Annotated in this window: 43 protein-coding genes (1 of these 43 cut by a window edge); 10 read left to right on the top strand and 33 right to left on the bottom strand. The window is 68.3% G+C overall.

Features of this window, described 5'->3' with window-relative positions:
• The 8 genes from bcsR to N440_RS00700 all read right to left on the bottom strand — a co-directional run.
• Positions 1-8 carry the 5' portion of a cellulose biosynthesis protein BcsR gene (gene bcsR, locus N440_RS00735; RefSeq protein ID WP_040008936.1) on the bottom strand. It extends 172 nt beyond the left edge of the window, so 8 of the gene's 180 nt are visible here — the first part of the coding sequence; it begins with the start codon at positions 6-8; its stop codon lies beyond the left edge, outside the window.
• Entirely contained in the window at positions 8-1,639 is a 1,632-nt protein-coding gene (gene bcsG / locus N440_RS00730) for a cellulose biosynthesis protein BcsG (RefSeq protein WP_053448767.1), read from the bottom strand. Before bcsG ends, bcsR begins: the two co-directional genes overlap by 1 nt.
• Complete coding sequence (bcsF, locus tag N440_RS00725; protein ID WP_040008940.1) at positions 1,636-1,815, bottom strand: cellulose biosynthesis protein BcsF; 180 nt, start codon at positions 1,813-1,815, stop codon at positions 1,636-1,638. Before bcsF ends, bcsG begins: the two co-directional genes overlap by 4 nt.
• On the bottom strand, positions 1,812-3,350 hold the full coding sequence (gene bcsE, locus N440_RS00720) for a cellulose biosynthesis protein BcsE (protein ID WP_133933780.1): 1,539 nt from the start codon (positions 3,348-3,350) through the stop codon (positions 1,812-1,814). Before bcsE ends, bcsF begins: the two co-directional genes overlap by 4 nt.
• 213 nt (positions 3,351-3,563) lie before the next feature.
• Positions 3,564-4,601, bottom strand: a complete 1,038-nt coding sequence (locus tag N440_RS00715) for a fimbrial protein (RefSeq protein WP_133933779.1) — start codon at positions 4,599-4,601, stop codon at positions 3,564-3,566.
• The gene (locus N440_RS00710; protein ID WP_133935944.1) at positions 4,592-7,156 is read right to left on the bottom strand and encodes a fimbria/pilus outer membrane usher protein; all 2,565 of its coding nucleotides are present in this window, start codon (positions 7,154-7,156) and stop codon (positions 4,592-4,594) included. Before N440_RS00710 ends, N440_RS00715 begins: the two co-directional genes overlap by 10 nt.
• Before the next feature lie 92 nt (positions 7,157-7,248).
• Positions 7,249-7,980, bottom strand: a complete 732-nt coding sequence (locus tag N440_RS00705; RefSeq protein WP_008266722.1) for a molecular chaperone — start codon at positions 7,978-7,980, stop codon at positions 7,249-7,251.
• A gap of 85 nt (positions 7,981-8,065) precedes the next feature.
• Positions 8,066-8,605 (bottom strand): fimbrial protein, encoded by a 540-nt coding sequence (locus N440_RS00700; protein ID WP_133933778.1) that lies wholly within the window; start codon positions 8,603-8,605, stop codon positions 8,066-8,068.
• A 459-nt stretch (positions 8,606-9,064) separates the two neighbouring features.
• Between N440_RS00700 and N440_RS00695 the strand changes: the two genes are divergently transcribed.
• Positions 9,065-9,430 (top strand): hypothetical protein, encoded by a 366-nt coding sequence (locus N440_RS00695; protein ID WP_133933777.1) that lies wholly within the window; start codon positions 9,065-9,067, stop codon positions 9,428-9,430.
• A 22-nt stretch (positions 9,431-9,452) separates the two neighbouring features.
• On the opposite strand, the gene pncB is transcribed toward N440_RS00695, so the two are convergent.
• The 17 genes from pncB to purL all read right to left on the bottom strand — a co-directional run bounded on the left by pncB (position 9,453) and on the right by purL (position 37,396).
• Positions 9,453-10,634 carry a nicotinate phosphoribosyltransferase gene (gene pncB, locus N440_RS00690; RefSeq protein ID WP_008264910.1) on the bottom strand — a complete coding sequence of 394 codons (1,182 nt, stop codon included), beginning with the start codon at positions 10,632-10,634 and terminating at the stop codon, positions 9,453-9,455.
• Between the two features lie 51 nt (positions 10,635-10,685).
• Positions 10,686-11,525: a glycosyltransferase family 2 protein gene (locus tag N440_RS00685; RefSeq protein ID WP_133933776.1), complete on the bottom strand. Its 840-nt coding sequence runs from the start codon at positions 11,523-11,525 to the stop codon at positions 10,686-10,688.
• On the bottom strand, positions 11,522-12,373 hold the full coding sequence (locus N440_RS00680; RefSeq protein WP_133933775.1) for a glycosyltransferase: 852 nt from the start codon (positions 12,371-12,373) through the stop codon (positions 11,522-11,524). The genes N440_RS00685 and N440_RS00680 overlap by 4 nt, the downstream gene beginning before the upstream one ends.
• Positions 12,374-13,049: 676 nt before the next feature.
• The gene (gene gspD / locus N440_RS00675) at positions 13,050-15,254 is read right to left on the bottom strand and encodes a type II secretion system secretin GspD (protein ID WP_133933774.1); all 2,205 of its coding nucleotides are present in this window, start codon (positions 15,252-15,254) and stop codon (positions 13,050-13,052) included.
• A gap of 9 nt (positions 15,255-15,263) precedes the next feature.
• Entirely contained in the window at positions 15,264-16,049 is a 786-nt protein-coding gene (locus N440_RS00670; RefSeq protein WP_053448760.1) for a hypothetical protein, read from the bottom strand.
• The gene (gene gspM / locus N440_RS00665; protein ID WP_243831361.1) at positions 16,039-16,752 is read right to left on the bottom strand and encodes a type II secretion system protein GspM; all 714 of its coding nucleotides are present in this window, start codon (positions 16,750-16,752) and stop codon (positions 16,039-16,041) included. The genes N440_RS00670 and gspM overlap by 11 nt, the downstream gene beginning before the upstream one ends.
• A complete protein-coding gene (locus tag N440_RS00660; RefSeq protein ID WP_133933772.1) occupies positions 16,733-17,878 on the bottom strand; it encodes a PilN domain-containing protein in 1,146 nt (381 codons plus the stop codon). The genes gspM and N440_RS00660 overlap by 20 nt, the downstream gene beginning before the upstream one ends.
• Entirely contained in the window at positions 17,875-18,738 is an 864-nt protein-coding gene (locus tag N440_RS00655) for a general secretion pathway protein GspK (protein ID WP_133933771.1), read from the bottom strand. The genes N440_RS00660 and N440_RS00655 overlap by 4 nt, the downstream gene beginning before the upstream one ends.
• On the bottom strand, positions 18,735-19,367 hold the full coding sequence (locus N440_RS00650; protein WP_133933770.1) for a type II secretion system protein J: 633 nt from the start codon (positions 19,365-19,367) through the stop codon (positions 18,735-18,737). The genes N440_RS00655 and N440_RS00650 overlap by 4 nt, the downstream gene beginning before the upstream one ends.
• Positions 19,364-19,783: a prepilin-type N-terminal cleavage/methylation domain-containing protein gene (locus N440_RS00645; RefSeq protein WP_133933769.1), complete on the bottom strand. Its 420-nt coding sequence runs from the start codon at positions 19,781-19,783 to the stop codon at positions 19,364-19,366. Before N440_RS00645 ends, N440_RS00650 begins: the two co-directional genes overlap by 4 nt.
• On the bottom strand, positions 19,780-20,274 hold the full coding sequence (locus N440_RS00640) for a GspH/FimT family pseudopilin (protein ID WP_133933768.1): 495 nt from the start codon (positions 20,272-20,274) through the stop codon (positions 19,780-19,782). Before N440_RS00640 ends, N440_RS00645 begins: the two co-directional genes overlap by 4 nt.
• Positions 20,275-20,280: 6 nt before the next feature.
• Positions 20,281-20,724, bottom strand: a complete 444-nt coding sequence (gene gspG / locus N440_RS00635; protein WP_053448754.1) for a type II secretion system major pseudopilin GspG — start codon at positions 20,722-20,724, stop codon at positions 20,281-20,283.
• Between the two features lie 49 nt (positions 20,725-20,773).
• A complete protein-coding gene (locus N440_RS00630) occupies positions 20,774-21,994 on the bottom strand; it encodes a type II secretion system F family protein (RefSeq protein WP_133933767.1) in 1,221 nt (406 codons plus the stop codon).
• Positions 21,995-22,018: 24 nt separating this feature from the next.
• Positions 22,019-23,740, bottom strand: a complete 1,722-nt coding sequence (gene gspE / locus N440_RS00625) for a type II secretion system ATPase GspE (protein WP_133933766.1) — start codon at positions 23,738-23,740, stop codon at positions 22,019-22,021.
• Between the two features lie 136 nt (positions 23,741-23,876).
• Positions 23,877-25,730, bottom strand: a complete 1,854-nt coding sequence (locus N440_RS00620) for a S8 family peptidase (protein WP_133935943.1) — start codon at positions 25,728-25,730, stop codon at positions 23,877-23,879.
• Between the two features lie 158 nt (positions 25,731-25,888).
• Positions 25,889-33,070, bottom strand: a complete 7,182-nt coding sequence (locus N440_RS00615) for an ESPR-type extended signal peptide-containing protein (RefSeq protein ID WP_133933765.1) — start codon at positions 33,068-33,070, stop codon at positions 25,889-25,891.
• A 441-nt stretch (positions 33,071-33,511) separates the two neighbouring features.
• A complete protein-coding gene (gene purL / locus N440_RS00610; RefSeq protein WP_133933764.1) occupies positions 33,512-37,396 on the bottom strand; it encodes a phosphoribosylformylglycinamidine synthase in 3,885 nt (1,294 codons plus the stop codon).
• 821 nt (positions 37,397-38,217) lie between these two features.
• Here purL and N440_RS00600 point away from each other — a divergent pair.
• Positions 38,218-40,317: a glycosyl hydrolase family 18 protein gene (locus N440_RS00600; RefSeq protein ID WP_133933762.1), complete on the top strand. Its 2,100-nt coding sequence runs from the start codon at positions 38,218-38,220 to the stop codon at positions 40,315-40,317.
• Positions 40,318-40,432: 115 nt separating this feature from the next.
• Here the strand turns inward: N440_RS00600 and N440_RS00595 are convergent, their stop codons facing one another.
• Both N440_RS00595 and xerD read right to left on the bottom strand, forming a co-directional pair.
• Entirely contained in the window at positions 40,433-41,218 is a 786-nt protein-coding gene (locus tag N440_RS00595) for a DsbC family protein (protein WP_133933761.1), read from the bottom strand.
• Positions 41,219-41,318: 100 nt separating this feature from the next.
• Complete coding sequence (gene xerD, locus N440_RS00590) at positions 41,319-42,296, bottom strand: site-specific tyrosine recombinase XerD (RefSeq protein WP_133933760.1); 978 nt, start codon at positions 42,294-42,296, stop codon at positions 41,319-41,321.
• 56 nt (positions 42,297-42,352) lie between these two features.
• On the opposite strand from xerD, the gene N440_RS00585 reads away from it, so the two are divergent.
• Positions 42,353-42,844: an RDD family protein gene (locus N440_RS00585; protein WP_133933759.1), complete on the top strand. Its 492-nt coding sequence runs from the start codon at positions 42,353-42,355 to the stop codon at positions 42,842-42,844.
• An 87-nt stretch (positions 42,845-42,931) separates the two neighbouring features.
• Here the strand turns inward: N440_RS00585 and lptG are convergent, their stop codons facing one another.
• Positions 42,932-44,038 (bottom strand): LPS export ABC transporter permease LptG, encoded by a 1,107-nt coding sequence (gene lptG / locus N440_RS00580; RefSeq protein ID WP_004154136.1) that lies wholly within the window; start codon positions 44,036-44,038, stop codon positions 42,932-42,934.
• Positions 44,035-45,117, bottom strand: coding sequence for an LPS export ABC transporter permease LptF (lptF, locus tag N440_RS00575; RefSeq protein ID WP_133933758.1), 1,083 nt, complete (start codon positions 45,115-45,117; stop codon positions 44,035-44,037). The genes lptG and lptF overlap by 4 nt, the downstream gene beginning before the upstream one ends.
• Before the next feature lie 104 nt (positions 45,118-45,221).
• On the opposite strand from lptF, the gene N440_RS00570 reads away from it, so the two are divergent.
• From N440_RS00570 to N440_RS00555, 4 genes are all read left to right on the top strand, one after another.
• Complete coding sequence (locus tag N440_RS00570; protein WP_049458260.1) at positions 45,222-46,700, top strand: leucyl aminopeptidase; 1,479 nt, start codon at positions 45,222-45,224, stop codon at positions 46,698-46,700.
• A gap of 82 nt (positions 46,701-46,782) precedes the next feature.
• Positions 46,783-47,208 (top strand): DNA polymerase III subunit chi, encoded by a 426-nt coding sequence (locus N440_RS00565; protein WP_133933757.1) that lies wholly within the window; start codon positions 46,783-46,785, stop codon positions 47,206-47,208.
• Between the two features lie 72 nt (positions 47,209-47,280).
• Positions 47,281-50,109: a valine--tRNA ligase gene (locus N440_RS00560; protein ID WP_133933756.1), complete on the top strand. Its 2,829-nt coding sequence runs from the start codon at positions 47,281-47,283 to the stop codon at positions 50,107-50,109.
• Between the two features lie 134 nt (positions 50,110-50,243).
• Positions 50,244-51,065: an EamA family transporter gene (locus N440_RS00555; protein WP_133933755.1), complete on the top strand. Its 822-nt coding sequence runs from the start codon at positions 50,244-50,246 to the stop codon at positions 51,063-51,065.
• Positions 51,066-51,140: 75 nt separating this feature from the next.
• Here the strand turns inward: N440_RS00555 and rimI are convergent, their stop codons facing one another.
• From rimI to pssA, 3 genes are read right to left on the bottom strand one after another with little or no spacing between them, the layout of a single operon-like run.
• Positions 51,141-51,638: a ribosomal protein S18-alanine N-acetyltransferase gene (gene rimI / locus N440_RS00550; RefSeq protein WP_004154129.1), complete on the bottom strand. Its 498-nt coding sequence runs from the start codon at positions 51,636-51,638 to the stop codon at positions 51,141-51,143.
• The gene (locus N440_RS00545; RefSeq protein WP_133933754.1) at positions 51,635-52,147 is read right to left on the bottom strand and encodes a hypothetical protein; all 513 of its coding nucleotides are present in this window, start codon (positions 52,145-52,147) and stop codon (positions 51,635-51,637) included. The genes rimI and N440_RS00545 overlap by 4 nt, the downstream gene beginning before the upstream one ends.
• The gene (gene pssA, locus N440_RS00540; protein WP_005415206.1) at positions 52,144-52,920 is read right to left on the bottom strand and encodes a CDP-diacylglycerol--serine O-phosphatidyltransferase; all 777 of its coding nucleotides are present in this window, start codon (positions 52,918-52,920) and stop codon (positions 52,144-52,146) included. Before pssA ends, N440_RS00545 begins: the two co-directional genes overlap by 4 nt.
• Positions 52,921-53,000: 80 nt before the next feature.
• Between pssA and N440_RS00535 the strand changes: the two genes are divergently transcribed.
• The 3 genes from N440_RS00535 to N440_RS00520 all read left to right on the top strand — a co-directional run bounded on the left by N440_RS00535 (position 53,001) and on the right by N440_RS00520 (position 56,255).
• Positions 53,001-53,375: a DUF4124 domain-containing protein gene (locus tag N440_RS00535; RefSeq protein WP_133933753.1), complete on the top strand. Its 375-nt coding sequence runs from the start codon at positions 53,001-53,003 to the stop codon at positions 53,373-53,375.
• A 570-nt stretch (positions 53,376-53,945) separates the two neighbouring features.
• Positions 53,946-55,649 carry a proline--tRNA ligase gene (locus tag N440_RS00525; protein WP_133933751.1) on the top strand — a complete coding sequence of 568 codons (1,704 nt, stop codon included), beginning with the start codon at positions 53,946-53,948 and terminating at the stop codon, positions 55,647-55,649.
• Between the two features lie 222 nt (positions 55,650-55,871).
• Positions 55,872-56,255: an H-NS histone family protein gene (locus N440_RS00520; protein WP_004154120.1), complete on the top strand. Its 384-nt coding sequence runs from the start codon at positions 55,872-55,874 to the stop codon at positions 56,253-56,255.
• A gap of 97 nt (positions 56,256-56,352) precedes the next feature.
• Here N440_RS00520 and N440_RS00515 read toward each other — a convergent pair whose 3' ends face one another.
• Positions 56,353-57,612 (bottom strand): threonine/serine exporter family protein, encoded by a 1,260-nt coding sequence (locus tag N440_RS00515; protein ID WP_004154117.1) that lies wholly within the window; start codon positions 57,610-57,612, stop codon positions 56,353-56,355.
• Positions 57,613-57,671: the final 59 nt, after the last annotated feature.

Here is a 57,671-nt window from a genome sequence, read left to right as displayed (position 1 = left end):
GCAGGCATCAGCGCGCATCCTCCGGGTAGGGGCTCCAGGTCTGGCTGCCCTGCAACTGCAGCCAGGGTTTGCCGCCGTAGTCGATGACCTTGGCGCCTTCGTTCTCCGACACCGACGGCGTCTGCGGCAGGCCCTTGAGCAGGCTGTCCCAGTTGCGTTCGCTCGGCGGCGACTGCGCGTTGAGTGCGTAGACGCGCGAGACCAGCTCGGACACGGCCAGGTAGCTGCTCGGCTCGGGGATGTGGCGCGGGCCACCGGCCGCCGGTGCACCCATTCCGACCAGCTTGACGCCCACCGGCACGTGGGTGATCGACGGGCTGGGAATCTCGCGCATGCCCGGAATCTGCATGCGGTCCCCGTGCAGCGCGGCGCCATGTTCGGGTACCACCACGATCATCGCGCGCCGGCCGCTCTTTTCCACCGCATCGACAAAACCGGCCATGTCACCCAGCACCATTTCCGCGCGCGCCTTGTAGTCGGCGGCATTGGAACGGCCATCGGCACCGACGATGCGATTGCCGTCATGCAGCGAGATCGTGTTGTAGAACAGCGCCACCTGCTGCGGGGCTTCGGCCAGCCGCTGCTTCCACCACGCCATCAGCACGTCGCCATCGCGGCGCAGTGGCGACTTGTCGAACGCCACCAGCGCCTTCGGGAAGGCGCTGATATCCATCGGCTGTGCCTGCAGCCCACCGTACTGGTGCAGCTCGCCGATGAAGTCGTCGAAGTGGCCATCGTGGTTCATCGCCAGCTCGCTCTGGAAGCCCAGCCGCTGCAGGTTCGAGAACAGCTGGCACTCGGCAGGCACCGGGTCGAACAGCTTGGTATGCGAGGTCTGGCCACAGCTGGCGCGCAGCAGCCGGATCGCCGCCGGGCCGCTGTAGGCGGTGGCCGAATTGAAATCGTCGAACACCACGTCCATGTGGTCGAGCAGGTTGTTCTGGCGCAGCCCGACTTCATCCAGGTCGCTCCACGCCAGCGAGCAGATGTTGAGGATGATGACGTCGAACGGAGCACCGCTGGCCGGCGCCGGGAAGCTGGTCTTCAGGCTGGCCTGCTGCTGGTAGAAACTGCTCAGCCACGCATTGAGCGTGTCGTTGTTGGCGGGCGGCAGTCCCCCTGTCGTCGCCCCAGCGGTTCCTGTGCTGGCCGCCGTGGCGGTGCCCTGCCCCCAGTTCCAGCCCGCCGGCATCGGTATCGCCATGACGGCCAGGCCAAGCATGCCCAGCACGCTCAGGGTGGTGATGCGCAGCCACGGCTTGAGCAGGAAGTAGGCCACCAGCAGCAGCGCGAGCACCGCCACCATCTGCCAGTTGATGAAGCGCTGGGCCAGTTCGAGCCAGTAGTCGGCCGAGAAATCCAGCACGCCCGGTTGCACCAGCAGGCGCTGGAACGGTGGCCACCAGGTGTCCTGGTAATAGAGCGCCACGCCCACCGGCACGGCCACGACAGTGCGTGCGATGCGTGCCCAGCGCCAACGCAGCGGCACCAGCAGCGCGCCCAGGAACAACAGGTTGGGCAGGATCTTCAGGTCCAGCGCGCCCATCCAGGCCAGCACCACCTTGGACAGGAAATACAGGTTCCAGCCACGCAGGTCGGCCCATGCGAACGGAGATGCGGGAACGTTCTGCGGACTCATGCAGCGCTCCGCGGCGCACGCTGGCGCACGCCGGCGCGGCGCAGATGGCGGGGCGGCAACCAGCGCGTGGCACGGCGGCGCAGCCCGCGCCACAGGGTGCCCAGCATGGCCCCGAAGGGAATCATCACGACCGCGCAGGCGACGATCAGGGTCCAGAGTTGCTGGTCGGTGGTCATGCGGTATCTCCCAGCCGCAGCGGCTTCGGGGCAACGACGGCCGACGCTTCCCGCACCGGAGCCACCGCGGGCAATGCAACCGGCGCCTCGGGCAGCAGCTCGGCGTCCGGATCGCTGCCGCTCGGGTTCATGGCGGCGATGTCGTATTCGGCAAGACGCTGATAGCCGTCAAACAGTTCGCGCCAAGGCAGGCGGAACAGATTGCCCAGCGCCTGCTCGACCGCATCGCGGCGGCAGCCGAACAGGAACAGGCGGACCTGCCCACGATAGACACAGGCAAGATCACCCTGGCGGCGGATGCGCAGCTGCTGCAGGGTCTGTTCGGCGCGCAGGCCGGCAACCGGCTGCAGGGCCAGCACCGCGCTTTCCACCGCACTGCCGTCCTGGTCGATGCGTTCTGCGGCGATCTGGCGGAAACGTGCGGCATTGACCAGGCCGCTCAACGACGGCGGCCGATGGGCGCGGATCAGCGGCTCCGGGTCATCGGCCAGCTGGCCCTGCCAGCGCTGCCGCTGCACGGTTTCCAGCAGCGTCAGCAGGCGTGGCAGCGGCGTGTCGGCCGGCACCACCAGGCTGCACCCGCACTGCATCAGCAGGCGTTCGTCGGCGTAACGCAGGCAGGGCTGAAGCTCGCGCACGACCAGCTTCAGGGCGGTGCCGCGCTCGCGGCGCAGGCGGTGCAGCAGCCGCGCCAGCGCGTCCACCTGGGCGTTCTCGTTGATGGCCAGCACCACCGTGGCCTCGCGCGCCTGCAATGCGGCCGGCAGCAGGCCGGCCCAACCCTCGTAGAGGCGCCATGCGGCAGACAGCGGCGGCGCGCCCTCCAGCACGTCGGCCTGGGCCAGGAAGACGTCGCGATCACTTCCGCTGGCAAGGCTGGCAGCCTCGTCAGCAGTATCGGCCTCGGCCACGTGGCGCAGGCCCGTGCCCTCCTGCAGCACGCCAAAGGAACGCTGCGCGACCACCCCATGGCTGTTCGACCAGTAATGCAGCAGCAGCTGCAGGGCGCCGCGATGCGGGTGCAGCTGGGCCACGCCGGCGCAGGCGCGGTTCAAGGGCAGCAGGCGCGGTGCCAGGGTGGCGACTTCGCCATGGCAGAGCAGCAGCACGATCTGGCCGGCCTGCCCTGCCCAGCGCTGCAGCCGTTCGCACCAGCGCGCCAGGCGCGTGTCATCCCAGCCATCCAGCGCGGCAACCGGAAACTGCACCAGGCTGAGCCCGGTGGCGGCGGACGCCACACGCGGCAGGTCCGCCGGCAGGCCACGCAGCGCCTGCTGCATGCCGTGGTGGGAACGCTGGAACAGGCGCAGGCGTGCCGGCCCTTGATCGTCCGCAAGCAGCGACAGCATCGGCTCGGCGCCACGGCCCAGCGTCACCAGAACGGCGTCCTGCAGCGCAGCGGCGGTGGACAGCACACCGGCGCCAAGCAGATCGGTCGGCGCACTGCCGGCGGCGACGACCCAGTACAGGCCGCCCCCGCGCATTTCAACGAACTCCGAAGGCAATCCGGCAATGGCAAGGTGGGCTGCTGTCACGCCGGGTCCTTTCAACGCCCCTCAACCGGGTGGAAGGCCCGATGGCGGAGACGCTGCGGTGAAGGGAAGGTCATTTCCATGACGCACATCACATTCATGTTTCTGTACGGTCATGATAGCTCCGATCTTCACGTTTGCGGCATCAAGACGCAGTCAACGCCGCCTGCGGAACAGGCGACGTGCGGGGCAGTGCTCAGCGATGGAAAAGCGCTGTTACTCGTACTGGATCGTGAACGTTGCCTGCCCGTTGGCGACACCGGCACCGACGGTCCCGGCCTGGGTCTGCACATAGCGGGCCCGCAGCGGCAGGCTCATGACACTGGTACCCGGCGCGGTGGTGCCGACATTGATGGCCTGGCCGAAGCGGACTTCGCGTTCGGTGCTGCCGTCACGCTGCACCATCTGGATGCCGATGCGGGTCGCGCTGTTGGTGGCCGCGCTCAGCTTCAGCACGCCGGGCATGTTCGAACTGTCCTGGTCGGCGTCGAGGCGGATGCCGATCTTGCTCTGGTAAGACGCAACGTTGCTGCCCTGGCAGTTCAAGCGGATCTCGAAGTCACGATCAACCGCACGCGAGCCGACGCCGGTGAAGCTGGTGTTGGGCACGCTGCCGAAATCAACGGCGATGTTGCGGCTGCCGGCCTCCACTTCGCAGGTCGGGCTGACCACGGTGGTGCCCGAACCGCGGAAGGTCGAGGTCAGCACCGGGCGGCTGGGGCCGTCGCCATCGAAGTAGTAGGTGGTGAAGCGGCCATTCGGCGCGATCACGCCCGAACCGGTCTGTGCGGCGGTCTTGATCAGCTGGATGCGGAACTGGCCACCGATCAGCGAGATGGTGGAATTGGCGCCGAAGTTGATGGAATGCGGGTAGTAGGTCTGGATCGCGCCGGAGTCGCGGAACAGGCGGATGCCCACACCGGCAACGCCGGTCTCGTAGACGTTGGCGAAGCCGGCCACCGGCCGCTTCTGCGGCGCATTGACGTACTCACCGGTCGAGCTGCCGCCATACCAGTAGTCACAACGGGCGACGTTGTTCTGCTGGTTGATCGGCACGCTGAGTTCCTTGATCACACCACCGACCGGCGTGCTCGGCAGGATCACGATCTGGCCCATGTCCATCTGCACATCCTGGGCGACGAAACCGTTGATCTGGATGCGGCAGGCGGCGCTGGCCTGCTGCGCCAGCAGCGCGCCACCGAGCAGGGCCAGCGTGGCCAGCAGCCTGCGGCCACGGAAAGGAATCATCGGCATGCTGCCTCCAGCGGAATGAAGCCGGTCTTGGACGCGTCGGCGCCCGCCGGAACCTGGTAATCAATCGTGCAGCGCTGATCGGCACCGGCGCCCCACTCCACCAGCAGGCGGCCCTGGTTCTGTTCGCTGCGCACGTACAGGCGGCCACCCTGGCTGACCATGCCCACCGGCTGGCCCTGCTCATCCTTGACCTGCGCGCCGAACGGCATGCTGCGGCCGTCGGCATTGCGCACCTGGATCAGCAGTGCGTTGCCCTTGCGGGTGTCGAAGCGCAGGTAGCTGATGGCACCGGCGAACGGCGCGACCGACTGGCTGGTGCTTTCCAGTTCGACATCGTGGGCCATGCCCTGCGGGTCGAGGGTGACGGTGTTGAGGCGGTACGGCGACACGTACGGCACCACCGCGTAGCCGCGGCCGTCCACGCGCAGGCCCGGGGCGTTGCTGACGATGGCATCGCGCGCGCCCGGTGCTTCGACCAGCACCATGGTGTCGCCGCGCTGCGGGGTGAAGGTGAAGCCACCCGGGTGCACGACCACGCTGCCGTTGGCACCGACCGAGGCCTGGCGGAAATCACGCGAATGGCTGTAGGTCGCGTTCAGTGCCGAATAGCGGCTGCGGTACTCGACATTGCCGACCGCGGTGGTGCCACCCTCGCGCGAATCGGACAGGGCCGCGCCATAGCTGAAGTTGTTGTCGACACCGGCAGAACCGGTGATGCCGACGCGGCTGTTGTCGTAGCCGCCACGGTCGCGCATGCCGAGGTCGGCACTGAACGACACCGGGTGGGTGCCACGGCCCAACGGCACGCTCATCGACAGCAGGTACTGGGTGTCGGAACGACCGAGCACGCCTTCTTCGGTACGCAGTGCGGAGAAACCGAAGTTCACCGAACGCCAGGCGTTGTTGTAGCCCACCTGGTACTGCTTGGAGGTACCGGCACGGTCGTAGAAGTCACGCACCGAGCCGGTCACGTACAGCGCGCCGCCGCGACGGCCCAGCGGCTGGTTCAGCGTTACCTGGAACTGGCTGCGCTGGCGGCCGCGGGTGGTCGGATCGATGCCGCGCTTGTCCGAGTCGCGGCCATACAGCGCGTCCTGCAGGCTGTAGAAGCCTTCGGTCGAATAGCGGTACGCGGCCAGGGTCAGGTTGGTCCCGGTCTCGCCGATCATGTTGCTGTAGCTCAGGCGCACGCTGGCACCGGTGTGGTTGCCGTAATGGTCGAACGAGGTGCGCGCATGGGTGACGTCGGCCGCGAACGCACCGACCGGCGTGGACAGGCCGACGCCGTACAGCAGCGACAGGTAGCCATCGCTCAGCGCACTGCCGCCGTACAGGGTCAGCTGGTTGCCGATGCCACGCTGGTAGGTACCCTGCACCAGCCACGGCTCATCGGCCAGCAGCTTGTTGCGTACCTGGCCGGCGGTCAGCGCGTAGCGCGACACGCCTTCGCGCAGCATCTGCGGTACCGAACCGAACGGCACCTTGAATTCGCGGCGGCGGCCATCGGCCTCGATCACGCTCACTTCCAGGTCGCCGCCGTAGCCGGTCGGGTACAGGTCGTCGATGACGAAGCTGCCCGGCGACACGGTGGAGGAATAGATCAGCTGCTGGTTCTGGCGCACTTCAACGCGCGCGTTGGTTTCGGCGATGCCGCGCACGACCGGCGCGTAGCCGCGCAGCGAGTCGGGCAGCATGCGGTCGTCGCTGGCCAGGCTGGCGCCGCGGTAACCGATCGAATCGAACAGTTCGCCGGTGGTGTAGGCCTCACCGATGGTGAGCATGCCGCGCACCTGCGGGATGCCGCGCTGCGCGTAGGTGGCGATGCTCTGCCAGTGGCGGCCATCGCCTTCGGACCAGGTCAGGTTCGAGTCGTGGCGGAACTGCCAGCCGCCCAGGTTCAGGCCGGCATTGAGGCCGAGGTAGGCGCTGCGGTTGCGCTGGCCACCTTCGACGCGGCTGTCGCTGTCGATGGCATTGAAGCTGTAGCCGACGAAGCCGGCGTTGATGCCACGGTCCCACAGTGCCGGGTTGACGTAGCCACGCGCTTCGCGGCGCAGGAACACCTGCGGGATGCTGAGGTCGTAGCGCAGGTTGCCGCTGTCATAGATGCCGTAGGCATTGGCCATGCGCTGCTGCACTGGCACGCAGCTGGTCTTGTCGGTCGGCAGCGTCGGGTCCTGCTGCAGCAGCACGGCCTCGCTGTCCACGCCCATTTCTTCCAGCATCGGCAGCGGCAGGCACGCATCGACGTGGCCCTGCGCATCGGCCTTGAACTGCAGGTCGCGACGGCCCTGCCAGCCGCCGTTGACGTAGACGTCGACGCGGTAGGTGCCGGCCACCATCGGGTTGCCATTGCTGAAGGCCGCCAGGTCGACCTGCTTGGCCTGGCCAGACAGGAAGCTGGAATTGAACTGGGCCGATTCCGGGGCACGCGCATTGGCTGCGCCGCTCTGCGCCATCAGCGCCTGCTCGCCCAGATTGGCCGGCGCTGCCAATGCCCATCCTGGGCAGGCCACGCCAGCTGCCAACAGGCAGATCGCCTGGTGGATCGACAATGTCAATCTGTTTCCGATCACACTGACATTCCTTCAATTCGCCGCGCGGCGGCGGTGGCGGGATGCGCAGGCCCTGGGCCAGCGCGGCGCGTTCAGCCCCCGGTGCTGCCGAGGCGGATCGTGTGTTCCACCCGACCGCCGTAATCGTTGATGGTGATGAAGCGCACCTGGTCGGTGCCCGCCGGCGCGGCGAACTCCAGGCTCTGCTTCGGCGCGACCATTGCGCCCTTGTCCTCGACGGCCTTTTCGCTGCTGCCGGTCACGGCATGCACTTCGGCCAGCGTGACGTGGAACGGACTGGGGTTTTCCACCCGCAGGCGGTCGCCGGTGCGGGTCCAGCGCAGCGCTGCCGGTGCGTCGTTGGCAACGCCCTTCAGGCCCTGTGGCCGGTAAAAAAGCTTCAGGCGCGAACGGAACGCGACCTGCAGGTAATTCTGTTCGCCCGTGTTGTCGGCGTTGTCCGGCGACGGCGGCACATCCAGCACGTTCAGCCAGAACACCGACTCACGGTCGGCCGGCAGTTGCGCACCGGAGAAGATCACGCGCAGCGCCTGGCTGCGGCCCGGCTCGACGCGGGCGATCGGCGGCGTCAGCACGAACGGGGCATCGCTGGTATCGGCGGTCTGGTTGGCATCGCCACTGTCGATCCAGGCCTGCACCAGGGCCGGCGAGTCGCCCACGTTGTCGACCTGCACGGTGACTTCGCGCGCCTGCGCCGGGTAGATCACCCGCGTGCCATTGACCACCACGCCGGCCAGTGCGTCCTGGCAGAAGGGCAGCGTGAACGCTGCCAGCAGCAGCGCCCGGGGAAAGAATGCTTTCATCGGAAGTACTACGCTCGAGAGGTGTGGCCAGGGGCCGCGGAGCACTGGCCGGCGCGTACGCCGGCCAATGCGGGTACGGCGACGATCAGTTGTAGATGATCGTGTACTTGACGCTGCTGGTGACGTCGCCCGGGGTGGCGGCGGCCGTGGCGTAGTACTCAGCGTAGTAGCTCAGGTCGGCCGAGCCGTCGGTGCCGACGGTGACCCACTGCGAGTTGGTCTGGGCCAGGCCAGCGCCGGCAGCCTTGATCGGCAGGAACTGGTTGTTGGAGCCCAGCAGCTGCAGCTGCACGTTGGTGGCAGCGTTGGCCGAGGCCTGGTTGACCAGGCGGCCGCTGTTGAAGTCGACGGTCGAACCCGGCTCGAAGTAGGTGGCGACGTTGCCGGCGCTGCACTTGGTCAGGTTGATGGCGAACGGGGTACGGCCCGCAACGGCACCGGCGGTGGCCAGGGTGTTCTTGGACACGGTCGGCAGGTTGACGGCGAAGTCCTTGCCGCCCGGGGTCGAGATGGTGCAGGTCTTGTCGGTGACCTTGCCATTGAAGGTGATGGTGCCGTCGGCGGCGTTGGCGGCCAGCGGAGCGGCGGCCAGCATCAGAGCGGCGATGAGAGTGTTCTTGTGCATTCGCTTTTACCTAACCCTACTGAAGAGATGAGAAGTAGAGGAGGAAGCAAGGAGCACTGCCGGGCTAACAAGACCCATCCTTGCGTCTCACCTGTGGCCGGACTCGGACATACCTTCCCCTGAATCCGTGACGCAAGTATAGGCACAAGTGTGATGAAAGTCTCATTATTTTTATGAACGCCAATTTATTGACGACTCAAATGTGACGTGCTAAGCGGAATGGCGTCCAGTAGGGCGTGGGGGATTTGACGCAAGCCCAAACGGGCCACAAACGACGTTCGATGACGTATTGAGTGATGCACCCGGCCTGCACGGAATCCGACCTTTTTCAGGCGGAAATCAGCTTCTTTGATGTGCATCACTCTTTTTTGGTGATGGCCCTAGCAGATTCGAACTCGTCCTATTAAAGGCTGATCGAAGCTGTCGCTAACTAGGACACACCGAACCAGAGAACGTGTCATGAGGAACTCCATTCTGCTGTGCGTGGCCCTGATGTCCGTCAGTGCGCTGGCCCAGGCCAGCAGCGGCAGCATCCGTTTCAGCGGTCGCATCGCCGAGCCGGGCTGCACGACGAACCTGTCCCAGGGCGAACTGAGCCTGGCCGCCTGCCCGCCGTCGGCCAAGGGCGCGACGGTGGAAGTGACGGCGCTGGCCGATGGCCAGGCCGCGACGCTGCGCGACGGCAAGCGCCAGGGCCAGAAGCTGTCGGTGTCGGCCAGCGCGATGCGCGCCGGCGATATCGCCTTCTCCGAACGCTACCGCGTCCAGGCCTCGCAGCAGCAGCCGCTGCAGGGCGCCTATCTGGTGGTCGTCGACTACCTGTAAGCGCCCGCCCTCACCGGCGCGGTCATTCCGGCTGCGGCAGCTCGAAGACCTGGCGCAGGTAGGCCAGGTAACCCGGGTCGTCGCACATGCTCTTGCCCGGCGAATCGCTGAGCTTGGCCACCGGCTGGCCATTGCAGCGGACCATCTTGATGACGATGTTGAGCGGCGTCGGGCCCAGATCATTGGTCAGGTGGGTGCCGACGCCGAATGCGACCTGGCAGCGACCGCGGAAGTAGTCGTAAAGGCGCATCACCTTGGGAATGTCGAGCCCATCGCTGAACACCAGCACCTTGCTGCGCGGATCGACGCGGCGCTGCTGGAAATGCGCCAGCATGCGGTCGCCCCAGTCGAACGGATCGCCCGAATCGTGGCGGACGCCGTCGAACAGTTTGCAGAAGTACATGTCGAAGTCGCGCAGGAACGCGTCCAGGCCGACCACGTCGGACAGCGCGATGCCGAGGTCGCCGCGGTACTCGCGCGCCCACGATTCCAGTGCCGCCACCTGTGAGTCGCGCAGGCGCGGGCCCAGCGCCTGGAACGCCTGCAGGTACTCATGGGCCATGGTGCCGTGCGGGGTCATACCGTACAGCCGGGCGAAGTGCACGTTGCTGGTGCCGACCAGCTGCGGGCCGAGGGCATCGCGCAGCAACGGCAGCAGGCGCGCGTGCCAGTCACGCGAATAGCGGCGGCGGCTGCCGTAGTCGGCAATGCGGCATTGTTCGAAGCCGGGGGTATCGCGCAGCAGCGCGGCCTTGGCCTGCAGCCGGCGCTCGCCCTCGGCGAAGTCGGCCGTGGTGGTGTTGCGGAACCAGACTTCGTTGATGATCGCCAGCAGCGGCACTTCGAACAGGATGGTGTGCAGCCACGGGCCGGTGATGTCCAGCTCGATCTCGCCAGGCACCGCCTTCGACGCGCGCAGCTGGATGTACTTGCGATCGAGATGGAACAGGCCGAGGAAATCGGCGAAGTCCGGCTTTACGAATCGGAGGCCCCGCATGTAGTCCAGCTCTGCGTCACTGAAGCGCAGGGTGCACAGATGGTCGATTTCTTCGTCGATCTGGTCGATGTAACGGGCCAGGTCGATGCCGGGGGTGCGGCACTTGAACCGGTACTGCACCTGGGCGCCGGGATGCTGATGGAGCACCGCCTGCATCATGGTGAACTTGTACAGGTCGGTGTCGAGCAGGGACTGGATGATAGGCATGGGGCGGATTATGCGCCCGCCGGGGTGAACCGGGGGGCCGCCCCCCCTCTGCTACAGCGACCTGCGCAGCAGGCGCGGTACCAGCATCAGCGCATGCGCCCAGATCGCCGCCCATACCGCAGCGCGTACCGGCAGCGGGCGCTGCTTCGCCTCGAACTTCTGGAAGTAGCGCCACAGACCCTTGTGCTTGTGCCACTCGACGAAGAACGGCCGCGAGCGGCTGGAGACACCTCGCACATGGGTCACCTGCAGATCGTTGGCGATCGCCACCACCGCGCCGGCCTCGCGCGCACGGCGGCACAGGTCCAGGTCTTCGGCATGCAGGCGGTAGCCCGCATCCCAACCGCCGATGCGGTCGAACAGGACGCGCGGCATCATCAGCAACGCACCGGACAGCGCCGGCACCCGCTGCAGGGCCTGGTGCGGATCGCGCGGCACCGCCAGTTTCGAGCCCTGGCCGGGCGACCGCAGCATCAACAGGAAATCGGGATCGCGGCGGCGTACCGCCTCGTCGGCCTGGCCATGCTCGTCCAGCTGCTCGACGCCGAGCAGGCAATCGCCCAGCGCCTCGGCACGGCGGCGCAGCTCGGCCAGGGTATCCGCTTCGACCATCAGGTCCGGGTTGATGAAGGCCAGCCATGGGCTGGCCGAGTCGGCCACGCCCTGGTTGTTGGCGGCGGCAAAACCGGGATTGTCCGGATTGCCGACGAAGCGCACGCGGGCATCATGGCTGGCATGCCGCTGCACGATGTCCAGCGTGCCATCCAGCGAACCATTGTCGATCACCCGGATCTCGGCCACATCCTGCGCCTGGCGCAGGCGCGAGAGGCAGGCGTCGATGGTGCTGCCACTCTGGTAGGTGACGACGATGGCGGCAATGGCAACATTCAAACGGGTGGCTCCGGCGCGGGCGGGACGAACAGGTCGCCCTGTTCGCGCGGCATTATCGCCTGCTGCATGCGCTGTTGCAGATCGGCACGCAGTCCATGCAGCGGATCATGCATCAGGAAGTCGGCCAGCCGTGGCACCCAGCCCGGCCAGCGCGCGGCCAGCGCTTCAAGATCACCGTCGCGGCTGATCGCCTCCCCTGCCCGGCTGACAAAGGCGGTCTCGCACAGCACGTTGCGCCATCCCAGCCCGGCCATGCGCAGGCTGAGATCGACCAGTGCGGCGTTCCAGCCGGCGTAGCTGTCCACGTCCAGGCCACCGGCGCGACGGCGCGCATTGCCGCGTACCAGCACCGCATGGGTGACCGCTGAAGGCAGTTCCGGATGCAGTGTCGGCAGCGTGGCACAGGTGTGCGCCAGCACGGCCGGGTCCTGGGGTTCGGGATTGATCTCGCCCAGTCGTGGCCAGGCCGCCGTTTCCCCGGCATTGCACCATGGCGTCGCGGTGGCGATGGCGGCATCGCGGGCGAAGGCGTCCTGCAGCTGCTGCAACCAGCCCGGCGCCGGCACGCTGTCCGGTGCCAGCACCGCCACGTCCAGGCCATCGCAGGCCCGCAGCATTTCATCAAGGTGGGCGACTTCGCCCAGCGGCCGTGCGCGCCGGGTGTATTCGGCCTGCAGCGGCGTATGTGCCAACCAGTGTTCCACCACCGCCTGCGCACGCGGACCGGTCTGCGCATCGTCGGCCAGCCAGACCGCAGTACCCGCTGCGGTGCCGGCATCCAGCGCCGCCAGGCAGCGGTCGAGCGCAGCGTCGTCCACGCACAGCGGCAACAACACGATCGCCCCCATCCCGCCTCCGTGGTTGTCGGTGCCCACAGCCTAGCACTGGGAGGGTATCGGCCGGGTTGCACCCGGCACCCGCTTCAGGCCAGGGCAACAGCAACAGCCGGAGCAGAAGCTGGGTTCCTGGAGTTGGCGGGGTGGGTCCGGTGGCGGGGGACGCCGTAAACCCCCCTCCGGGGTCCGGCCCAGCCGCTGGCGGCTGTGCGTTCGGGCGCTTGCGAAGCAGTGCTTCGCAAGCAAAGCGCCCTCACCCATGTAGGCTCGGTCGCCGCATCCATGCGGCTCACGCCCCCGCAACCGGACCCACCCCGCCTTCGACAGATTTCTGCGACCTGTCGGGCCTTGCTTTCTGTAGAGCCGAGCCATGCTCGGCTCAGATCTCATAGATATCGAAATATTCGATTTCGATGGAGAGTCATCCACGCATCGCGTGGATCTGCGTGTCGACCAAGGTCGACACCCACCAACAGTCGCAGGAATCTGTCAGAGGTGGGGCGGTGTGGGTTGGCAGGACCGTTGGCGCCATGGATGGCGCCATCGAGCCCCCAGGGACGGGTTTACGGCGTGTCCTGCCAACCCACACCGCCCCGCCATCCCGCAGAAACCCGCTGTTGCTGTTGCTGTTGCTGTTGCTCCGGCTCTGGCCTCTGCGGGTGCCGGGCGCCGCCCGGCCGTAAACCCCTTACTTCTTTGCGCGCGGCTGGTTCAGCGGCTCCATCGCACGGAAGCGCTGGCTGTACTCGTCGGTCAGGTTGCGCGATTCCTGGGCGTTGCGGACGATGGTCGGGGTCAGCAGCACGATCACTTCCGAACGACGGCTGGTGCGGCTCTTCTGCCCGAACAACGCACCGACCACCGGGATCTTGCTCAGGCCGGGGATGCCATTGCTGCCATCGGTGGCCGAATCGGTGATCAGGCCGGCCAGCATGATGGTGTCGCCGCTCTGCACCGCCGCTTCGGTGGACAGCTTCTTGGTCGAGATGCGCGGGTTGCAGTTGCGCTCGGTCGGGTTGCAGGTCTCCGGCACGTCCGAGGCACTGCTGACTTCCTGCACGATGTCCAGGAACACCGTGCCATCACGGGTCACCCGCGGGCGCACCTTGAGGATCACGCCGGTGTCGATGTACTGCACCGAACTGTAGCTGCTGGTGCCCACGCCGGTGTTGACCGTGGTGGTGTTGATCGGCACCTTGTCGCCGACGTTGAGCGTGGCCTCGGCGTTGTTGCGCACGAACACCGAAGGCGTCTGCAGCAGGCGCACGTCGGTGACCTTGTCCAGCGCACTCACCACCGCCGCGCCGTTGTGGCCGGTGAACGCCCAGCCGAGACCATCGGCGCCGGTCACCGCGCCTGCGAAACTGCTCCAGGAACCGCCCGCGGCGGCCGGCAGGGTCACGCCGCCCAGCGCGCCGGTCAGTTTCTGCCCGAGCACCGCATTGTCGAAGAACCAGTTGACGCCGTACTTGAGGTCGCCGGTCAGCGCGACCTCGGCGACCTGCGCTTCGATGTGCACCTGCAGCGGCATCACGTCCAGCTTCTCGATCACCTCGCGGATCGAGCGCCACGCCTGCGGGGTCGAGCGCACCAGCAGGGTGTTGGTTTCCTCCACCGCCGACACGCCCACGCGGTCGCCTTCCACTTCCAGGCTGACGCTGACATTGCCGGACTGGCGCTGCGGCAGGTTCATGCTGCCGTTGTTGCTGCCCCCGGTGCTGCTGCCGGAGGTCGAGCCGAAGTTGCTGCTGCCGTTGCTGCTGTCCATGCCACGGTCGCCGTCGCTGCCCAGCTGCGACGGAATCGCGCCGGGTGCCAGCGATGCCGGGCTGGAGCCGCCGCGGTTGCCGCTGCTGGCGAAGGCTTCACCGAGACGTTCGGCCAGGTCGCGCGCCTTGATGTAGCGCAGTTCATAGGAGAACAGGCGGGCGCTGCCACCGGCGGTGTCGATGCGGTCCAGCCACTGCTGGATCTGGTCCAGGTAGCGCACCTGCGGGGTGATCACCAGCACGGCGTTGGCATTTTCCAGCGGCAGGAAGCGGAACATGCCCGCGCTGGGGGTCTTGCTCTCCTCGCCGAACACCTTCTCCAGGTCGGCGGCGACCTGCTCGGCCTTGCCCGACTGGATCGGGAACACGCCCACCGACATGCCCGACAGCCAGTCGACGTCGAAGATCTCGACGGTGCGCATGTAGTTTTCCAGCTCGGCGCGGGTACCGCCGAGCGTGATCACGTTGCGACCGCTGTCGACGTTGACGATGGCATTGGGCCGCGCATACGGCTCCAGCACCTTCTTCATCTCGCTGGCGGAGATGAACTGCAGCGGGATCACCCGCACTTCGAAGCCGCGCGCGCTGGCGGCCGGCGCGGTGCTGGGCGCAACGGTTCCGGCCAGCGCCTGGTCGGCGGCGACGATGTTGTAGCGGCCGCCGCTGTACACCATGCGCGCATTGTTCCAGCCCAGCACCATTTCCAGCAGGTTCAACGCCTGTGCCGGCGACACCGGCTTGGGCGTGGCCAGGGTGACCGTGCCCTGCACCCCCGGTGCGATCACGTAGTTCTGGCCCAGCATGTCACCCAGGATGGCCTTGACCACCGCATGCACCGACTCGCCTTCGAAGTTGAAGGTCGCCTCGCCGGTACTGGCCCCGTGCAGTGCCGGTGCGGGTGCGCGTGCCGCTTCGCGGTTGATCATGGTGCCGGTGCCGCGACGGATCACCGCCTGCGGGGCCCCCTGGGCATCACGGGCAGCATCGGCGGCGACCTCCGCGGCCTGTCCGGCCTCGGTGGTGGATGTCAGGTTGCCTTTGCGCTGCACATGCGGCGCGGACACGGTGCTGCAGCCGACCAGCAGCGCGAGGGCAAAGGACCAGGGAAGAAAACGCAGGCTCATGCATTCACTCTATCGGTTGGTGCCATCGCCTGGGGGCGGCGACGGTTGTTGCTGCTGTTGTTGCTGCAGCTGGCGGCGACGGGCCTGGATGCGTTCGCGGATGGCCTGCATCTGCGCTTCGCTGGGGCCGTTGTTGTTGGCAGGCGGTGTAGCGGCCGCTGGCGGCACGCTGCCGGCCGGCTGCGGCTGTGGCTGCGCACTTGCCGCAGCCGGGGGCGGCGCGGGCGGGGCACCGGCCGGCGGCGGTACCACGATGGCACCGGCCGGCGGTGCACCGTTGGCGCCACGCAGTACGGTTGGTGGTTCACCGCCCTGGCCATTGAACACGGCCAGTTCCAGCACCTGGCTGCCACCGGGGCCGATCACCGTGGCCCGGCGCGGTTCCAGCGCCACCAGCTGCCAGCCATCCACCGCGTCGCCGTTGAGGCGCAGCCGCACCGAGCGGTTCTGTTCGGTGGTGAAGGTGGCCATGCTGAAATTGCCGGTCATCAGCACGCCGGTCAGGCGCAGGGCCGCGCTGGCGGCCGGCTCGCTGCCGCCCAGCAGGTAGGGCCGCGGCCTGCGGTCTTCGGCGAACAGCGGGCGTTCGCCGATGGCGCTGTAGCTGTCTGCGCTGGCCATGCGCTCGGCGGCAAGGGCCGGCAGCGCCGGCAACGAGGGCGCTGCATCCGCATCGCCGTCGGCGCCGGGCAACTGGCTGCCGAGGCCGAAGCCGGTGGCCAGCCAGACCGCCGCCGCCCAACCCGCCAACGCCAGCAGGAAGCCGGTGCGCAGGCTGATCTGCTCAAGCTTCATCGGCCACCTCCTGCCCCTCTGCCGGCGCCGCCGGGGTGGGCGCCGCGGCCGCCGGGGGTGGCTGTGGCTGCGGCTGCACGGCCGGTTCGGCCGCCGGAGCCGGCGTGGCCGTGTCGGTCGCCGCACCCGGCAACAGATAGCCAGCCAGTTCGAATGACACATCCAGACCCAGGCCGGATTCATTCGGTGACTGCTGGAAGCGCTGCGCGATCAGGTTGAGGTTGTCGACGAACAGGCGCGGGCTGCCGGTCTCCAGGCTGTGCAGCACCGTGGCCAGTTCGGCGACGCCACAGCGCAGGCGCACCTGCATGGCGACGCGCACGAACTCGGCGTCGCGCCGGTTGTCGGTCAACGGTGTACGGTTGCTGATGGTGCAGCTGCGGTTGCCCGGGCTGGCCATCGCCACCGCATCCTGCAGCTTCGCGCCCAGCGCGGCAGCGGCGGCTTCGGCGGTGGCTTCGCGCAGGAAACCGGGGCGCTGCTGCAACGCTTCGCGGGTCGCGCGCAGGCGCTGTTCGATCTGCGGCTGCTGCTGCAGCTGCGCCTGCACGCGTGCCTCGCGCTCGCGCAGCGCCGCCACATCGGCATCGATCTCGCGCAGAGGCTGGGTGAACCACGGGTGCACCAGCAACAGGTAGGCCAGGCCCAGCACTGCCAGCAGCAGTGCCAGTGCCAGCCAGCGGTCACGGCGTGCGCTTGGCATCGGCATCGGCCGCCTCCCGGGTCGGGGCAGCCGCCGGCAACGGCTGCAGTTCCGCGGTCATGGTGAAACGATCACGGCCACTGGCAGCGCCGTCGGCCTGCAGTACACCGGTCAGATTGACCTTGCGCCACTGCGGTGCGTCCTGCAGCAGCTGCACCAGCTGCGAGGCCTCGCGGCTGAGCCCGATCAGCTGCAGGTTGTTGTTCTCGATGGCGAGCTTTTCCAGATAGGTGCCCTCCGGCAGGCGCCGGGTCAACTCGGTCCAGATGTCCACCGTGCCTGCGCGCTGGCTGCGCTGCTTTTCCAGGAACGCAGCACCGTCGATCAGCGCCTGCAGCTGCGCACGTTCACTGGCTACGCTGCGCGCGCCGCGCGCGCTGCGTTCCACCTCGGCACGCAGTTCGTCGGCCGCTGCGCGGCGGTTGTCCAGCAGTTGCAGGCCGGCAAGCACCAGCATCACCGCGGCAGCCACGCCCAGCAGCAGGTTCCAGCGCCGCATCGGATCGGCCTGCAGCTGTCGCTGCGCGGGCGGCAGCAGGTTCACCTGCAGCGTGTTGCCCTGCGCGTCGATCGCATCGACACCCGCCAACGCATCGGCCCAGGGGCCCACGCTGCCGCGCCAGGCGTCCAGCTGGCGCAGCGGCCAGGCCACCAGTTCGACCTGCAGCTGGCCCTCGCCGGCCGCTCCGAGCTCGCGCACGTCATAGCTGACCTGGCTGGATTCGAATGGCGTCTGGCGGTCGATCTCGAAGCCGACCACCGCACGCAGGCGGTCGGCGGCGGCGGCCGGCAACCGCAGATGGCGACGCAGCACCTCGCTGGCCGGCAGCAGCCACACGCGCGGCAGGCTGCGCAGGCGTGCTTCCAGGACCCGGTCCAGCTCGGCCGGCGACAGTGGCCACGGCAGCCGCGCTACGGACTCACGGCGCTCACCGGCCTCACGCCAGACCTGCAGCTGGTCGCCCTCACGCTGCAGCAGCAGGCGTGCCTGCGCCCAACCCAGCGCCCACTGCCAACGGACCGGCACCCAGGCCAGCAATGACTGCCGCCACCAGCGCAGGAAACGGCCGGCGCCAGGACCGATCCGGCCCTGCACCTGTCGCAGACTGTCCTGCCACGCCGTCATCTTGCTGTCATTCCCTGCTCCCAGCGAAGCACTGTGTAGGTCCGCCCGGGAACCCCGCCCGAGCCATTGCGTACTACTGCCTGCAGCACTGACCGGCGTCCACTGCCGTCGGTGACACGGGACTCGATACTATAGGTGCCACTGCTGCTGGCAAGCGTTGACGCACCCGCAGCGGAATCGGCGTCACGCTCCTGCTGGGCGCGCTGGGCCAGCAAGGTGTCCGCATCCAGGCCCAATGCCGTCAGCACCGGTGCGCTGGCAAACTGCGGATCCGGCCGCGACTGGCGGCTGTACAGGGTCAGGTGCGGGAGCATGGCCCGGTACAGCGGGCCACGCATGCCCAGCACCCGCTGCAGCTCGCCCAGGGTCTCGAAACGCTTGTTGCGCGGGCCGTACGGCAGACCCGCTGCGGCGTAGTCGGGCGCCTCGGCGCCGCCGCCGGGCTGCAGCAGGCTGTCTTCGTCACGCCAGTCGACGATGGCGCCAGCCAGCTGCCGGGCACTGCCGTCTTCCTCGCCCAGCGCCTTCAGGAAGGCCTCCAGCAGCGCCACGTCGGCCAGATTCAGATTGATCTTGCCGTTCTCGTCGAGCACCGTGATCTCGATGTTGGCGTCATCGAACTGCCAGCGATAGGTGCGGCCGTCGGCGCGCCAGGGTGCCCGCTGCGGGTCGGCGGACAGGCGCATCAGCGCATATTCCATGCCCGCGCGTGCGCGCTCCTGGCCCCGCGCGTCGCCATCGAGCACCTGCTGCTGCAGATGCTCGACGCGCGCGCTCAGCGCGAACGCCCCCACCAGCGCCGTCATCAGCGCGATCAGCCACAGCACCAACACCAGCGCCGCTCCCCGTGCCCGGTTCATCGCGCACCTCCGCTGCCACCGGCGCGCGGCGCCACCACCAGCGGCGGCCAGGGCGTGCCCTTGGCCGGCACGATCTGGATCTCCACCAGCATCGGCAGGCGCCGCGTATCGTCCCAGCGTGGCATCCAGTCGGTCACCTGGCCGGTACTGGCATCGATGCCGCGGTAGCGCAGCTGCACCGATTTCAGGTTGTCCACCAGCACTTCCGGCGGACGCGGCGGGTTTTCGGCGATGTGCTCGCCTTCCTGCAGCAGCACCAGGTCCAGCAGCAGGCGCTGCTGGCCGCTGCGGCCTTCCACCTGCAACGCGTGCAGGTAGGCACCGCCGCGGCCGAGGTAGCCCGGCAGATCGGCCGCGAACAGCATGCGCTGCTCTTCGCCCTGGAAGAAGATCGGCTCGCGGGTAGGGTCCGGCGCTTCCAGCGGTGTGCGCAGCGCCGCGGACAGCTGCCGCCGCAACAGCGCTTCCACCGCACGCATGCGCTCGCTCTCGGCGGCGATCTGCTCGCCGCGCTGGCTGACCGCCATCGCCGAGCGCACGCTGGCGAACGCCAGCGCCAGGCCCCCGGCCAGCAGCACCGTAGCCAGCATCACTTCCACCAGGGTGAAGCCTGCGGCGCCGCGCTTCATCGCGCGTTCTCCAGGTCCGGCGGCAACAGGCGCAGGCTGCGCCAGCGAAGCTGCTCGCGTTCGCTGTCGCCCCAGCGCACCTGCAGCTGCAGTTCCGCCAGCCACGGCATTCCCGGCGCCTGCGTTTGCGCCTGGTTGCCGGCTCGCGGCTCCACCCACGGCTGCACCTGCAGTTCCCAGTGATAGCGCCCCTGTTCCCAGTCACCCTGCTGGCTGCCGACCTGCAACGGCGAGGCCACGCCGGCTTCGGCCAGCAGCGACTGCGCATGCAGCACCGCACGCGTACGCACCTCGGCTTCGCGCACCTGCTTCGCACCACCGGAGAGACTTCCCAGCAGCAGGGTCAGCGCCAACCCGAGCAGGGCGAAGGCGATGATCACTTCCAGCAGGGTGAAGCCACGTGCGCTGCGCTTCATTGTTCCCGCCAGGGGCCGGAACGGACTTCGCCGGTCAACCAGCCGACATCGATGCGCCATTCGGCGTCGTCGCGTTGCAGGCGGATGCGGCCGCCGCTGGAACCGCCATCCGGATGAAACTCGATCACGCCCTGCCCCGGTGCCGTGGCCAGCTGCGCGGCGCCTTCGAACTGCACCTGCAGCTGTGGCGGCACTTCACCCACGCGCTGGTTGGCGCCTTCCCAGCGACGTCGCGCCGGTTCGATGACGAAGCGCTGCGGCTCGCCGCGGGCGATGGCCTGCGCGCGCACCATGCGCAGCTGGTTGGCGATGTCCTTGCCGGCGCTGCGCAGCTGCATGCCGGAGAACCCCCGCGACAGCCCGGCTGCGGTAATCAGCCCGATCGCCGCGATCAGCGCGATCACCAGCAGCATTTCCAGCAGCGACAGTCCCGCTGCGCGCCTGCCGTGCAGGCGCGGGCGTGGCAGCCGGCGCGGCAGGAAATACGTCATGCAGGATCAGGGCTGGTAGCGGATGTCAGCGTCGACGCTGCTGCCGCCGGCCTTGCCGTCCTTGCCCAGGCTGACCAGTTCGTAGGGCTGGCCTTCGCCCGGCGCACGGTATTCCAGCGCATGGCCCCACGGGTCGTTCAGGTCGGCCGGCTTGGCATACGGCCCCAGCCAGCCGCCGATGCCGGCCGGTGCGGTCACCAGGTCGTTGAGCGATCCCGGCAGCTTGCCGGTGTCGATCTGGTAATTGTCGATCTTGGACGCGACGGTCTGTACCTGGGCCTTGGCGATGTTGGCCTTGCCGCGATCGGCGCCGCCCAGCACGCGGCTGGCGACCAGGGTCAGCACCGCGCCGATCAGCACGATGACGATGATGATTTCCAGCAGGCTCATGCCCGACTGGTTGCGCGCGGCGGTGAAGGAAAGGCGGATCGGTCGACGGGAAGCAATCATGGTCGGTCCTTTCGGTTGCGGAGTGTCGGGGTTGCGTAGGGATCCATCGTCAACCGATGGCATTGGTCAGGTCATACAGCGGCACCAGCACCGCCACGATCACCGCACCGACCACCGAGGCCAGCACCAGGGTGATCGCTGGCACCATCGCCGCCAGCAGGCGGTCGATGCGTCGGGCGCTGTCCTGTTCAAACGTGTCGGCGGCCTTCAGCAGCATGGTATCGAGCGCACCGGATTCCTCGCCGACCTGGATCATCTGCAGGGCCAGGCGCGGGAAGCGCTTGCCGCGTGACAGCGCCAGCGACAGGCCGGTACCGTTCTTCACTTCATCGGCAGCCGCCTCGACATCGGCGGCCAGCGCACGGTTGCCCAGTACGTTGCGGGCGATGCCCAGCGCACCCAGCAGCGGCACGCCATTGCGCAGCAGCGTACCCAGCGTGCGCGCAAGCCGTGCGGTTTCCAGTTCACCCAGCAGGCGGCCGATGCCACGCCGTTGCAGCAGCCAGCCATCCAGGGCCAAGCGGAAGGCCGGTTGCCGCGCCTTGCGTTCGAAGAACAGCGCCAGCACGGCCGGCACCACCAGCAGCAGCACCCACCAGTCGCGCACGAACAAGCCCAGCTGCAGCACCGCGTTGGTGAACCACGGCAGCGCCACGTCCAGGCTTTCGTACATCTGCGCGAACTGCGGCACCACGTAACCAAGCAGGAACAGCAGCGCGCCGCCCACCACCACCAGCAGGATCGCCGGATAGACCAGTGCGTTGATCACCTTGCCCTGCAGCGCGCGGCTGCGTTCCAGGTAATCGGCCAGGCGCTGCAGGGTTTCATGCAGGCTGCCGCCGGCTTCGCCGGCACGCACCATGTTCACGTACAGGCGCGAAAACAGGCCGTGCTGGCGTTCCAGCGCGGTGGACAGCGGCGCACCGCCACGCACCACGTCGCGGATGTCGGTGATGGCACGGCGTGAACGCTCGTCTTCCGGAAGACCCAGCAGAATCGACAGCGCGCGGTCCAGCGGCTGGCCGGCACCGAGCAGGGTCGCCAGCTGCTGGGTGAACTGCAGCAGCGCGGCGCCCTGCAGCGGGCGCTGGCGCAGCAGGCTGCGCCAGCTGCTGCCGCCGATCGCGCCACCATCGGCCAACTGCGTTTCCATCGGCAGGTGGCCCTGGTCCTGCAGACGCGCGACCAGTTCGGCCTCGCTGGCCGCTTCCATCTGCCCGTCGAAGATCTCGCCGTGCGGATTGAGTGCCCTGTAGCGATAGTTCGGCATGTCAGCCCCGGCGTCCTGCGCGCATCAGCTTTCCTCGGTCACGCGCAGCACTTCCTCGATGGTGGTCTGCCCGCTCAGCGCCTTGGACAGGCCATCTTCGTACATGGTGCGCATGCCGGCTTCGCGCGCGATGCGCTCGATCTCGCCCATGCCGTCACGGCGCATCACTGCGCGCCGCAGCGCATCGTTCATCACCAGGAATTCCATGATGGTGGTGCGGCCGAGGTAACCGGTCGGTGCCAGCGCCGAGGGCCTGGGGCGGAACAGGTGGATCGGGCCTTCGGGCTGCAGGCGGCGCAGCTCGAAGCGTTCGATCTCTTCCGGCGAGGCTGGGTAGCGCTCGGCGTGGGTCGGCTCCAGCCGGCGCACCAGGCGCTGGGCCAGGATGCCGTTGATGGTGGAGGTGAGCAGGTAGTCTTCCACGCCCATGTCGAGCAGGCGGGTGATGCCGCCGGCCGCATTGTTGGTGTGCAGGGTGGACAGCACCAGGTGGCCGGTCAGCGCCGACTGGATGGCGATGCGCGCGGTTTCCAGATCGCGCATTTCGCCGATCATGATGATGTCCGGGTCCTGGCGCACGATGCTGCGCAGGGCGTTGGCGAAATCCAGCCCGATCTGCGGCTTGGCCTGGATCTGGTTGATGCCCTCGATCTGGTACTCGACCGGATCTTCAACGGTGATGATCTTGACGTCGGCGGTGTTGAGCTGGCTGAGCGCGGTGTACAGCGTGGTGGTCTTGCCCGAACCGGTCGGGCCGGTGACCAGCAGGATGCCATGCGGTTGTTCCAGCACCTTGCGGAACTGCGGCAGGAAGGCGTCGGTAAAGCCGAGCCGATGGAAATCGAATACCACCGTTTCACGGTCGAGCAGGCGCATCACCACGCTTTCGCCATGCGCGGTCGGTACGGTGCTCACGCGCAGGTCCAGCTCCTTGCCCTGCACGCGCAGCATGATGCGGCCGTCCTGCGGCAGGCGGCGCTCGGCGATGTTGAGCCGGGCCATGATCTTGATGCGGCTGATCACCGCGGCGGTCAGGTTGGCCGGCGGGCTTTCGCCCTCCACCAGCACGCCATCGACGCGGTAACGCACCTTGAGCCGGCTTTCGAAGGGTTCGACGTGGATGTCCGAAGCACGCAGTTCCACCGCACGCTGGATCACCAGGTTGACCAGGCGGATCACCGGCGCTTCCGAGGCAAGATCGCGCAGGTGCTCGATGTCGTCGACCGCACCGCCCTCGCCGTCGGCGGTTTCCACGATCGCACCCATCGCACTGCGGCCCTGGCCGAACCAGCGTTCGACCAGATCATCGATCTCCGCGCGCATGCCCAGCACCGGCGTCACCGGAACCCCCAGCGCCAGCTGCACGGCCTGCTGCGGGTAGGCGTCGTGGGCGTCGGCCAGCCACAGCCGGACGCCCTGTTCATTCAATTCCAGCGGGCATACGTGGAACTGCTTGAGGAAACGCAGCGACAGCGGCAGGCCTTCGGCCAGCGCCTGCGGAGGGGCTTCGGGTACCTGCTTGCCCTCCAGCAGCGGCAGGCCCAGTACCTCGGCGCTGGCCTGCGCCTGGTCGCGCTCGGAAACCAGCCCCAACCGCACCAGCAGGCCGAGCAGGCTGCCGCCGGCCTCGGCGTGCAGCGGCCGCGCGCGCGCCAGGTCTCCTTCCTTGAGCCGGCCACGCGCCAGCAGCGCATCCAGGATGCGGCCTTCGGCGTCGTCGGTAACGGTTGCGGCGAGCGCGTTCACGTGACTCTCCTGTCAATCGCTCCGACTTTAGCAGTTAAGCCGTGATTTCCGCCGCCCCTCGGCCACCTTTCGTAAAAAGACGAAGCCCGTCACACAGGGTGACGGGCCTCGGCCATTCAACTACGTCGGCAGGTGTTTACTGCGTGGCAAGGATGCTCACGCCGTTGTAGGCCGCCTCGCCTACCACCTTGATGTAATAGGTGCCGGCGGTCGGTGCCGTCACCCGCACCGTTTCCGAGGTGCCCGGGCGGGTCGAACGCGCATCGTTGTCGGTGGCACTCGGCTCGCGGCCCTGCGCCAGGTAGACCGAGACGTTGCCGGTACCGCCGTAGGTGATCACGCTGAGCTGCTTGCCGGCCACGGCCTCGAAGCTGTACAGCCTGCTGCTGGCGGCAGCGCCGTTCAGGCCCCCCACCGCCGCCTTGTTGGTCAAAGGCGTCGCCACCGGCCCGCAGTTTTCGGTGCACGGTTCTTCCAGTGCCTTGGCCAGCGCAGCCTTGGCGTCAAGGATACCGGTACCGATCGGGGTCGCTGCCGGAATGGCGACCGGGAACGGACGCGCGGTTTCCTTCAGCAGGGTGCGCATCGCGGCCGGGGTCAGCGGATCCTTGCCCTTGGCGATCAGCGCGCTCTGCACCAGTGCGGCAACGGCTGCCACATGCGGCGAGGCCATCGAGGTACCGCCCATCCCCATGTAGCCCGGCGTGCCCGACTCCGGCGTGGTCGCTGCATTGGAACCGGTCTGCCAGATGTAGCCCCCCGGGTTGCCGTCGACACTGCCGCCGCCACCCGGACCGGACAGGTCCACGCGGGTGCCGTAGTTCGAGTAATAGGTGATGCCGCCGGTGATGCGGGTCGCGCCCACGGTCACCACGCCTTCGCAGCTGGCCGGCCGGTACTTGGATGCGTTGTCGGTCTCGTTGCCGGCGGCCACCACCACCGTGGTACCGCGCGAGATGGCGCCGTTGATCGCGTCCTGGTAGGTGCTGCCGCAGGCGCCGCTGCCGCCCAGGCTCATGTTGATGATCTCGGCCGGGTTGGTGTTGGCCGGGATGCCCGATACGGTGCCGCCGGATGCCCACACCACGGCGTCGGCGATGTCGGACAGGTAACCGCCACACTTGCCCAGCACGCGCACCGGCAGCACCTTGGCCTTGTAGGCGACACCGGCCATGCCGACGCCGTTGTTGGTCTGCTCGGCCACGGTGCCGGCGACGTGCGTGCCGTGCCAGGAACTGTCTTCGGCCAGCGAGCCGTCGTAACACTCGTTATCGTTTTCGACCCAGTCGCCGTAGTCCTGCGCACCGGGTACGCGATCATTGGTCGGGCGGCGCGAGGTCTCCGCGTCGCTGATGAAGTCGTAGCCTTCCAGCAGGTTGCCGACCAGGTCCGGATGCTGCGGCAGGATGCCGGTGTCGATCACCGCCACCACGATGCCCTCGCCCTGCGAAACGTCCCACGCCGCCGGTGCGTTGATGCCGCCGACCGCGTTGTGCAGGTGCCACTGGTTCTGCTGGTAGAAGGGATCGTTCGGCACCAGTGCCGGCTGAACGTCGCCGGCACGCAGCTCGGTGCGGCGCAGCTTCACGTCCGCTTCGGCGTACTGCACCGACGGATCGGCCTGCAGTTCCTTCAGCACGCGCTGCAGTTCGGCCGGGGCCAGGCGGCCCTGCACGCGGATCAGGTCCGCGCCGGTGGCGAGCCTGCGCACCACCTGCGGGCCGAGCGTGCTGGCGCGGGAGGTGCCGCCGGACAGGCTGGCACGGGTCAGCGCCGACTGCACGGTGGACAACTTGGCCGAGCGGTCGCTGGCGGCGGCAGCCCCGGCCCGGTACTTGACGATGATGCGCTCGGCCCCCGGCTGGGCGGTGCTGGCCTGTCGCACCGGCTCACGGGTCGGCAACCCGGCGGCGTGGACGGCACCGACGGCCGTCATCGACAGCACGGCGGCGGCAAGCACATTGATGCGAAGGTTCTGCTTCTTGATCACGTCGAAATTCCTCTTCTGGGTCATGGATCGAACCAACACTGCGGCCATCATTCCTTGACGACTCCCGGCCGGCCCAGCCGGGATTGCCGTGACCTCCCCCCAGGCCCTCACTGCAGGTGCTGCGCCGGCGTGGGTGGCCGCCGGCGCAATGGAGCGGGCTACCAGCCGAAGCCGGCACCGACGCCGACCGAGCTGTCATCGCTGCTGAAGGCACCGCCGAAGGTGACCGTGGCGCGATCGCTGATCGCACGCTGGTAACCCAGCGACAATGCCGATTCGCCACCCTGGAAGCCGATGCCGACGCCGACCCGGTTCTGGGTGCGGATACCGGCCGCGCTGGTGGCCATGTTGAGCATCGCGGCGCTCATCGCGCCCTGACGGTCGATGCGGCGGTCCATGTGACGCAGGCGCCCATCGATCTCGCCCTTGAACACATCGAAGCTGTCGGCGACAGCCTGGACGCGGCTGTCGGTATAGCTGTTGGCGGTGGCCATGCCACGGTCGAGCTGGCCCTTGTTGACCGCGTCGGTGGCCGTGGTACCGGCCGCCACGTTGGTCACCTGGCGCTCGTTGCCTTCGCTGCCCACCGACACCGTGTTGGCGCGGTCGGCGACCGAGCCCTGGCCCAGCGCCACCGCGTTCGCTGCGCTGGCATTGGCCCCCTGGCCGATGGCGGTGGACGAGGCACCACTGGCAACGGCGCCGTCTCCCATGGCAACTGCATTGAAGCCGCTCGCCGGGGTGCCCACCGGAATGCCGGCACCCGCCGCAGCCGCGGTCGGCGTACCCTGCACACGCGCGGTGCTGGCCGGTGCTGCGTCCGCCGTCACCCGTGCGTCGGCGACACTGGCCTGCGCACCGTCCTCCAGCGGCGCACTCATCGCGCGCAGGCTGGCGGTCCCGGCGCGCGTGCCACCGGCGGTACGACGGTCGATTTCGCTGACCTTGCGATCCAGCGCGCCCAGCGCATCGCCGACATTGCTGTAGGTGGCGCCCTGGATCACGTAGTTCGGCGCCACGAACACCCCCTGCATGCCCACGCTGGCACCGCCACCGAGGAAGCTGGCGGCGTCGCTGAGCGACTGGAACAGCTGGCCACCATTGATGGCCTGGCGGCTGCCGGCAGCGATGCTGCCCGCGCCGACGTTGTCGAGGGTGGTGCCCTGGAAGCCGGACAGGGTCAGGCGGTCACGGCTGGCATCGTCGTAGCTGACCGCGCTGGCTGCGGTGGTTTCGACCGTGGCGATGCGCGAATCGAAATCGCCCACGCGGGTCTCCACCGCACCGACACGCTGGTTGGTGACGTTGAGCTGCGAGCCGGTGATCGCGTCGGTGCTGCCTGCACCGATGCGGCCATCAGCCACGTTGACGATGCGGCGCGTCGCCGGGCCATCGGTGCCATTGCCGCCGCCGACCGAGACCACGTTGGCATCAAGCGCACGTGACCCTGCGCCCAGCGCAACCGAGTTGGCACCGGATGCACCGGCGCTGTTACCCAGTGCCAGCGCGCCATTGCCGATCGCCATCGCGTTGGCGCCCACGGCGTTGCTGCGTGCGCCACTGGCACTGGCCGCCGACCCGATGGCCGCGGCATCGCTACCGCTGGCACTGGCGGTACCACTGCCGGTGGCCTTGAGGTAGCGCGCGGTGCCGTCGGCGGTCGCCGCCACTGCATCGAGCTGGCCGCGGTTGACCGCATCGGTACGCTCGGTACCCGCAGCAACCCGGGTGATCTGGCGGTCGGTGCTGACGCTGCCGACCGACACGGTGTTGGCACGATCGGCCACCGAGCCGGCACCCAGTGCGATGCTGCCGGCCGCCGTGGCGTTGGCACTGACACCCACCGCAGTGGCGTTCGCGCCAGTGGCCTTGCTGCCGTAGCCGACTGCCGTACCGAGACGACCGCTGGCTTCGGCATAGCTGCCCAGTGCCGAGGCGCCATCGGCCGACGCATTGGCGCGGAAGCCGCTGGCCTGCGACTGCGTGCCACTGGCCGTGGCCTGCGCACCGCTGGCGGTGCTGTAGGCGCCCTTGGCCTGGGCTCCGGCACCGCTGGCACTGGCGCCGAGTTCGCTGGCGCTGGCACCGCTGCCCACCGCCACGCTGTCGACGCCACTGGCCTGTGCCGCATTGCCCAGCGCCGCGGCGTTGTTGCCGGTGGCCAGTGCATCGAAGCCGACTGCGGTGGCATTGGCGGCCATCGCGTTGGCACCACTGCCCAGCGCCGTAGCGCCGTTGCCGATGGCGTTGGCCGCGTTGCCGGCCGCCAGGGCGTTGTCACCGTCGACCAGTGCACCGGCCTCGCCATCGGCATTGCCACTGGCCTGGAACTGGCGGCTGGTCTTGTCGGCAACCGTGGCCACTGCATCCAGCTGGCCCTTGTTCACCGCGTCGGTGGCTTCGGTGCCGGCGGCAACATGGGTCACCTGGCGTTCGCTACCGGCCTTGCCGACGGCAACGGTGTTGTCGCGGTCCGCCTTGGAGCCCGCACCGAGAGCGACGCTGTTGCTGCCGTTGGCGGTGGCGTTGGCACCGAGTGCGGTGGCGCTGCTGCCCGCCGCCCACGAATTCCAGCCGATGGCGGTGGCGTAGTCTTCGGTGGCCCACGCACCTGCGCCGAATGCCGCGGCGCCAGTACCGCTGGCACGCGACGGGATCAGGCCGAAGAAGGTGCTGCCGCCAATGGCGACGCTCTCTTCGCCACTGGCTTCGCTGGACTGGCCCACGGCCACCGCGCCGGTACCGGCCGCGGCCGCGCCGAAGCCGACCGCCGTGGTGTTGGCACCGCTGGCCGCCGATCCATAGCCGAGGGCGGTACCGAGGCGGCCGCTGGCTTCGGCGTAGCCGCCGACAGCGGTGGTGCCATCGGCGGAGGCAGCGCTGCGGAAGCCACTGGCCAATGCCTGCGTGCCACTGGCATTGGACTCGGTGCCGGTTGCAGTGCTGTACGCACCACTGGCCTGAGCGCGTGCGCCGGTGGCGCTGGCACCCAGCTCGCTGGCGCTGGCGCCACTGCCCAGGGCCAGGCTGTCTTCACCGGTGGCCTGCGCGGTACTGCCCAGCGCCGCTGCGTTGTTGCCGGTGGCCAGCGCATCGATACCGACGGCCGTGGCATTGGCAGCCAGCGCATTGGCACCGCTGCCGAGTGCGGTGGCACCGTTGCCGATGGCATTGGCCGCATCACCGGCCGCCAGCGCGTTGTCGCCCTCGACCAGTGCGCCGGTTTCGCCATCGGCATTGCCGCTGGCCTGGAACTGCCTGCTGGTTTTTTCCGCTGCAGCGGCGACCGCATCGAGCTGGTTCTTGTTGACCGCGTCGTTGCCCTGCGTGCCGTCGGCTACGTTGGTGATCTGGCGGGTGTTGCCGCCCCCGCCCACCGAAACGGTGTTGTCACGGTCTGCAATCGAGTCCGCACCCAGCGCCACGCTGTTGGCGCCGCGCGATTCGGCGGCGTTGCCCAGCGCGGTGCTGTTGATGCCACCCGACCAGGCGCCGCCGCCCACGGCGGTGGAGTAGTTGCCCGAGGCCTCGGTGGCCAGCACACCGAACAACGAGCCACCGACGGCAACGCTGTTGGTGCCGGTGGCCAGGCTGCCCTGGCCGGTTGCCGTGCTGTAGGCACCGGACGCTTCCGAATCGCCGCCCAGGGCCACGCTGTTGGAGCCGGAAGCATTGGCGAAATTGCCGAACGCGGTGGCATTGAAGGCCGAAGCCTGCGCGTAGCCACCGATGGCGGTGCTGTAGCCACCGGTGGCTTCGGCGCCGATGCCGAATGCCGCCGATGCGGTACCGCTGGCCACGCTTTCGCTGCCCACGGCGGTCGCCGCATCGCCACTGGCATTGCTGAAGTAGCCCACGGCCACGGCTTCTTCGCCGGACGCTTCGGACAGCACACCACTCGCCGTGCTGCCGGCGCCGCTGGCGATGCTGGCGGCACCGAAAGCAGCGCTCTGCTCGCCGCTGGCCTCGCTTTCCGCACCGTGCGCGGTGGCGTACTCGCCGGTGGCCTGTGCATTGGCACCCACCGCGCTGGCGTTGGCCGCGGTCGCCAGTGCATTGAAGCCCAGTGCCTGTGCATTGTTGGCCAGTGCGTTGGCGCCGCTGCCCAGCGCGGTGGCGCCATTGCCGATGGCGTTGGCCGCGTCTCCCGCCGCCAGCGCGTTGTCCCCCTCCACCAGCGCACCGGCCACATCGTCGCCGTTGCCGCTGGCCTGGAAGAAGCGGCTGGTGGTGGTGGCGGTGCTTGCCACCGCATCCAGCTGCGCCTTGTTCACTGCATCGGTGGCCTGCGTGCCAGCAGCCACGTTGGTGACCTGGCGTTCGTTGCCGGCGCTGCCGACCGACACCGTGCGTGCACGGTTGGCGACCGAACCGGCGCCCAGCGCGACGGCATTGCTGGCGCTGGCATTGCTGCCGGCGCCGAGCGCGATCGCGCTTTCACCACCGGCCACCGTGTTGGTGCCGATGGCGATGCTGTTGAGGCTGTTGCCCAGCGCCTGGAAGCCCAGCGCTACGCTGTTGTCACCATAGCCGAAGGCGCCGCGACCTATCGCGGTGGAACTGGCGCCGTTGGCCCAGCTGTTGTAACCGATGGAGGTTGCACCGTTGCCGCTGGCCCAGGCCGCGTTGCCGAAGGCCGAGGCGTTGGTGGCGGTGGCCCACGCGCCGGAACCGAAGGCGCTGGCGCCGCTGGCCGTGGCCCAGCTGTAGCCACCGACAGCGGTGCTGTCATCGCTGCTGGCGAACGCACTGTCACCCACCGCCACCGCATAGGCGCCGGTCGCGCGCGACTTGCCGCCCGCGGCGAAACTGTTGTCACCACTGGCCCTGGCAGCGTTGCCAAACGCGCTGCTGGCGGCTCCGGTGGCCTGTGCACCGCTGCCGACCGCCGTACCGTCGGCAACGGCGGTGGTACCCACCTGCTGCGCCGTGCCGTCGGCACCGATGATCGGCTGGTTGTACTCGTCGTAGGCCTGGCCGAGGCCACCGATCGCCACGCCGCCCTTGCCGGTGGCGTTGCTGTTGCGGCCGACCGCCACACTGTCATCACCGATCGCCGAGGCTGCAGCGCCCTGTGCAACCGCGCCGGCACCGATCGCATTGCTGGACGAACCGGCCGCAACCGCGCCTTCACCCTCGGCCAGTGCGCCGGCATCGCTGCCCGCTTCCGGCTGGGCCTGGAAGAAGCGCGCCGTGCTGTCGGCGGTGCTGGCCACGGCGTCCAGCTGTGCCTTGTTCACCGCATCGGTGGCTTCGCTGCCGGCAGCAACGCTGGTGATCTGCCGTTCGTTGCCAGCACTCCCCACCGCCACGCTGTTGGCGCGCACTGCTTCGGAATTCGCGCCGAGTGCGACACTGTTGGCGCCGCGTGCAGTGGCGTAGTAGCCCACCGCCGTGCTCTGCGCGCCGCTGGCCCAGGTCTGCGCGCCGAGCGCGCTGGCGTTCTCGCCCGGTGCGTAGGCGAAGTAGCCGACCGCAGTCGCTTCGGCGCCGGAGGCTTCGGTCAGGCTGCCGTTGGCCACCGCACGATCGCCGCTGGCGATGGCGCCGGCACCGACCGCGGTTGCGGCTTCGCCACTGGCCTGGGTCTGCACGAAGAAGCCCAGGCCGGGAATCAGGTCGGCCGGGCCACCGATGGCCACGCTGCTGGTGCCGGTGGCGTTGCTCTGCGTGCCCAGCGCGGTGGAGTAGTCACCGATGGCATTGGCGACTGCGCCGAACGCGGACGACTGCGCACCGGCGGCATAGGCGCCCACGCCATAGGCCGACGCGGCGAAACCACCGGCATCGGCACTGGCGCCTACGGCGGTGCCACCGACACCGGCACTGGTGGCGCCGGTTTCCACCGGCACACCGCCACTGGTGATCAGTGGATTGCCATCGGCATCGACCGCTGCACCGCCGACGGCAACGCTGCCCGGGCCATTGGCCTGCGCGTTGTTGCCGAACGCTGCGCTGTTCTGGCCCGAGGCCAGTGCGTTGTTGCCGACGGCGGTGGCGTTCTGCGCGACGGCCGTGGCTCCGGCACCCACGGCGGTGGCGCCCTTGCCGATCGCGTTGGCCGCTTCGCCTGCGGCCAGCGCCTCGTCACCCTCGGCCAGCGCACCGGCATCGCTGTTGCTGCTGCCGTTGGCCTGGAAGCGCTTGGCGGTGGCATCGGCCACGGCGGCCACGTCCTTCAGCTGGCCCACGTTGACAGCATCAGTGTCTTCGGTACCGGCAGCCACGCTGGTGATCTGCCGGGTCAGGCCGTATTCGGCGGCACCAACGGACACCGTATCGACACGGTCGGCCAGCGAGCCGGCGCCCAGCGCCACGCTGCCGGTGGCCACCGCCGCCGAATTGGAACCCAGCGCGGTGCTGTATTCACCGACGGCGGTGCTGAACGCACCGACTGCAATCGATGCTTCGTTGGCGGCCGTCGCGCCACGGCCCAGCGCGGTGCTGCCCGGGCCCATCGCCACGGCACCGCCACCGACGGCGGTGGCACCATCAGCGGTTGCTTCGGACAACGCGCCGAGCGCGGTGGCCGCGCCGTTCTCGCTGGCCGCATAGGCACTGGCACCCACGGCGGTGTCGCCCAGGCCGAAGGCTGCAGCACTCTGCCCGACCACGACGCTGGCATCGCCGATGGCCAATGCGCCCTGGCCGAACGCGCTGGCGCCGATGCCGGCGGCGATGGCCTGGGTACCAATGGCAGTGGTGGCATTGGCCAGCGACTGCGCACCGGCACCGGCCGCCAATGCGCCCTGCCCGTCGATCTTCGCCGCGTCGCTGTCATCACCTGCGCCGTCGGCCTTGAAATAGCGGCTGCCGTCTGCTGCAACGTCGGCAATCGCGGCCTGCGTGGCCCGTGCCTGCGCATCGAGCTGCGCCTTGTTCACCGCGTCGGTCGCCTGGGCGCCCGCCGCGACATGGGTGATCTGCCGTTCCTTGCCGGCATCACCGACGGACACGGTGTTGGCTCGCGTGGCCTTGGAGCCAGCGCCCAGCGCCACGCTGTTGGCGGCACTGGCATTGCTGTTGCTGCCGATCGCCACCGCGTTGCTGCCCTTGGCCGTGGCCGAGCCTTCGATCAGGCACTTTTCCAGCAGCTTGCCGCTGAATGCGACGCAGGTGGCGCTACCGCCGATCTGCACTGATTGTGCGGCGGCGGTGCCGCTCATGCCCAACCCCAATACCAGGCCCAGCGCCACTGCCAGCAAGGCCGGCGTGGCCTGTGTCGCATCGCGGCGCTGGTCGACGACCCCACCACCGCTGCTGCCGGAGGAGGCCAGTTCCGAAGCCACCACCAACTGACCCAATGCTTTGTTCCAGACCTTGCGATAAATCCGATTCATCGGTACGGCTCCTGATTGGACTGGTTTTGGGCAAAGCAACGCCACCGCTGGGCTTTCCGGCCCAACGTCCCCTGGGGGCGTTTATTCGCGTGATTTACTGCGGGGTATTGCCGAACGGCGCGCAGCGACAGAAAACCGAGCGCGTGCGCCAACCGGTTACTGCGAAATGAATGATTCTGTAACGGGGTTCAAGTGTTAACGGCAACTTTCCAGATCGTCAAGACTTTGACACGGCAAATCCTATTGCCGTGAAGCAGTTCACTATTTCACCTGTTTATAAAGCGATTTTGTTAGATTCGGGTGACGAACCACCGGCGCCCTGTAAACGCATGTAACTGATGGTTGCGGCAGGTATTTCTGCCCGACCAAAGAAAAACCCGACAGTCGCCTGCCGGGTTTTCCGTACCTCATCGCATTGTGGCGTGCGCGACGGTTGCGCCGTCAGCCGCACCACACCCGCGCGTTGCGGAACATGCGCATCCACGGCGAATCACCCTGCCATTCGGCCGGCGCCCAGCTCAGGTTGAGCGCGCGCGGGGTGCGCTCCGGGTGCGGCATCATGATGGTGACGCGGCCGTCGCTGCTGGTCAGGCCGGTGATGCCGTCCGGCGAGCCGTTCGGGTTCAGCGGGTACTGGCTGGCAACGTTGCCGTGGCCATCGATGTAGCGCAGCGAAACACGGGCCGCGGCCTGGTCGACGGCGTTGTCGAACACCGCCTGGCCTTCGCCATGCGCCACCGCCACCTGCAGGCGCGAACCGGCCATGCCGCGCAGCAGGATCGACGGCGACTCCACCACTTCCAGCAGCGCGGTGCGGGCTTCGAACTGCTCGCTGGCATTGCGGCGGAACTGCGGCCAGTGTTCGGCACCGGGGATGATGTTCTTCAGCTGGCTCATCATCTGGCAGCCGTTGCACACACCCAGCGCGAAGCTGTCTTCGCGGGCGAAGAACGCGGCGAAGGCATCACGCAGCGCGCTGCGCTCCAGGATCGAGGTGGCCCAGCCACGGCCGGCACCGAGCACGTCGCCATAGCTGAAGCCGCCGCAGGCGACCAGGCCGGTGAAGTCCTGCAGCGCCACGCGGCCTTCGATCAGGTCGCTCATGTGCACGTCAAAGGCGCGGAAGCCGGCACGTTCGAAGGCGTTGGCCATTTCAATCTGGCCGTTGACGCCCTGCTCGCGCAGCACTGCCACGCGCGGACGTGCGCCGGTGCTGATGAACGGTGCGGCCACGTCTTCGTTGAGGTCGAAGCTGAGCTTCGGCTTCAGGCCCGGTGCGTTGAAGGCGCGGGCGATTTCACGCTCGGCATCGGCGTTGGCCGGGTTGTCGCGGCGCTTCTGCATCGCGTGGGTGACCGACCACCAGGCATCGAACAGCGCATCCCAGCGCCATTCGGCCAGGTTCTCGCCGCCCAGCGACACGCGCACCACCGGTGCGGTGGTCGGCTTGGCGATGCGCTGCGCGCACTCGGTCAGTGCGTGGCGCTCGACCAGATCGGCGAACGCGGCGCGGTCCTCGCGCGCGATCTGCACCACTGCGCCCAGTTCTTCATTGAACAGGCTGCGGAACGGATCATCGCCCCAGGCATCGAGGGTGATGTCCAGGCCCAGGCGCGAGGTGAAGGCCATTTCGCACAGTGCGGCGAAGGCACCACCGTCGCTGCGGTCGTGGTAGGCCAGCAGCAGTCCGGACTGGCGCGCATCGCGGATCAGTTCGAAGAAGCCACGCAGGCGCTGCGGATCGTCCAGGTCCGGGGCGGCACCGGCGAAGGCCGGCAGATCACCGTGCTCGGCATGCACCTGGGCCAGGATCGAACCGCCCAGGCGCTGCTTGCCGGCACCGAGGCCGATCAGCCACAGCTCGCTCTCCACCTCACGGTCGAGCAGCGGGGTCAGTTGCTGGCGCACGTCGGCGACCGGCGCGAACGCCGAGATCACCAGCGACACCGGCGACACGCTCTTGTGTGCTTCGCCCTGGTCGTGCCACTGCGCCTGCATCGACAGCGAATCCTTGCCCACCGGAATGCTGATATCCAGCTGCGGGCACAGCTCCATGCCCACCGCCTTGACCGCGTCGTACAGCAGCGCGTCCTCGCCCGGGTGGCCGGCAGCGGCCATCCAGTTCGCCGACAGCTTGATTTCATCCAGTGCGTCGACCGGGGCCGCGCACAGGTTGGTCAGTGCTTCACCCACCGCCATGCGTGCCGAAGCGGCCGCATCGAGCAGGGCCAGCGGGGTGCGCTCACCGATCGACATCGCTTCGCCGGACACGCCATCGAAGTCGGCCAGGGTGATCGCCACGTCGGCCACCGGCAGCTGCCACGGGCCAACCATCTGTTCGCGGGCGGTCAGGCCGCCGACGCTGCGGTCACCGATGGTGACCAGGAAGTTCTTCGACGCCACCGTCGGGTGCGCCAGCACGCGCAGGCCAGCCTCGTGCAGGTCCAGGCCACCGGTCTTCAGCGCCGGCCAGCGCGGCGCCGGCGGGTGCGCGGTGTCGCGATGCATCTTCGGCGGCTTGCCGAACAGCACGTCCATCGGCAGGTCGATCGGCGCATCGGCCGGGGTGTGGCCCGGCACCGCACCGTAGGCCACCACCAGGTGTTCCTCGGCGGTGGCCACGCCGACCGCAGCGAACGGGCAGCGCTCGCGCGCGCACAGCGCGGCGAACTCGGCCAGGCGCTCCTGCGCGACACCGAGCACATAGCGCTCCTGCGACTCGTTGCACCACAGCTGCATCGGCGACAGCGACGGATCATCGGTGGGCACCTTGCCCAGATCGATGACACCGCCGACCTTGGAGTCGTGCAGCAGTTCGGGGATGGCATTGGACAGGCCACCGGCACCGACGTCGTGGAAGAACTTGATCGGGTTGTTGGCACCCATCGCCACGCAGCGGTCGATGACCTCCTGGCAGCGGCGCTCCATTTCCGGGTTGTCGCGCTGCACGCTGGCGAAGTCCAGGTCCTCGGCGCTCTCGCCGGAAGCCACCGAACTGGCGGCGCCGCCGCCCAGGCCGATCAGCATCGCCGGGCCGCCGAGCACGATGACCGCATCACCCGCCTGCAGCGGGATCTTCTCGACCTGGATGCGGTCGATCGCACCGAGGCCACCGGCCAGCATGATCGGCTTGTCGTACGCACGCACCAGATCGGCGCCTTCCGGCAGCTCGAAGCTGCGGAAGTAGCCGAGCAGGTTCGGGCGGCCGAATTCGTTGTTGAACGCGGCGCCGCCGAGCGGGCCGTCGGTCATGATTTCCAGTGCCGGTGCCATGCGCGGGTTCAGCGCGCGCGGCGCTTCCCAGGGCTGCGGCAGCTCGGGAATGCGCAGGTGCGAGACCGAGAAACCGGACAGGCCGGCCTTCGGCTTGCCGCCGCGACCGGTCGCACCTTCGTCGCGGATCTCGCCACCGTTACCGGTCGATGCGCCCGGGAACGGCGCGATCGCGGTCGGATGGTTGTGCGTTTCCACCTTGATCTGGAACGCGCTGGGCACCTGCGGCTCGCGTCGGTATTCGCCGCTGGCCGGATCCGGGCGATAGCGCGAGGCCGGGTGGCCTTCGATCACCGCCGCATTGTCGCTGTACGCGCTGAGCGTGTGCTGCGGGGTCTGCTGGTGGGTGTTCTTGATCATCCGGAACAGCGAGCGGTCCTGTTCCTGGCCGTCGATGGTCCAGCTGGCGTTGAAGATCTTGTGGCGGCAGTGCTCGGAATTGGCCTGCGCGAACATCATCAGTTCGACGTCCGACGGCGAGCGGCCCAGCGCGGTGAAGCGTTCGCGCAGGTAGTCGATCTCGTCCTGGGCCATGGCCAGGCCGAGGCGCTGGTTGGCGGCCTCCAGCTGGTCCACCGGCACGCGTTCCAGCTCACCGCGGGCCGGTGCCGAGAACAGCGCCTGGCCCTCTGCCACGGTCTCCAGCACCGACTGCGTCATCGGGTCGTGCAGTGCCTTGACCAGCGCCTGCTGGGCGGCGGCATCGGCCGGCCAGCCCAGCACATCGATACGCAGGCCACGCTCGACCCGACTGACCGGCTGGCCCGCACCGCGGACCAGTTCGGTGGCCTTGCTCGACCACGGCGACAGCGTGCCCAGGCGCGGCACCACGATGCGGCTGACCGCGCCGTCGGCCACGGCCTCGGCCTGCGGCGCAGCTTCGAGGATGCGGCACAGGGTGGTCAGGTCGGGGGCGGCGCTGCCTTCGGGCTGCACGAAGTAGACGTGCCAGGCGCCGCTGATGCGCAGGGAGGGAGCGATGGACTGCAGGCGGGATTCAAGACGTTCGCGGCGGAACGGCGACAGGGCGGGCGCGCCCTCGAGGACCATCATGTCCGGGGAACCGTAGTTGGGAAACGGGCCCGACATTGTACCGGAAGCGGGGGGTGGGCTCTGGCCGGGCGGCGCCCGGCACCCGCCGAAGCCAGGGCAACAGCAACGGCAACGGCCAAGGCAACAGCAGGCATTCCGTGGGCTGGCGGGGTGGTGGGGGCCAGCAGGACACGCCGTAAACCCATCCATGGGGGCTCGATGGCGCCATCCATGGCGCCAACGGTCCTGCTGGCCCCCACCACCCCGCCTTCGACAGATTTCCGCGATCTGCGGTAGATCCACGCCATGCGTGGATGCTCTGCGGCAATGCCGGCCGCTGGCCGGCAACCAGGAAACATCAGAAATCGGGCGTTGAAGAGCGAAGCGACCGGCTTCTGCTTTTGATTTTTTGTTCTGCCTTTCGTGGCTGACCGCGCAGGAACCCGTCAGGGGCCGGGTGGGTGGGCTGCGCAGGGGCGTGAGCCGCATGGATGCGGCGATCGAGCTTACATGGACGTACTTGCAGCGTCCCCTGCGCAGCCCACCCACCCGGCCAACCCTCAGAAACCCGCTTTCAGCGACCCACCCCAGCCACAAGGGGGCTCCGCCGATGGCCGCCGACCGCGCGCAGCGCCGCTCTCCCCCGGATCCCCGAACCATGCACTCGCTCACGGATTGACCACACGATTGATGACAACGTTGTCCCTACCTGGCGCCGGACTCTCTCCCCGGCCTCCCAGGTACCCCGTCCGCCCCCTCCGTCGCCTTCCCGGGCGACGCCCGGACCTGCGTCACGCGCGGCGCCATCGGGGCCCGCGCGCCCTTTGATCGGAGACTTACCCATGTACGACCCGATTGTGCGCAGTGCCGAACGTTCGACCCGTAGCTGTCGTCCCCGCCGCCTGGCCTGGCTGCTTGCCCTGGCCGCCGGCAGCGTCGCCCTGCCCGGCCTGGCGCAGGCCGCCAGCTGTGCCGGGGTGGCCCAGTGGGACCAGGCCAAGATCTACCGGGCCGGCGATACCCTGCAGAAAGGAGGCGTCCTCTATCGGGCGAACCAGGACATCTGGAACGCGCCGCCGGATCATCCGGCCGGTGCGCCCTACTACACCAACCTGGGTGCCTGCGATGGCAGTGGCAGCAACCAGCCGCCGGTGGTCAGCCTGACCTCGCCGGCCAACGGTGCCACCTTCAGCGCCGGCAGCACGGTGAACGTGACCGCCAACGCCAGTGATCCGGACGGCAGCGTCGCCAAGGTCGAGTTCTTCCGCGATGGCAGCTCGCTGGGCATCGCCACCAGCGCGCCGTATGCGGCCAGCTGGGCCAATGCCAGCGCCGGCAGCCACACGCTGCGTGCGGTGGCCACCGACAACAACAACGCCACCACCAGCACGCCGACCATCACCATCACCGTCAACGCCGCCGGTGGCGATACCACCGCGCCGAGCGTGCCGGGCGGGCTGGCCGTGGGTACCCGTACCGCCAGCAGCATCGCGCTCAGCTGGAGCCCGTCCACCGACAACACCGGTGGCAGCGGCATGGCTGGCTATGACGTGTACCGCAACGGCAGCCTGGTCGGTTCGCCGTCCAGTGCCAGCTATGTCGACGGCGGGCTGACCGCATCGACCACCTACCGCTACCGCGTGCGCGCCCGCGACAACGCTGGCAATGCGTCGGCACAGGGTACCGAGATCAGCGCCACCACGCTGGCCGGCGACGGCGGCAGCACCGGCAAGCGGGTCATCGGTTACTTCACCCAGTGGGGCATCTACGGCCGCAACTACCGGGTCAAGAACATCGACAGCAGCGGTTCGGCCGCGCGCCTGACCCACATCAACTATGCGTTCGGCAACGTGCGCAACAACCGCTGCGAAGTGGGCATCACCCAGCCGTCGGATCCGAACAGCGGTGCCGGTGGCGATGCCTTTGCCGATTACACCAAGGCGTTCAGTGCCGCCGAGAGCGTCAGCGGCAGCGCCGATACCTGGGACCAGCCGCTGCGCGGCAACTGGAACCAGCTCAAGCAGCTCAAGGCCAAGTACCCGGGCATGAAGGTGCTGATCTCGCTGGGTGGCTGGACCTGGTCGCGCGGCTTCTCCAGCGCGGCGCGCCCGGAAAACCGCCAGGCCTTCGTCGCCTCGTGCATCGACGCCTACATCAAGGGCAATCTGCCGGTGACCGACGGTGCCGGTGGCGCCGGTGCCGCACTGGGCGTGTTCGACGGCATCGACATCGACTGGGAATACCCGGTGGCCTGTGGCATCGAATGCGGCAAGCCGGAGGACAACGCCAACTTCACCGCGCTGATGGCCGAGTTCCGCCGCCAACTCGATGCGGTGCGTCCGGGCCTGTTGCTGACGGTGGCGGTGGGTGCGGGCATCGACAAGATCCGCGTCACCGATCCGGCCGCGTACCATCCGTACCTGGACTACATCAACGTGATGACCTACGACTTCCACGGCGCGTGGGATGCGAAGACCAATCACCAGTCGGCGCTGTTCGATTCGCCGAATGATCCGTCCACCGGCGACCAGAAGCTGTACAACAGCAACGATGCCATCGAGGCCTTCATCAGCCGTGGCGTGCCGGCCGCAAAGCTCAACCTGGGCATCGGCTACTACGGGCGTGGCTGGACCGGCGTCGCCAACGCCAACAACGGCCTGTACCAGACCGCCAGCGGCGCTGCGCCGGGCACGTATGAAGCCGGCATCGAAGACTGGAAGGTGCTGAAGAACCTGGCGTGGCCGGGCTACACCGACAACACCGCCGGTGCCACCTGGATCTACAACGGCAGCACGCTGTGGAGCTTCGACACCCCGGCCAACATCACCCGCAAGATGGGCTACGTGAAGACCCAGGGCCTGGGCGGCGCGTTCGTCTGGGAGTTCAGTGGTGACGATGCGCAGGGCACGCTGACCAAGGCGGTCAGTGATGGTCTGAAGTAAGAAAAAAGCCGGGGGTGCATTGTGCGCCCCCGGCCTCTGATCTGTAGCGCCGAGCCAGGCTCGGATGTCACATGTGGAACCGCAGTCGAGCATGGCTCGACGCTGCAGTTCCGCGTCAGCGCTTGGCCGACAGCTTTTCCAGCGCCGCGCGCAGCTGCGCCGGCGGCAGGTAGCCGCCCAACTGGGTGCCATCGGGGGCGAAGATGGCCGGCGTACCGTTCACGCCCAGCTGCTGGCCCAGCGCGTACTGCATGGCCACCGGGTTGGTGCAGTTCTTGGCCGGCACGCTGCCACCGCGCTTGGCATTGGTCAGCGCCTGGCGACGGTCGGCCGCACACCAGACCGAGATCATGTCGGTGTAATCCTTGCTGCCCAGGCCCATGCGCGGGAACGCCAGGTACTCGACGCTGATGCCGTTGCGGTTGAGCTCGGCAATGTCCTGGTGCAGCTTGCGGCAGTAGCCGCACTCGATGTCGGTGAACACGCTGATGGTGTACTTGGCGTTCGGCGCGGCAAACACGATGCGGTCACCGTGGTTGGCCTTGGCCAGCAGGTCGCGGCGGTAGCCGAGCAGGCCTTCGCTGTTGGCCGGGCCCTTGGCACGGGTGTCGTAGGGCTGCGACTGGAACAGGTAGCGGCCATCATCGGACACGTACAGCAGCTGGCCGGAAACGACGACCTCGCGGAAACCGGGGAACGGCGCGGCGCCGATGTAGTCCACCTGGAAGCCGGGATTGAGCGCGGTCAACGCCGCACGCACGGCCTGGTCGGCCGACGCGTTGCTGGCCGGGCTGGCCTTGGCCGCAGCAGGTGCAGGTGCCTTGGCGGCCGGCGGGGCCGGCTGTGCACAGGCGGTCAGGCTGAGCGCACCGAGCACGGCGGCGATGGCAAATCGAAGCATGGAGCGGTCCGCGGCAGAAGAAGACCCCGGATTCTGACACAGCCGCCCGCAGCGGGCCGCGATGCCGCGCACGGCCCGAAGCCGGGATTCAGGCCCCTGCTCAGCCGCGCGGGTGATGGCGGGCGTGCAGTTTCTGCAGGTGTTCGCGGGCCACCAGGGTGTAGATCTGGGTGGTCGACAGCGAACTGTGGCCCAGCAGCATCTGCAGCGCGCGCAGGTCGGCGCCGCGATTGAGCAGATGGGTGGCGAAGCTGTGGCGCAGGCCGTGCGGGCTGATCCGCGCCGGGTCGATGCCGGCCACCTGCGCGTGGCGCTTGACCAGGTGCCAGAACGCCTGGCGGGTCAACGCATGCAGCGTCGACTCGACGAACAACGGGGTCTGCCCATCCGCCAGCGCCTGCACCCTGCCCTTGCCGACCAGCTGTGGCCGCGACTGCTGCAGGTAGCGCTCCAGCCAATGCTGGGATTCCTCACCCAGCGGCACCAGGCGTTCCTTGCTGCCCTTGCCGGTGACCCGTATCACGCCCTGGCGCAGGTTGACCGCGGTGGCCGGCAGCAACACCAGTTCGCTCACGCGCAGGCCGGCGGCATACATCAGTTCGAGCATGGCACGGTCGCGCAGGCCCAGCGGGCTGTCGATGTCCGGCGCCGCCAGCAGTGCATCGATCTGGCTTTCGGTCAGCGCCTTGGGCAACAAGCGTGGCAGCTTCGGGGGGTCCAGCAACGCGCTGGGGTCTTCGCTGCGTTCGCCACGGCGCACGCCATCGGCGAAGAACGCCCGCAGCGCCGACAGCAGGCGTGCGTTGCTGCGTGGCGACCAGCCATGGCGGGTGCGCCAGGCCAGGTAGTCGAACAGCCCGGGACGCTCGATGCCGGCCAGGCCACCGTCGCGCCCATCCATCCAGCGCGCCAGCCCTTCCAGATCGCGCCGGTAGCTGTCGAGCGTGGCGCGGGCCAGGCCATTCTCGGCCCAGATCGCATCGAGGAAACGCTGGATGCGCGCACTGTCGTCAGCGCGCAGTTCGGGCAGCTGCTGGACCAGCTGGCGGCGTTCCGCAGGAGTGGAAACAAGAGCCATGGGTGAAGGATACGAGGGCGCCAGCGGATGCGGCCAGCATTGCGTATGCTCGGCGCATGTCCCGCCCTGCCACCGACACGGCCCCTGCGGCCGCTACTGGAATGCCGCGCCCGCGTGCCCTGCTGGTCTGGCGCGTGCTGGCCATGGTCTACGACGCGCTGCCGGTGCTGGCACTGTGGATGCTGGCCGGCACGCTGTTCACCCTGGCCTACACCCTCAGCGGCCACGCGCAGCGCGAGAACATCGCCCCGTTCAGTGCCTGGCAGTGGCTGCTGTGGGCGGTGTGCTGGGGTGTTACAGGTGGGTATGCAACGGCCAGCTGGCGCCGCGGCGGCCAGACGCTGGGCATGCGGCCATGGCGGTTGAAGCTCGAATCGAGCGATGGCACGCCGCTGCGGCGCGCGCAGCTGTGGCTGCGCTTCGCGGTGGGCACGCTGTCACTGCTGCTGGGCGGGCTGGGCTTCTGGTGGGCATGGGTCGACCGCCAGCGCCTGACCTGGCACGACCGCGCCAGTGGCACCCGCGTGGTGCGGTTGCCCAAGCGCTGACCCGCATTCTGTAGCGTCGAGCCATGCTCGACTCACGCCACGCGCGGGCCGCGGAAAACCGCCGGGCCGCGCCCGGCGCTGCAGCATTCAGCCGGATTTGCGCCGGAACAGCAAACCGGACACCGCCAGCATCACGATCGGCGGCAGCGCATAGGCGATGCGGTAATCGAACTTCAGCGCGCCGGCCATGCGGCCGAAGAACAGCTGCAGCAGCCAGAAGCCCAGCGCGAACAGGATGCCCAGGAACAGGCGCTTGCCCATGCCGCCGCTGCGCAGCGAACCGAACGCGAACGGCACCGCGGCCAGGCACAGCGCCAGCACGTTCAACGGGTAGAACCAGCGGCTCCAGTAGATATCCTCGAAATCACGGGCGTCCAGGCCATTGCGCTCGCGGTATTCGATACTGGCCCGCAACTCGGCGATTCTCAGGTTGCGCGGCTTGGCAATACCCGCGGCCAGCGCGCCGGCATCCAGGCGGGAATTCCACGGCTCCCGTGCCACTTCCTGGCGCGTGGCCGAGCGCTCGCCGAACGTATCGCGGCGGACGCCGGTCATCACCCAGCCGTCGCGGTCATGTTCGGCAGTGGCAGCATGGGTGATCGAGGCGATCTGTCCATCTTCGGCGATGCGATACAGGCGCACGTCACGCAGGATCAGCCGCGTGCCCTTGTCGCCGACCAGCTGTTCCTCGCCGCCGGCAGCGCTGAGGAAGGTATCGCCCTCGCGCGCCCACAGGCCCGAGTAACGGGTGGTGGCAATGTCCCGGCCCCACTTGGCGCTGGCCTTCAGCGCATCGGCGCGGTCCTGGCCCCACGGTCCCAGTGTCTCCGCGCTGAACACCATCACGGCGGTCAGCAATGACAGCGCGATCGCCACCGACACGCTCAATCGCCTGCGCGACAGGCCCAGTGCGCGCAGCGCGGTCAGTTCCGACGTCGCGGCCAGCTGGCCCAATCCCATCAGCGCGCCGATCACCGCAGCCGTGGGGAACATCGTGTAGGCCCGGCGCGGCACGGTGTACAGCACCCAGGCCGCCGCGTGCCCCAGCGTATAGCCGTTCTTGCCGATGTCCTTGAACTCGCCGGAGAAGGCCATCACCACGTCCAGGCCCACCAGCACCGCCCAGGTCAGCAGCACCGTGGTGAACACCGTCCGGCCCAGGTACAGGTCGAAACGCATCGGGCGCAGCCTCATGCGCGGGCTCCCTTCGGTCGGCCCAGGCGGCCATCACGTGCATACATCCAGATCGACAGCGCCAGCAGTGGCAGGGTCAACCACCACAGGCCGATCGCGGGCGGTATCTTGCCGGTGGCGATCCAGCCACTGCCGATGAACATCAGGTTGGTCCCCACCATGTAGGCCATCAGGGCCAGCATCATCCGCCCGTAGCGCTGCTGGCGCGGCGAACTGCGGCCCAGCGGTACGGTCAGCAGGGCAAAGGCCAGTGCGATCAGCGGTGGCGCCAGGCGCCGGTGCAGCTGGGCCTGCGCCTGCGGGCGCCCATCGCCGATCAGCTGCAGGGTCGGCATCAGTTCCGGATCATCCTCGGTACGGGTCTGGGCGCCATCGGGAAGGGCAACGTCGTTGCGGGCGAAGGTCGCCAGGCGGTAATCCAGCCCGCCTGCGGCCGGCCCTTCCACCTGGTGCCCATCGTCCAGCTCGAGGAAGCGCTGGCGGGCGCCTTCAAAGAACATCCGGCCACCTGCGGCGGACACCACCTCGATGCGGTCATCCTTCTGCCGCTGCATGAACACCTTGCCCAGCTGGGTGCCATCGGGCGAGATCGACGACAGGTAGACCACGCCGCCATTGGGCAGCGGGGTGAACCGGCCCGGCTCCAGGCCGGCCATCAGTACGCTGCGGTTGGCTTCAATGATCATCTGCTCGGCCACCCGGCCGGCCCACGGGCCCAGCCACAGCGAGCAGGCACCGACCACCAGCACCACCGGCACCACCAGCATCAGCAGCGGCCGCAGCAGGCGCCTGGGGCCGACGCCGATGGCGGTGATCACCGCCATTTCCGAGTCGCGGTACAGGCGGGCGATGGCCAGCAGCAGGCCCAGCATCAGTGCCAGCGGGAGGATCAGCGGCAGGTAGGCGATGAACTGCAGGCCCAGCTGGGAGAACAGCAGCTTGGCCGGCAGGCGTCCGTCGGCAATGTTGCCGAGGATGTCCACCAGGACGCCGCCCACGCTGACCACGAGCAGGACGATCAGGGTGGCGAGGAAACTCTGGACGAAATCGCCCAGCAGGTATCGGTCGAGCTTCAACATGGGGCGGTGGTTTAAACTCTGGGGTTCGTTCGCGGTGCCGCCCAGTCTACTGTCTGGGCGTAAACGGTCCGCGATTGTACGGACTTGCCAATGGAATCTGCTCAATGGCCCTCGAATTCACCCTGAACCATGTTGCTCCGGCCGCCGCCACTGTTGATTGCCTGGTGGTCGGCGCGTATGCCGACCATACCCTGACTCCGGCCGCAAAGGCACTGGACGCCGCCAGCGGCGGTCGCCTGGCCGCCCTGGCCCAGCGCGGCGACCTGTCGGGAAAGACCGGCGCCACCACCCTGCTGCACGACCTGCCGGGGGTGACCGCCCCGCGCGTGCTGGTGGTCGGCCTCGGTGAGGCCGCCCGCTTCGGCGTGCCCCAGTACCTGAAGGCCGTCGGCGACGCCGTTCGCGCGCTGAAGGCCGGTGCCACCCGCAGTGCGCTGTTCACCCTGTCCGAAGTGGCGGTGAAGGACCGCGACGCCGCCTGGGCGATCCGCCAGGCCGTGATCGCCGCCGATCACGCTGCTTACCGCTATACCGCCACCCTGGGCAAGAAGAAGGCCGACGATGCCGGCCTGGCGCAGCTGGCCATTGCCGGTGACGACGCCCAGGCCCTGGCCCAGGGCCAGGCCATCGCCGCCGGTGTCGAGTTCGCCCGCGAACTGGGCAACCTGCCGCCGAACTACTGCACCCCGGCCTACCTGGCCGAAGTGGGCGTGAAGTTTGCCGGCGAGCACGACGGCGCCGAGGCCGAGATCCTGGATGAGACCCAGATGGAAGCGCTGGGCATGGGCTCGCTGCTGGCCGTGGCCCGTGGTTCGGCCAACCGCCCGCGCCTGGTCGTGCTGAAGTGGACCGGCGCCGGCGACGCCAAGCCCTACGTGCTGGTCGGCAAGGGCATCACCTTCGATACCGGTGGCGTCAACCTGAAGACCCAGGGCGGCATCGAGGAGATGAAGTACGACATGTGCGGTGGCGCCAACGTCATCGGCACCTTCGTCGCCGCGGTCACGGCCAAGCTGCCGCTGAACCTGGTGGTGGTGGTCCCGGCGGTGGAAAACGCCATCGACGGCAACGCATACCGTCCGTCCGACGTGATCACCTCGATGTCGGGCAAGACCATCGAAGTCGGCAACACCGACGCCGAAGGCCGCCTGATCCTGTGCGACGCGCTGACCTACGCGCAGCGTTTCGAGCCGGCCGCGCTGGTCGACGTCGCCACCCTGACCGGTGCCTGCATGGTCGCCCTGGGCCACCAGACCGCCGGCCTGATGAGCAAGCACGACGACCTGGCCAACGAGCTGCTGGCCGCCGGCGAACACGTGTTCGACCGCGCCTGGCGCCTGCCGCTGTGGGACGAGTACCAGCCGATGCTGGATTCGACCTTCGCCGACGTCTACAACATCGGCGGCCGCTGGGCCGGTGCGATCACCGCCGGCTGCTTCCTGTCGCGCTTCGCCGAAGGCCAGCGCTGGGCACACCTGGACATCGCCGGCGTGGCCAGCGATGAAGGCAAGCGTGGCATGGCCACCGGCCGCCCGGTCGGCCTGCTGAGCCAGTGGCTGCTGGACCAGGTCGCCCGCGCCTGATGCCGTACCCGACCCTGGCCGGCCACCGCCGGCCAGGGCCTCGCCCGGCAACGCCGGGCCCCTGCCTGACCCGGACCCTGCCATGCCCCGCGCCGACTTCTACCTGATCGCCAAGCCCCGCTTCCTGACCGAGCCGCTGCGCCTGGTCTGCGAGCTGGCGCGCAAGGCCAACGACGCCGGGTTGTTCACCCTGGTGCTGGCCCGCGACCAGGCCCAGGCCGAGGAACTGGACGAGCTGCTGTGGGCGTTCGATGACGAGGCCTACATCCCGCACCAGATCGCCGGCGAGGACATGGACGAGGAAGAAGCCCTGGTGCTGATCGCGGTGCCCGGCACCGAGGCCCCGGCCCGCCCGCTGGTGATCAACCTGCGCGACGATCCCTGGCTGGGCCAGTGCGAGCGCGTGCTGGAAGTGGTCCCGGCCGACCCGGAAGCGCGCGAACCGCTGCGCGAACGCTGGCGCCAGTACAAGGCCGCCGGTTACGACCTGAACAAGCACGACATGTAAGCACGCCCCGGCCCCCTTGATGGGCCGCCGCCGTGCCCTGATCCTTCAACGATTGCCTCCTGGTTCCCCCGCATGACCCAACTCGCCTCCAGCTACGACCCGAAGTCCTTCGAGACCGACCTCTACGAGGCCTGGGAGAAGGCCGGCCACTTCAAGCCGTCCGGCACGGGCGAGCCGTACACCATCCTGCTGCCGCCGCCGAACGTGACCGGCACCCTGCACATGGGCCATGCCTTCCAGCAGACCCTGATGGACGCGCTGGTGCGCTACCACCGCATGCGCGGCTACGACACGCTGTGGCAGGTGGGTACCGACCATGCCGGCATCGCCACCGAAATGGTGGTCAGCCGCAACCTGGCGCTGGAAGGCAAGGGCGAGACCCGCGATTCGCTGGGCCGCGAAGGCTTCATCGGCAAGGTCTGGGAGTGGAAGCAGCAGTCCGGTGACACCATCGAGCGCCAGATGCGCCGGCTCGGCACCTCCGCCGACTGGTCGCGCAGCACCTTCACCATGGACCCGCAGCCGTCGGCCGCGGTCAACGAAGCCTTCGTGCGCTGGTACGAGCAGGGCCTGATCTACCGTGGCCAGCGCCTGGTCAACTGGGACCCGGTGCTGAAGACCGCCATTTCCGACCTGGAAGTGGAGAGCGCCGAGGAAGACGGCTTCCTGTGGTCGATCGCCTACACGCTGGATGAAGGCCTGAGCTACGAGCACGTCGAGCGCGATGCCGACGGCGTGGAAACCCTGCGCGAGACCCGCGACTACCTGGTGGTCGCCACCACCCGCCCGGAAACCCTGCTGGGTGATACCGCGGTGATGGTGCACCCGGAAGACGAGCGCTATGCGCACCTGATCGGCAAGAGCGTGGTGCTGCCGCTGACCGGCCGCCGCGTGCCGGTGATCGCCGACGACTACGTCGACCGTGCGTTCGGCACCGGCGTGGTCAAGGTCACCCCGGCGCACGACTTCAACGATTACGAAGTGGGCGTGCGCCACAGCCTGCCGATGATCAACCTGTTCACCCCGGTGGCGGCGCTGAATGAGAATGCGCCGGAACGCTTGCAGGGCCTGGACCGCTACGAAGCGCGCAAGGCCGTGCTGGCCGAACTGGAAGACCTGGGCATCCTGGTCGAGACCAAGGCGCACAAACTGCAGGTGCCACGCGGCGACCGTACCGGCCAGGTGATCGAGCCGTACCTGACCGACCAGTGGTTCGTGAAGATGGACGACCTGGCCAAGCGTGGCCTGGAACTGGTCGAGGACGGCAGCATTTCCTTCGTGCCGCCGAACTGGATCAACACCTACCGCCACTGGATGAACAACATCCAGGACTGGTGCATCAGCCGCCAGCTGTGGTGGGGCCACCGCATCCCGGCCTGGTTCGATGCCGCCACCGGCAGCTGCTACGTCGGCCGCAGCGAAGCGGAAGTGCGCGCGAAGCACCACCTCGGCAGCAATGTGGTGCTGGACCAGGAAAGCGACGTGCTGGAGACCTGGTTCTCCTCGCAGCTGTGGCCGTTCTCCACCCTGGGCTGGCCGAACGAACAGGCCATGGCCGAGCGTGGCTTCGACCGCTACCTGCCGTCGTCGGTGCTGATCACCGGCTTCGACATCATCTTCTTCTGGGTGGCGCGCATGATCATGGCCACCGACAACCTGGTCGGGAAGATCCCGTTCAAGGACGTCTACTTCACCGGCCTGATCCGCGACGGCCAGGGCCAGAAGATGTCCAAGAGCAAGGGCAACGTGCTCGATCCGCTGGACATCATCGACGGCATCACCATCGACGACCTGGTCGCCAAGCGTACCGGCGGCCTGATGCAGCCGAAGATGGTGGAGAAGATCGAGAAGGCCACCCGCAAGGAATTCCCGGACGGCATCGCCGCCCACGGTGCCGATGCGCTGCGCTTCACCATCGCTGCGCTGGCCACCCACGGCCGCGACATCAAGTTCGACATGAACCGCGCCGAGGGCTACAAGAACTTCTGCAACAAGCTGTGGAACGCCAGCCGCTTCGCCCTGATGAACACCGAGGGCGCGGCGTTCAGCGGCGCGCCCAAGCCGCGCACCGATGCCGAGCGCTGGATCCTGGCGCGCCTGGCCGCCACCACCGCCGAAGCGCAGGGCCATTTCGCCGCCTACCGTTTCGACCTGCTGGCACAGTGCCTGTACGAGTTCGCCTGGAACGCGTTCTGCGACTGGTTCCTGGAGCTGAGCAAGCCGGCACTGAACGGTGGTGACGCCGCCGACGCCGAGAGCACCCGCCACACCCTGCTGTACGTGCTGGAAGCCCTGCTGCGCCTGCTGCACCCGCTGACCCCGTTCATCACCGAACAGCTGTGGCAGCAGCTGGCCCCGCGCCTGGGCCTGGCCGAGACCACGCTGTCGCTGCGCCCGTACCCGACGGCGGCCGAGTTCGAAGGCGATTTCGCCCAGGCCGAGGCCGACGTGGAATGGCTGAAGGCAGTGATCAGTGCGGTGCGTCGCGTGCGCAGTGAACTGAATGTCGCGCCGTCCAAGCTGGTGCCGCTGCGCCTGCAGGCCGGGCTGGAGCAGGACCGCGTGCGCATCGAACGTTTCAGTGCCTCGCTGTCGTTCCTGCTGAAGCTGGACAGCATCCAGTGGCTGGCCGAAGGCGAAAGCGCACCGGCTGCCGCCGCCGCGATCATCGGTGAGCTGAAGCTGCTGGTGCCGCTGGAAGGCCTGGTCGATCTTGATGCCGAGCGCGTGCGCCTGGACAAGGAAATCGCCCGCGTCGAAGCCGAGAAGGAGAAGAGCGAGACCAAGCTGGCCAAGTTCACCGACAAGGTGCCGGCGGCCGTGGTCGAGCAGGAGCGCGTGCGCCTGGTGGACTGGAACACCCAGCTGGCCGGCCTGCGCGAACAGCGCGCGAAGCTGTAACCGCGGCGCTCTGGTGCGTGCCAACCAAGGTTGGCACCTGCCACGGCGGGAGAGGTTGGCACCCACCGAAGTGGAATCGGAAACGCCGGGCGATGCCCGGCGTTTCCATTTGCCCCGCATGGCATCATCGGCGGATGCCGCTTTCCATCTTCCTGCTCGTCCTCGCTGCCGCAGCACTGCATGCCAGCTGGAATGCGATCGTCAAGCGCGGCCCGGACAAGTTCCTCGGCACCGTGCTGGTCACCGGCAGCGCCGCGCTGCTGTCGGCCGCCGCGTTGCCGTTCCTGCCCTTCCCTGCCGCGCACAGCTGGCCGTGGCTGGGTGCCTCGGTGTTGCTGCAGGTGACCTACTACGGCCTGGTGGCACGCTGTTATCAGCAGGTCGACATGAGCCTGGCCTATCCGCTGATGCGTGGCAGTGCGCCAATCCTGGTTGCATTGGCCGGCACCCTGCTGGGTGAACGGCTGCCGCCTGTGGCCTGGCTGGGTGTGGTGCTGGTCAGCACCGGCATCCTGTGCATGGCACTGGGTGCACGAGGCGGCCAGCTTCGGCTGCCACTGCTGACTGCCGCGATGATCGCCACTTACACCCTGGTCGATGCGCAGGGCGCGCGCCAGTCCGGCAGCGCGCTCAGTTACACGCTGTGGTTGTTCCTGCTGTCGGGCATTCCATTGCCGCTGTGGGCGCTGTATACCCGGCGGGGCACGGTGCTGACCTATGCGCGCCAGCACTGGCCGCTGGGCATGGCCGGCGGCGTCGGCACCACCGCCTCGTATGCGATGGCGCTGTGGGCGATGACCCAGGCACCGGTGGCGATGGTTTCGGCGCTGCGCGAATCTTCGATCCTGTTCGCGTTGCTGATCTCGGTATTCCTGCTGCGCGAGCGGATACCGCGCGCGCGCTGGCTCGCGGCGTCGCTCATCGTCGGTGGCGTGCTGGCGTTGCGGCTGGCGTGAGCAGAGCGTGCCAACCAAGGTTGGCACCTACCGATTCATCGGTAGTGCCGGCCGCTGGCCGGCAACCCTTCTCCGCTACAGCGGCGGCATCGCCTGCAGGTCGCCGTCGACCAGCTCGATCGCCATCACCAGCGCGTCTTCGCGGCCCTGCGCGGCGGGGTAGTAGCGCGGGCGACGGCCGATCTCGTTGAAGCCTTCGCTGTGGTACAGCGCCAGCGCGGGCGCATTGGACGGCCGCACTTCCAGGAACACGCGCTGCGCGCCGCGGTCTCCGGCCAGCTGCACCAGCGCACGCAGCAACTGGCGGCCGAGCCCCCGCGACTGCGTCGACGGATCGATGCAGACGTTCAGGACATGCGCCTCGTCGGCGGCGATGCTGAGCACGCCGTAGCCGATCAGCTGGCCATCGCGCTCCATCGCCAGGCCCGGGTAACCGGCACGCAGGCAGTCAACGAAGATGCCGCGGGTCCATGGGAACGGATAACCGCGCACTTCAATCGCCATCACCGCATTGAGATCGCTCTCGCGCAACGCGCGCAGGCTGACCGGGCCGGGCTGGCTGACCGCACTCATGGCGCGCCCCGCTTGCGCAGGGCGCGCAGCTGCGGCCACAGCGCGCGCTTGGCGGCCGGGTCGTGGCGCAGCCGGTCCAGGGGCCAACTGTCCATCAGCGCCTGCGTCGCCGGATCATTGGGATTGCAGCCGGACGCACGCAGCAGCGCGATCTGCAGGCGATCCGGCAAGCGCACCACGGGCTGCCGGGCATTGCCGGCCGGCAGCGGACGCGCCGATGCCGGCGCGGTATCGGGTGCGTTGACCGGGGTTTCGCGGCGTGGCGGCGCCGGGCGTGGCAGACCGGGCGACGGCACAGCTTCGGCGCGGCGTTCGCCCGACGAAGATGCGGCGCTTGCCCGCGCCGGCTGCGTCGGCGGCACGGCGGCCGCCTCGGCTTCGGCCACGCTCAGCTGCAGCGCGGCATCCAGCTCGGCGGCCAGCTGGCCGTCGTGGTAGACGGTGTAGCCCATGGCCTGCAGCCAGGCCTGCTGGGCCGGAGACCACAGCACGGGCAGGTCCTGACTCACGCTGCCTCGGGCTTCTTGCGCAGGCGCTGCACGGCCCACATCACCGGGCCGGACAAGGCGTACAGGATGCCCACCGCGAACAGTACGCGCGGCAGATCGATGACCGCGATGGCGATCGCCACCGGCACCAGTGCCAGCACCAGGAACGGGACGCGATCGGAACGGGTGCCCTTGGCGGCACCGCCCTTGAAACTCCAGAAACGGATGCGGCTGACCATCAGCAGCGCCGCGATGATCGTCACGGCCAGCGCCACATAGCGCAGCTGGTTGCCATCCCAGCCCAGGTTGCCATCGGCGAAGGCCCAGACGAAGGACATCATCAGGCCAGCCGCCGCCGGGCTGGCCAGGCCGACGAACCAGCGCTTGTCGACCACCGCCACCTGGGTGTTGAAGCGGGCCAGGCGCAGCGCCGCGCAGGCGGCATACAGGAAGGCCACGGCCCAGCCGACCCGGCCGAGCAGCGGGTCATCGAACTTCAGCCACGACAGCGACCAGTGGTACATCACCAGCGCCGGGGCCATGCCGAAGCTGACCAGGTCGGCCAGTGAGTCGTACTGCACGCCGAACTCGCTGCTGGTGCCGGTCAGGCGCGCCACGCGCCCGTCCAGGCCATCCATCACCGCCGCCACGAACACGGCGATGCTGGCGTTGACGAAATCCCCGTTGGCCGCGGCGATGATCGCGTAGAAGCCAGCGAACAGCCCGGCGGTGGTGAACAGGTTGGGCAGCAGGTAAATCGTGCGCGAACGCGGCGGCGGTGTGATCGGGTCCATGGAATCCAGTTTAATCGACTTGCCAGTGCTCGGTGCCAATGCTGCAATCGGCGTTCTACGCCCATTCTGCGGAGTCTGCCATGCGTGCCCTGTCCTGCCTTGGATGCCTGCTGTTGTTGGCCAGTGCCCACGCCGTGGCCGGTCCGGTCTACAAGTGGAAGGACGCCAACGGCGTGACCCAGTACTCGGAGACCCCGCCGGCGGGCAAGAAATTCGAGACCCGCGAGCAGGCCCGCAGCCCACAGGCCGCGGCCGGTGCCGAGACCCCGGCCACGCCGGTGCCGGAGCAGTGCAGCACCGCCCGCGCCAACCTGGCCCTGCTGGAAGGGTCCGGCCAGGTGATGCAGGACACCAATGGCGACGGCAAGCCCGATACCGCGCTGACCCCGGAGCAGCGCGCGGCGCAGAAAGGGCTGGCCGACGCGGCCGTCAAGGCCTACTGCCCGGCGGAGTGAGGGGTACTGGCAGGGCTTGCAGCCCTGCACCTGCTTCAAGCAAAGGCAACGTCAACGGCAACAGCCGGCTCTGGGCTTTCTGTGGGTTTGGCGGGGCGGTGTCGGATTGCGGGGACGCCGTAAACCCGTCCCTGGGGGCTTGGCCGCGGCATCCATGCCGCGGACACCCCGCAATCCGACACCGCCCCACCTTCGACAGGTTCCTGGTGACGGCGGGCCATCCACGCCATGTGTGGATGAATCTCCATGGAAATCGAATATTCCGGGAATTGAACGACAGCGGCCGAGCATGGCTCGGCTACAGAATTGCGGACAGATCGCGGGAAACTGTCGAAGGCGGGGTGGGTCCGGTTGCGGGGGCGTGAGCCGCATGGATGCGGCGACCGAGCCTACATGGACGTATTTACGGCGCCCCCCGCAACCGGACCCACCCCGCCATCCCCCGGAAAACCCGCTGTTGCTCTTGCAGTTGACGTTGCCTGAGGCGGGTGCAGGGCGCAGCCCTGCCAGTACCCCCCACCCCGGCCGGGCTGGCAGAATAGGCGTCTCTGCCGTTATCCGAAGCCGACGATGCGCCTCTCCCAGTTCCACCTGCACACCACCAAGGAAACCCCCAGCGACGCCGAGCTGACCAGCCACCGGCTGATGCTGCGTGCGGGCATGATCCGCAAGCTGGCATCGGGCCTGTACACCTGGTCGCCGCTGGGCCTGCGCGTGCTGCGCAAGGTTGAACGCATCGTCCGCGAGGAAATGGACCGCGCCGGCGCCGTGGAATTCCAGATCCCGACCATCCAGCCGAAGGAACTGTGGGAGCAGACCGGGCGCTGGCAGAAGTTCGGCCCGCAGCTGCTGAAGATCAAGGATCGCAAGGACCAGGTGTTCTGCTACAGCCCGACCGCCGAAGAAGCCGCCTGTGACTTCGCGCGCAGCGAGCTGTCCAGCTACAAGCAGCTGCCGGTCAACTTCTACCAGGTGCAGACCAAGTTCCGCGACGAAATCCGTCCGCGCTTCGGCGTGATGCGTTCGCGCGAGTTCCTGATGAAGGACGCCTACTCGTTCCATCTGCACGATGAGTGCCTGGTGCGCGAGTACGAGAACATGAAGTCGGCCTACAGCCGCATCTTCACCCGCCTCGGCCTGGATTTCCGCATGGTGCAGGCCGACTCCGGCGCCATCGGCGGTGATGCCTCGCAGGAATTCCACGTGATCGCCGATTCCGGCGAGGACGCGCTGGTGTTCTCCACCGGTTCGGACTACGCGGCCAACATGGAAGCGGCGATCGCTGCCGATCCGGCGCCGCGCGCGGCCGCCGGCGAAGCCATGCGCAAGGTCGATACGCCCACCCAGAAGACCTGCGAGGACGTTGCAGCCCTGCTTGGCATCGACCTGCAGCGCACCGTGAAGTCGGTGGCGCTGATCGCCGGCGAAGGCGAAGCACAGCAGTTCGTGCTGGCGCTGGTGCGCGGCGATCATGAGGTCAACGAGATCAAGCTGGCCAAGGTTGCCGGCCTGGCTGAGCAGCGTTTCGCCAGCGAGGCGGAAATCGCCGAGCACCTCGGCAGCGTGCCGGGCTTCCTCGGCCCGGTCGCGCCGGCCAAGGCCATCCGCGTGGTGGCCGATCGCGAAGTGGCGGCGATGTCCGACTTCGTCGTCGGTGCCAACGAAGCCGGCTTCCACCTGGCCGGCGTCAACTGGGGCCGTGACCTGGTGGAGCCGGAAGTGGCCGACATCCGCAACGTGCGTGCCGGTGACCGTGCGCTGGACGGCGGCGAACTGAAGATCGCCCGTGGCATCGAAGTCGGCCACGTGTTCCAGCTTGGCCGCACGTATGCCAAGGCGCTGGATGCCACGGTGCTGGACGAGAACGGCAAGGCGGCCGTGATGGCGATGGGCTGCTATGGCATCGGCATCTCGCGCGTGGTCGCTGCCGCGATCGAACAGAACCATGACGAGGCCGGCATCATCTGGCCGGACGCGATGGCGCCGTGGCAGGTGGTGGTGTGCGTGATCAACCCGAAGGGCGACGCCGCCGTGGCCGACGCTGCTGCCAGCCTGCTGCAGGAGCTGCGCGATGCGGGCCTGGATGCCGCGCTCGACGACCGCGGCCTGCGCCCGGGCGCGATGTTCGCCGACATGGAACTGATCGGTATCCCGCACCGCGTGGTGGTGAGCGAACGCGGCCTGGCTGCCGGTACCTACGAGTATCGCTCGCGTCGCGCCAGCGAAGCGGAAAGCCTCGACAAGGCCACCCTGCTGCAGCGCCTGCAGGGCTGATCAGGGAAGGACCGGGGCATGCCCCGGTCTTTTTTTGCCACCCGAACCGCTGCCCGATACTGCAGCAGACATAATCCGGTCAAAATCGACACGCTGCAGTCGGCATGCCGCCAAGCCCTGGCCGACCTGCATTTGTGCTTGGATTAATTCATCTTTATTCTGTCCCGCGACGCCATGGACTGGCTCGTCCCGTCCACACATTAGTTTCCGGAGTAACCGTAAATGAGCATTGACCTGACCGGCCTGTCGGCACGAGAGCTGGGCGCCCTGATCCGCACCGCGAAGAAGCAGCAGACCATCGTCGCCAAGCGCCGGCCGATCACCAAGGTCCGGGCCCAGCTGAGCAAGCTGGCCAAGACCGAGGGTTACACCATCGAGGAACTGTTCGGCGGCGCCCCCGCTCCGCGCGCCCGCAAGGTCGCCACTGCGACCAAGGCTCCGTCCAAGACGGCAGGCCGCAAGCTGGGCAAGGTCGCCCCGAAGTACCGCAACCCGGCCAACCCGAAGGAAACCTGGACCGGCCGTGGCAAGCAGCCGCGCTGGATGGCCGAGCTGACCGCCAAGGGCAGCAAGAAGCCGGAAGATTTCCTGATCAAGAAGGCCTGAGGCCAGATCGGGATGCAATGAAGAACGCCGGCGAACGCCGGCGTTTTTTCATTTCCCGGGAGGTGTGTGGAGCAACGGTCCACACCCACCGACATCATCACAGGGTTTTGCGCGCGGGCATCAGCAGATTGCCGAACAACAGGCCGGCGACCAGTGCCATCACCACGTTGAGCACGGTGAGGAACACGCTCTGGCCGGCACCCACGTCCTGTTGCTGGACCAGGGTCAGCACGCCACGCAGGCTGGTGCTGCCGGGCACCATCATGATGATGCCCGGCAGGCGGATGATCGCGCCGGGGCGACCGACCAGGCGGCCGAACAGATTGCCGCCGGCGGTCAACAGCATCGCCGACAGGAAGATGCCCGCCGGTGCACCCCAGGCATGGCCACCGAACTTGGAAATGGCATAACCGGCCACCGAGGCGGCGATCACCCACGGGTAATCGCGGCGGTTGGCCTTGAACAGCATCGCGAACGCGAACGCGGCGGTCAGCAGCGAACCCCACTCCACCCACGGCCCCTGGGGCCGCGCCGCACGGATCACCGGGTCCAGCCCGAGCACGTCTGCCAGGGTCACCGCGATCATCGCGCCGACGCTGAGCTTCATGATGGTGGTGAGTGCACCGGCGAAACGCGCGGTGCCCGACACCCAGTGCTGGCTGGCCAGTTCATTGACCGCATTGGTCAGCGACATGCCCGGCAGCAGCACCACCAGCGAGGCGATGATCACCGTGTTGAGGTTGAGCGCGCCGATGAACGACGCGACCAGAGTGGCAACCAGGCCCGCCAGCAGCGCGGCCAATGCTTCGGCCGCCTCGCGGGTGGCCGGGCGGCGGTCGGTGACCATGCCGAGCAGGCCGATCATCAGGCCGATGACACCGGCGGTGGCGATGTCCAGCCACGGCAGCTTCCACATGCCGGCGACGCCGGCCGCGCCGAGGCTGAACGACAGGATGGTGCGCAGCTTGCCGCGTCGGCCCGGATCCTTGTCCAGCTGCCGCAGCGCGGTGTGGCCCTGGGCGATGCTCATCCGCCCGTTGGACACTTCCTCGGCGATATGGTCGGCAACGCTGAGCTTGTGCAGGTCGTTCTCGCCGGGCGCCAGCCGGATCACACGGGTGATGTCGCTGGAGCCGATGGCCTGCGCCGGGTCGCTGAAGCTGAGGATGATACCGGTGGGATTCGACCACGGTTCACAATCCAGATCGAGCTGGCGGGCCAGTGCCACCACCGCCGTTTCCAGGCGCTGGGCCGTGGTGCCGTAGCTGTGCAGCCGTCCGGCGATCTCGGAAACGAAGGCCACGCGCTGCGCGTAGGTGGCCTGGGGCGTGGGGATCGTGTGAGCATCTGCGGACATGCGCCGTAGTATTACCTAGGCCGGGCCTTACCGGAGAAATTCATCCGAGTTCGACGCGA

The sequence above is a fragment of the Stenotrophomonas sp. CC22-02 genome, from assembly GCF_004365115.1.
GTDB classification, from domain to species: Bacteria; Pseudomonadota; Gammaproteobacteria; order Xanthomonadales; family Xanthomonadaceae; genus Stenotrophomonas; species Stenotrophomonas forensis.
The sequence above is the reverse complement of the archived record's forward strand: the minus strand, read 5'-3'. Positions and strand labels throughout refer to the sequence as shown.

Bases quoted from the DNA above. Each gene is read 5' to 3' on its own strand.
- N440_RS00615 (WP_133933765.1), bottom strand. From the start codon at position 33,070: ATGAATCGGATTTATCGCAAGGTCTGGAACAAAGCATTGGGTCAGTTG.
- N440_RS00630 (WP_133933767.1), bottom strand. From the start codon at position 21,994: ATGCCGAACTATCGCTACAGGGCACTCAATCCGCACGGCGAGATCTTC.
- N440_RS00595 (WP_133933761.1), bottom strand. From the start codon at position 41,218: ATGCTTCGATTTGCCATCGCCGCCGTGCTCGGTGCGCTCAGCCTGACC.
- purL (WP_133933764.1), bottom strand. From the start codon at position 37,396: ATGATGGTCCTCGAGGGCGCGCCCGCCCTGTCGCCGTTCCGCCGCGAA.
- N440_RS00645 (WP_133933769.1), bottom strand. From the start codon at position 19,783: ATGAAGCGCAGCGCACGTGGCTTCACCCTGCTGGAAGTGATCATCGCC.
- N440_RS00695 (WP_133933777.1), top strand. From the start codon at position 9,065: ATGAGGAACTCCATTCTGCTGTGCGTGGCCCTGATGTCCGTCAGTGCG.
- lptF (WP_133933758.1), bottom strand. From the start codon at position 45,117: ATGTTGAAGCTCGACCGATACCTGCTGGGCGATTTCGTCCAGAGTTTC.
- bcsF (WP_040008940.1), bottom strand. From the start codon at position 1,815: ATGACCACCGACCAGCAACTCTGGACCCTGATCGTCGCCTGCGCGGTC.
- gspM (WP_243831361.1), bottom strand. From the start codon at position 16,752: ATGCCAAGCGCACGCCGTGACCGCTGGCTGGCACTGGCACTGCTGCTG.
- pssA (WP_005415206.1), bottom strand. From the start codon at position 52,920: ATGGACCCGATCACACCGCCGCCGCGTTCGCGCACGATTTACCTGCTG.
- N440_RS00670 (WP_053448760.1), bottom strand. From the start codon at position 16,049: ATGAAGCTTGAGCAGATCAGCCTGCGCACCGGCTTCCTGCTGGCGTTG.
- N440_RS00715 (WP_133933779.1), bottom strand. From the start codon at position 4,601: ATGCCGATGATTCCTTTCCGTGGCCGCAGGCTGCTGGCCACGCTGGCC.
- N440_RS00560 (WP_133933756.1), top strand. From the start codon at position 47,281: ATGACCCAACTCGCCTCCAGCTACGACCCGAAGTCCTTCGAGACCGAC.
- N440_RS00515 (WP_004154117.1), bottom strand. From the start codon at position 57,612: ATGTCCGCAGATGCTCACACGATCCCCACGCCCCAGGCCACCTACGCG.
- N440_RS00525 (WP_133933751.1), top strand. From the start codon at position 53,946: ATGCGCCTCTCCCAGTTCCACCTGCACACCACCAAGGAAACCCCCAGC.
- N440_RS00600 (WP_133933762.1), top strand. From the start codon at position 38,218: ATGTACGACCCGATTGTGCGCAGTGCCGAACGTTCGACCCGTAGCTGT.
- pncB (WP_008264910.1), bottom strand. From the start codon at position 10,634: ATGCCTATCATCCAGTCCCTGCTCGACACCGACCTGTACAAGTTCACC.
- N440_RS00570 (WP_049458260.1), top strand. From the start codon at position 45,222: ATGGCCCTCGAATTCACCCTGAACCATGTTGCTCCGGCCGCCGCCACT.
- xerD (WP_133933760.1), bottom strand. From the start codon at position 42,296: ATGGCTCTTGTTTCCACTCCTGCGGAACGCCGCCAGCTGGTCCAGCAG.
- N440_RS00520 (WP_004154120.1), top strand. From the start codon at position 55,872: ATGAGCATTGACCTGACCGGCCTGTCGGCACGAGAGCTGGGCGCCCTG.
- N440_RS00585 (WP_133933759.1), top strand. From the start codon at position 42,353: ATGTCCCGCCCTGCCACCGACACGGCCCCTGCGGCCGCTACTGGAATG.
- N440_RS00705 (WP_008266722.1), bottom strand. From the start codon at position 7,980: ATGAAAGCATTCTTTCCCCGGGCGCTGCTGCTGGCAGCGTTCACGCTG.
- gspG (WP_053448754.1), bottom strand. From the start codon at position 20,724: ATGATTGCTTCCCGTCGACCGATCCGCCTTTCCTTCACCGCCGCGCGC.
- N440_RS00650 (WP_133933770.1), bottom strand. From the start codon at position 19,367: ATGAAGCGCGGCGCCGCAGGCTTCACCCTGGTGGAAGTGATGCTGGCT.
- N440_RS00660 (WP_133933772.1), bottom strand. From the start codon at position 17,878: ATGACGGCGTGGCAGGACAGTCTGCGACAGGTGCAGGGCCGGATCGGT.
- N440_RS00700 (WP_133933778.1), bottom strand. From the start codon at position 8,605: ATGCACAAGAACACTCTCATCGCCGCTCTGATGCTGGCCGCCGCTCCG.
- N440_RS00555 (WP_133933755.1), top strand. From the start codon at position 50,244: ATGCCGCTTTCCATCTTCCTGCTCGTCCTCGCTGCCGCAGCACTGCAT.
- N440_RS00535 (WP_133933753.1), top strand. From the start codon at position 53,001: ATGCGTGCCCTGTCCTGCCTTGGATGCCTGCTGTTGTTGGCCAGTGCC.
- lptG (WP_004154136.1), bottom strand. From the start codon at position 44,038: ATGAGGCTGCGCCCGATGCGTTTCGACCTGTACCTGGGCCGGACGGTG.
- N440_RS00655 (WP_133933771.1), bottom strand. From the start codon at position 18,738: ATGAACCGGGCACGGGGAGCGGCGCTGGTGTTGGTGCTGTGGCTGATC.
- gspD (WP_133933774.1), bottom strand. From the start codon at position 15,254: ATGAGCCTGCGTTTTCTTCCCTGGTCCTTTGCCCTCGCGCTGCTGGTC.
- N440_RS00680 (WP_133933775.1), bottom strand. From the start codon at position 12,373: ATGGGGGCGATCGTGTTGTTGCCGCTGTGCGTGGACGACGCTGCGCTC.
- N440_RS00565 (WP_133933757.1), top strand. From the start codon at position 46,783: ATGCCCCGCGCCGACTTCTACCTGATCGCCAAGCCCCGCTTCCTGACC.
- rimI (WP_004154129.1), bottom strand. From the start codon at position 51,638: ATGAGTGCGGTCAGCCAGCCCGGCCCGGTCAGCCTGCGCGCGTTGCGC.
- N440_RS00640 (WP_133933768.1), bottom strand. From the start codon at position 20,274: ATGACGTATTTCCTGCCGCGCCGGCTGCCACGCCCGCGCCTGCACGGC.
- bcsG (WP_053448767.1), bottom strand. From the start codon at position 1,639: ATGAGTCCGCAGAACGTTCCCGCATCTCCGTTCGCATGGGCCGACCTG.